The sequence below is a fragment of the Nocardia anaemiae NBRC 100462 genome (genome assembly GCF_001612725.1).
Taxonomy (GTDB): Bacteria; Actinomycetota; Actinomycetes; order Mycobacteriales; family Mycobacteriaceae; genus Nocardia; species Nocardia anaemiae.
The window spans coordinates 57,383-98,529 of sequence record NZ_BDAZ01000060.1 but is presented as its reverse complement, the minus strand read 5'-3'; the positions used below and the strand labels follow the sequence as shown (position 1 = coordinate 98,529).

36 protein-coding genes (1 of these 36 cut by a window edge) are annotated in these 41,147 nt (G+C 65.2%); 14 read left to right on the top strand and 22 right to left on the bottom strand.

Annotated features, from left to right (window positions below):
• On the bottom strand, positions 1 to 788 hold a 788-nt coding region (locus tag NA5_RS29660), incomplete at its 3' end, for a coiled-coil domain-containing protein (protein ID WP_503826380.1).
• Positions 789 to 1,050: 262 nt separating this feature from the next.
• Positions 1,051 to 1,626: an Rv1476 family membrane protein gene (locus NA5_RS29655; RefSeq protein WP_063813667.1), complete on the bottom strand. Its 576-nt coding sequence runs from the start codon at positions 1,624 to 1,626 to the stop codon at positions 1,051 to 1,053.
• 333 nt (positions 1,627 to 1,959) lie between these two features.
• On the opposite strand from NA5_RS29655, the gene NA5_RS29650 reads away from it, so the two are divergent.
• Positions 1,960 to 4,776: an aconitate hydratase gene (locus tag NA5_RS29650; RefSeq protein WP_062991923.1), complete on the top strand. Its 2,817-nt coding sequence runs from the start codon at positions 1,960 to 1,962 to the stop codon at positions 4,774 to 4,776.
• Between the two features lie 96 nt (positions 4,777 to 4,872).
• Complete coding sequence (locus NA5_RS29645; RefSeq protein ID WP_040691943.1) at positions 4,873 to 5,439, top strand: TetR/AcrR family transcriptional regulator; 567 nt, start codon at positions 4,873 to 4,875, stop codon at positions 5,437 to 5,439.
• Between the two features lie 87 nt (positions 5,440 to 5,526).
• Here NA5_RS29645 and NA5_RS29640 read toward each other — a convergent pair whose 3' ends face one another.
• The 5 genes from NA5_RS29640 to NA5_RS29620 are packed head-to-tail and all read right to left on the bottom strand — an operon-like array spanning position 5,527 to position 10,843.
• Positions 5,527 to 6,639 carry an ABC transporter ATP-binding protein gene (locus NA5_RS29640; protein WP_062991921.1) on the bottom strand — a complete coding sequence of 371 codons (1,113 nt, stop codon included), beginning with the start codon at positions 6,637 to 6,639 and terminating at the stop codon, positions 5,527 to 5,529.
• 10 nt (positions 6,640 to 6,649) lie between these two features.
• A complete protein-coding gene (locus NA5_RS29635; RefSeq protein WP_062991919.1) occupies positions 6,650 to 7,522 on the bottom strand; it encodes a carbohydrate ABC transporter permease in 873 nt (290 codons plus the stop codon).
• Positions 7,519 to 8,484: a carbohydrate ABC transporter permease gene (locus NA5_RS29630; protein WP_157110697.1), complete on the bottom strand. Its 966-nt coding sequence runs from the start codon at positions 8,482 to 8,484 to the stop codon at positions 7,519 to 7,521. Before NA5_RS29630 ends, NA5_RS29635 begins: the two co-directional genes overlap by 4 nt.
• Positions 8,485 to 8,486: 2 nt before the next feature.
• Positions 8,487 to 9,842: an ABC transporter substrate-binding protein gene (locus tag NA5_RS29625; RefSeq protein WP_062991917.1), complete on the bottom strand. Its 1,356-nt coding sequence runs from the start codon at positions 9,840 to 9,842 to the stop codon at positions 8,487 to 8,489.
• Positions 9,839 to 10,843, bottom strand: a complete 1,005-nt coding sequence (locus NA5_RS29620) for a sugar-binding transcriptional regulator (protein ID WP_062991915.1) — start codon at positions 10,841 to 10,843, stop codon at positions 9,839 to 9,841. Before NA5_RS29620 ends, NA5_RS29625 begins: the two co-directional genes overlap by 4 nt.
• 87 nt (positions 10,844 to 10,930) lie before the next feature.
• Between NA5_RS29620 and NA5_RS29615 the strand changes: the two genes are divergently transcribed.
• Entirely contained in the window at positions 10,931 to 12,439 is a 1,509-nt protein-coding gene (locus NA5_RS29615; protein ID WP_062991913.1) for a mannitol dehydrogenase family protein, read from the top strand.
• Positions 12,440 to 12,444: 5 nt separating this feature from the next.
• The gene (locus NA5_RS29610; RefSeq protein ID WP_062991911.1) at positions 12,445 to 13,452 is read left to right on the top strand and encodes an NAD(P)-dependent alcohol dehydrogenase; all 1,008 of its coding nucleotides are present in this window, start codon (positions 12,445 to 12,447) and stop codon (positions 13,450 to 13,452) included.
• Between the two features lie 181 nt (positions 13,453 to 13,633).
• Here the strand turns inward: NA5_RS29610 and NA5_RS29605 are convergent, their stop codons facing one another.
• Entirely contained in the window at positions 13,634 to 14,362 is a 729-nt protein-coding gene (locus NA5_RS29605; RefSeq protein ID WP_062991957.1) for an ABC transporter permease, read from the bottom strand.
• Between the two features lie 26 nt (positions 14,363 to 14,388).
• A complete protein-coding gene (locus NA5_RS29600; RefSeq protein ID WP_062991909.1) occupies positions 14,389 to 15,666 on the bottom strand; it encodes a glycosyltransferase in 1,278 nt (425 codons plus the stop codon).
• A gap of 92 nt (positions 15,667 to 15,758) precedes the next feature.
• Between NA5_RS29600 and NA5_RS29595 the strand changes: the two genes are divergently transcribed.
• Positions 15,759 to 18,323 (top strand): cytochrome P450, encoded by a 2,565-nt coding sequence (locus tag NA5_RS29595; protein ID WP_084484518.1) that lies wholly within the window; start codon positions 15,759 to 15,761, stop codon positions 18,321 to 18,323.
• A gap of 41 nt (positions 18,324 to 18,364) precedes the next feature.
• Positions 18,365 to 19,183, top strand: coding sequence for an SDR family oxidoreductase (locus NA5_RS29590; RefSeq protein WP_062991905.1), 819 nt, complete (start codon positions 18,365 to 18,367; stop codon positions 19,181 to 19,183).
• Between the two features lie 47 nt (positions 19,184 to 19,230).
• Here NA5_RS29590 and NA5_RS29585 read toward each other — a convergent pair whose 3' ends face one another.
• Positions 19,231 to 20,022, bottom strand: a complete 792-nt coding sequence (locus tag NA5_RS29585; RefSeq protein ID WP_062991903.1) for a hypothetical protein — start codon at positions 20,020 to 20,022, stop codon at positions 19,231 to 19,233.
• A 50-nt stretch (positions 20,023 to 20,072) separates the two neighbouring features.
• The gene (locus tag NA5_RS29580) at positions 20,073 to 20,558 is read right to left on the bottom strand and encodes a MarR family winged helix-turn-helix transcriptional regulator (RefSeq protein ID WP_062991901.1); all 486 of its coding nucleotides are present in this window, start codon (positions 20,556 to 20,558) and stop codon (positions 20,073 to 20,075) included.
• Between the two features lie 300 nt (positions 20,559 to 20,858).
• Here NA5_RS29580 and NA5_RS29575 point away from each other — a divergent pair, with 300 nt between their 5' ends.
• From NA5_RS29575 to NA5_RS29565, 3 genes are all read left to right on the top strand, one after another.
• The gene (locus NA5_RS29575) at positions 20,859 to 21,287 is read left to right on the top strand and encodes a cupin domain-containing protein (RefSeq protein WP_245672455.1); all 429 of its coding nucleotides are present in this window, start codon (positions 20,859 to 20,861) and stop codon (positions 21,285 to 21,287) included.
• A gap of 335 nt (positions 21,288 to 21,622) precedes the next feature.
• Complete coding sequence (locus NA5_RS29570; RefSeq protein WP_062991899.1) at positions 21,623 to 22,081, top strand: hypothetical protein; 459 nt, start codon at positions 21,623 to 21,625, stop codon at positions 22,079 to 22,081.
• A gap of 12 nt (positions 22,082 to 22,093) precedes the next feature.
• A complete protein-coding gene (locus NA5_RS29565) occupies positions 22,094 to 23,056 on the top strand; it encodes an MvdC/MvdD family ATP grasp protein (RefSeq protein ID WP_062991897.1) in 963 nt (320 codons plus the stop codon).
• 68 nt (positions 23,057 to 23,124) lie between these two features.
• Here the strand turns inward: NA5_RS29565 and NA5_RS29560 are convergent, their stop codons facing one another.
• The 3 genes from NA5_RS29560 to NA5_RS29550 all read right to left on the bottom strand — a co-directional run bounded on the left by NA5_RS29560 (position 23,125) and on the right by NA5_RS29550 (position 26,362).
• The gene (locus NA5_RS29560; protein WP_062991895.1) at positions 23,125 to 23,358 is read right to left on the bottom strand and encodes a helix-turn-helix domain-containing protein; all 234 of its coding nucleotides are present in this window, start codon (positions 23,356 to 23,358) and stop codon (positions 23,125 to 23,127) included.
• 152 nt (positions 23,359 to 23,510) lie between these two features.
• Complete coding sequence (locus tag NA5_RS29555; RefSeq protein WP_062991893.1) at positions 23,511 to 25,142, bottom strand: ABC-F family ATP-binding cassette domain-containing protein; 1,632 nt, start codon at positions 25,140 to 25,142, stop codon at positions 23,511 to 23,513.
• 149 nt (positions 25,143 to 25,291) lie between these two features.
• Positions 25,292 to 26,362, bottom strand: a complete 1,071-nt coding sequence (locus NA5_RS29550; protein ID WP_062991891.1) for a phage tail tip lysozyme — start codon at positions 26,360 to 26,362, stop codon at positions 25,292 to 25,294.
• Between the two features lie 163 nt (positions 26,363 to 26,525).
• Here NA5_RS29550 and NA5_RS29545 point away from each other — a divergent pair, with 163 nt between their 5' ends.
• A complete protein-coding gene (locus tag NA5_RS29545) occupies positions 26,526 to 27,290 on the top strand; it encodes an SDR family oxidoreductase (protein WP_062991889.1) in 765 nt (254 codons plus the stop codon).
• Between the two features lie 94 nt (positions 27,291 to 27,384).
• Here the strand turns inward: NA5_RS29545 and NA5_RS29540 are convergent, their stop codons facing one another.
• Genes NA5_RS29540 through NA5_RS29515 form a run of 6 tightly spaced genes read right to left on the bottom strand, consistent with a single transcriptional unit; the run spans position 27,385 to position 35,778 of the window.
• On the bottom strand, positions 27,385 to 29,622 hold the full coding sequence (locus NA5_RS29540; protein ID WP_245672451.1) for an MMPL family transporter: 2,238 nt from the start codon (positions 29,620 to 29,622) through the stop codon (positions 27,385 to 27,387).
• Between the two features lie 20 nt (positions 29,623 to 29,642).
• A complete protein-coding gene (locus NA5_RS29535; RefSeq protein ID WP_084484516.1) occupies positions 29,643 to 31,061 on the bottom strand; it encodes a cytochrome P450 in 1,419 nt (472 codons plus the stop codon).
• Positions 31,058 to 32,146 (bottom strand): NAD-dependent epimerase/dehydratase family protein, encoded by a 1,089-nt coding sequence (locus tag NA5_RS29530; protein ID WP_062991885.1) that lies wholly within the window; start codon positions 32,144 to 32,146, stop codon positions 31,058 to 31,060. The genes NA5_RS29535 and NA5_RS29530 overlap by 4 nt, the downstream gene beginning before the upstream one ends.
• Positions 32,143 to 33,834, bottom strand: coding sequence for a fatty acid CoA ligase family protein (locus NA5_RS29525; protein ID WP_062991883.1), 1,692 nt, complete (start codon positions 33,832 to 33,834; stop codon positions 32,143 to 32,145). The genes NA5_RS29530 and NA5_RS29525 overlap by 4 nt, the downstream gene beginning before the upstream one ends.
• Positions 33,831 to 34,739 carry a beta-ketoacyl-[acyl-carrier-protein] synthase family protein gene (locus NA5_RS29520; RefSeq protein ID WP_062991881.1) on the bottom strand — a complete coding sequence of 303 codons (909 nt, stop codon included), beginning with the start codon at positions 34,737 to 34,739 and terminating at the stop codon, positions 33,831 to 33,833. The genes NA5_RS29525 and NA5_RS29520 overlap by 4 nt, the downstream gene beginning before the upstream one ends.
• A 1-nt stretch (position 34,740) precedes the next feature.
• On the bottom strand, positions 34,741 to 35,778 hold the full coding sequence (locus NA5_RS29515; RefSeq protein ID WP_063813658.1) for a 3-oxoacyl-ACP synthase III family protein: 1,038 nt from the start codon (positions 35,776 to 35,778) through the stop codon (positions 34,741 to 34,743).
• A 458-nt stretch (positions 35,779 to 36,236) separates the two neighbouring features.
• Here NA5_RS29515 and NA5_RS29510 point away from each other — a divergent pair, with 458 nt between their 5' ends.
• Positions 36,237 to 37,340 (top strand): lycopene cyclase family protein, encoded by a 1,104-nt coding sequence (locus tag NA5_RS29510; RefSeq protein WP_062991877.1) that lies wholly within the window; start codon positions 36,237 to 36,239, stop codon positions 37,338 to 37,340.
• Positions 37,340 to 38,284, top strand: a complete 945-nt coding sequence (ku, locus tag NA5_RS29505; protein ID WP_062991875.1) for a non-homologous end joining protein Ku — start codon at positions 37,340 to 37,342, stop codon at positions 38,282 to 38,284. Before NA5_RS29510 ends, ku begins: the two co-directional genes overlap by 1 nt.
• A 116-nt stretch (positions 38,285 to 38,400) precedes the next feature.
• On the opposite strand, the gene NA5_RS29500 is transcribed toward ku, so the two are convergent.
• A complete protein-coding gene (locus NA5_RS29500) occupies positions 38,401 to 38,778 on the bottom strand; it encodes a nuclear transport factor 2 family protein (RefSeq protein ID WP_062991872.1) in 378 nt (125 codons plus the stop codon).
• Between the two features lie 87 nt (positions 38,779 to 38,865).
• Between NA5_RS29500 and NA5_RS29495 the strand changes: the two genes are divergently transcribed.
• Complete coding sequence (locus tag NA5_RS29495; protein ID WP_245672450.1) at positions 38,866 to 39,645, top strand: helix-turn-helix domain-containing protein; 780 nt, start codon at positions 38,866 to 38,868, stop codon at positions 39,643 to 39,645.
• Here NA5_RS29495 and NA5_RS29490 read toward each other — a convergent pair.
• Complete coding sequence (locus NA5_RS29490) at positions 39,631 to 40,263, bottom strand: hypothetical protein (RefSeq protein ID WP_062991868.1); 633 nt, start codon at positions 40,261 to 40,263, stop codon at positions 39,631 to 39,633. The two genes, NA5_RS29495 and NA5_RS29490, sit on opposite strands and share 15 nt — an antisense overlap.
• A 213-nt stretch (positions 40,264 to 40,476) precedes the next feature.
• Between NA5_RS29490 and NA5_RS29485 the strand changes: the two genes are divergently transcribed.
• On the top strand, positions 40,477 to 41,147 hold the 5' portion of the coding sequence (locus NA5_RS29485) for an isopenicillin N synthase family dioxygenase (protein ID WP_062991866.1). It continues 379 nt past the right edge of the window; only the first 671 of its 1,050 coding nucleotides appear in the window; its start codon is at positions 40,477 to 40,479; the stop codon falls past the right edge of the window.

Below are 41,147 nucleotides of genomic sequence, written 5' to 3'. Positions count from 1 at the left end.
AGATAGGCCTCGCGTTGTCCTTGCAGCCCGGCCACATTCGCGCGCGCCTGGTCGAGGCGGCCCTGCGCCACCGTGCGCTCGCGTAATAGTCCCTCCCGCTGCGCCGCCTGCTGATCCTGTTCGGCCTGCACTGCGGCGACGGCGTTCTCGGCGTCGATCCTCTTCTGTTCGGCCATCGCGGCGGCCGCGTCGGCGGCCGATTTCGCTTGGCGCGCACTGGCATTCTTATTGCCCTGGGCGATCTGGGCGCGTCGCAGCGAGTCCAGCACCGACTGCTGATTCTTCGATGCCAGCGTCAACACCTGGGCGCGGTCGAGGGCGACATTCGGTGTGGCCGAGGACAGATAGGCGACCATCGAGGTCGCGGCGGGCCGGGTGTACGCCTGCACGGCGAACTGGTCGAAGTTGCGCCTGGCCTGGTCGACCTGGGTTCCGGCCTCGCTGAGTTCGCGCTGAGTCTGCACCACCGCGGCCGCGGCGGCGTCGGCGGCGTCGCGGGCGTCCTGCAGATCGACGAGGGCCTTGTTGACCTCTTCCCGCTTCTGGGCCATCGCGGCGTCGAGTTCCTGCAGCTTCTGTTCCGTCGCCGCGACCTGATTGATGAGCGCGCCGACCTCGGTGACTCTGGCGTCGACCTGTGCTCCGGCGTCGGCGATCTGGCTGTCGCTCGGGTTGGGCGGGGCAGGCGGCACCGCGGCGACCGGTCCGGCCGTGACGAGCACGGCAGCAGTTACCAGCAACCCCAGAGCGACCCACAGCGGACGCCTGGCAACGCCGTTGTTGCGCATCGCACCTCCCAAGGACCCGACAGGCTGACCTCACGAGCCCCCTGCGAACCATCAAACTCAGTGGTGCACAGATAGCTCTCTGAACACTCTTTCCCCATCCGTAATCATTCGAACCGTACGTCACATCATTCACCAAGGAAACTCCGGCAACAGAACTACAGCGGCGTAATTTGCCCGTTGCCCGGAAATAGCCGTACGGGTGCAAGGATTCGGCCGGGCAAAACAAACCGACCGTTAGGAAAAGTAACTGAGCGGATACTCGCTACGAGGTGAGTTCGCGGTCGTCGGCGCGACCGGAAACCTCCACCGGCACGGCCCGCTCGACAGAACGGCGCGACTTGACCCAGTAGAGTCCGCCGACCAGCACCGCCGTGCCGACGAGCAACACACTCGTGATCGCGGTCCAGGAGAATGTCTCCGGCCGCTCCAACTGATCGACGAAAAGCTGCGCCGCCTGCGCCGAATGCCCCTGCGTGCTCTTGGAAAGATCCTCGGCCCGTTCCAGCTTCACCCGGCTGATCGAATCGCTGTAGGTGCCGACCCAGTCGTCGCTGAACACCACCACGGTTCCGTGTTCGGTCTTGCCGACCTCGGTGGCCAGGTCACGTAGATTGGAGTCGTGACCTGGATTACCGGGAATCACCACGATGCTGAGCTCGATGCCATGGGCTCGGGCATCGACGACGACCGCCTCGAGTGCGTCCTGATCCTTACCCTTCGGCGTGGCCACGTGATTGTCGACCACATCCTCCTTGATCTGGGTCAACGTCTTGTCGTCGATACCAGGGGGGAGTTCGGCGCGCATGGGCGCGAACACCGAGGTGTGCGAGACGGTCATCTTCCATCCGGTCTGTCGAGCCGCATCGGTACGCGAGGCGACGGGCATCCAACACTGCAGAGTGATCCGGTGCGGGCCCACCGGTCACCCCGAACAACTCGAAAGCACAGTACGCGACGGAGTGTCGGATCACCTTCGGACGGCGCGTTCAACGGCACCCGCGCGTTTCACAGGACAAGCGTACTGTTAGGCTCGAAGCCGCGAGGAGCCAGTACGTTCCAGCACTGGAACCCTCCGAACACGTAACCGTAGCGACCGCTTGCAGGTCGTTCGAAAAACCAGCCGCGGGCACAGCCCCGCCCGCGGCAACCCTCACAGACGAGTGGAGCTGACGTGACGACAAGTATCGATACTTTCGGCGCCAAGGGCACCCTCGAGGTCGGAAGCAACTCCTACGAGATCTTCCGTCTCTCGGCCGTGCCGGGCACCGAAAAACTCCCCTACGCACTGAAGGTCCTCGCGGAGAATCTGCTCCGCACCGAGGACGGCGCCAACATCACCTCCGATCACATCCGCGCCATCGCGAGCTGGGATCCGTCGGCTCAGCCGAACACCGAGATCCAGTTCACCCCGGCGCGGGTGATCATGCAGGACTTCACCGGCGTGCCCTGCATCGTCGACCTGGCCACCATGCGTGAGGCCGTCGCCACCCTCGGCGGCGACCCGAACAAGGTCAACCCGCTCGCCCCCGCCGAGATGGTCATCGACCACTCCGTCATCATCGACGTATTCGGCCGTGAGGACGCCTTCGAGCGCAACGTCGACATCGAATACCAGCGCAACGGTGAGCGCTACCAGTTCCTGCGTTGGGGTCAAACGGCTTTCGACGATTTCAAGGTCGTGCCGCCGAGCACCGGCATCGTGCACCAGGTCAATATCGAGCACCTGGCGCGCGTCGTGATGGTTCGCAACGGCCAGGCCTACCCGGACACCTGCGTCGGCACCGACTCGCACACCACCATGGTCAACGGTCTGGGCGTATTGGGTTGGGGCGTCGGCGGTATCGAGGCCGAGGCGGCCATGCTGGGCCAGCCGGTCTCCATGCTCATCCCGCGCGTCGTCGGCTTCAAGCTGACCGGCGAGATCAACCCGGGCGTGACCGCCACCGACGTGGTGCTCACCGTCACCGATATGCTGCGCAAGCACGGTGTGGTCGGCAAGTTCGTCGAGTTCTACGGCAAGGGCGTCTCCGAGGTGCCGCTGGCCAACCGCGCCACCCTGGGCAATATGAGCCCCGAATTCGGTTCCACCGCAGCGATCTTCCCGATCGACGAGGTGACCATCGACTACCTGAAGCTGACCGGCCGCTCCGATGAGCAGGTCGCGCTGGTCGAGGCCTACGCCAAAGAGCAGGGCCTCTGGCACGACGCCGACAAGGAGCCCGCCTACTCGGAGTACCTCGAGCTGGACCTGAGCACCGTGGTGCCGTCCATCGCGGGTCCGAAGCGTCCGCAGGACCGAATCCTGTTGTCGGAGAGCAAGACCGCGTTCCGCAAGGACATCCACAACTACACCAGCGACGCAGAGACCGGTCCGGCCGCCACCACGCCGCACACCCACCTGGACGAGGCCATCGAGGAGTCCTTTCCGGCCAGCGATCCCGCGGTGCTGTCCTTCGCCGACGACGACGCCGTACTGCCGTCCGCCGCTAACGGTGCGGTCGGCCGCCCGTCCAAGCCGGTCAAGGTCTCCACCGAGGAGTACGGCGACTTCGTGCTCGACCACGGCGCGGTCGTGGTCGCCTCGATCACCTCCTGCACCAACACCTCCAACCCGTCGGTCATGCTCGGCGCGGCCCTGCTTGCCCGCAACGCGGTGGACAAGGGTCTGACCCGCAAGCCGTGGGTCAAGACCTCGATGGCCCCGGGTTCGCAGGTTGTCAACGGCTACTACGAGAAGGCCGGTCTGTGGCCGTACCTGGACAAGCTGGGCTTCAACCTGGTCGCGTTCGGCTGTGCCACCTGCATCGGCAACACCGGCCCGCTGCCGGAGGAGATCTCCAAGGCGGTCAACGACAACGACCTGACCGTCACCGCGGTGCTTTCTGGTAACCGCAACTTCGAGGGCCGCATCTCCCCCGACGTGAAGATGAACTACCTGGCCTCGCCGCCGCTGGTCATCGCCTACGCGCTCGCGGGCACCATGGACTTCGACTTCGAGAACGACGCGCTCGGCAAGGACACCGACGGCAACGACGTGTTCCTGAAGGACATCTGGCCCTCGCCGCAGGAAATCCAGGACACCATCGACCGGGTCATCTCCCGCGATATGTTCCTCGAGGACTACAAGGACGTCTTCAAGGGTGACGAGCGCTGGCGTTCGCTGCCGACCCCGGAGGGCAAGACCTTCGAGTGGGCCGAGGAGTCGACCTACGTCCGCAAGCCTCCGTACTTCGATGGCATGCCTCAGACGCCGGAGCCGGTCACCGACATCAAGGGTGCGCGGGTGCTCGCACTGCTGGGCGATTCGGTCACCACCGACCACATCTCCCCCGCGGGCAACATCAAGCCGGGCACCCCGGCCGCGCAGTACCTGGAGGCCAACGGCGTCGAGCGCAAGGATTACAACTCCTACGGCTCACGTCGCGGCAACCACGAGGTGATGATCCGCGGCACCTTCGCCAACATCCGGCTGCGCAATCAACTGCTCGACGATGTCTCCGGCGGTTATACCCGCGACTTCACCCAGGACGGTGGCCCGCAGGCGTTCATCTACGACGCCTCGCAGAACTACCAGGCCGCGGGCATCCCGCTGGTCGTGCTGGGTGGTAAGGAGTACGGTTCGGGCTCCTCGCGCGACTGGGCCGCCAAGGGCACCTCGCTGCTGGGTGTGAAGGCCGTCATCACCGAGTCCTTCGAGCGCATCCACCGCTCGAACCTCATTGGTATGGGCGTCATTCCGCTGCAGTTCCCGGCCGGTGAGTCGGCCGCGTCGCTGAAGCTGGACGGCACCGAGACCTTCGATATCGAGGGCATCACCAAGCTGAACGAGGGTGTGACTCCGAAGACCCTGAAGGTCACCGCCACCAAGGAGAACGGCGATGTGGTCACCTTCGACGCGGTGGTCCGGATCGACACCCCCGGTGAGGCCGACTACTACCGCAACGGTGGCATCCTGCAGTACGTGCTGCGCAACATGATTCGCGGCTGAACGACTGTGCTGTAGTAGGTCCGCGCACCGCGTCACCCGCGGTGCGCGGACCTCTTCACATCGCATTGCCCGCTTCGCTCGGAGGAGCCCGCCGAAATGCCCAAAGTCAGTGACGATCACCTCGCCGCCCGGCGTAGTCAGATTCTGGACGGGGCGCGGGCCTGTTTCGCCGAATACGGGTACGACGGGGCGACCGTGCGCCGCTTGGAAGAGGCCATCGGACTGTCACGTGGCGCGATCTTCCACCACTTCCGGGACAAGGACGCCCTGTTCCTGGCGCTGGCCCAAGAAGACGCCGACCGCATGGCCGATGTCGCGGCCAATCAGGGCCTGGTGCAGGTCATGCGCGATATGCTCGCCCACCCGGAACAATTCAATTGGCTCGGAACGCGTTTGGAGATCGCGCGCCGCCTGCGCACCGATCCGGAATTCCGCGCGAGCTGGACCCAGCGCTCCGCCGAACTGACCGCCGCCACCCTGGCCCGCCTGGAACGCCGCAAGGCCGCAGGCGCCCTCCGCGACGACGTCCCCACCGACGTCCTCCTCGGATATCTGGATCTGGTGCTGGACGGCCTCATCGCCCGCATCGCCTCCGGGCACACCAACGAAAACCTTTCCGCGGTCCTGGATCTGGTCGAGGCCTCGGTCCGCCGCAAAGAGTGAACCAGCCGCAGCATCGAGTGCGGTTCGTCCCTGCTGGTCCGCGCGATCGATGACACCGTGCTGGCCACCGGCTCAGCGGCATTGTGGCTAGTCCGAGAGACGTGTTCCGTTCACCGGATGGAACAGATGGACCGAGGCTGGGTCGCTGACCTGTAGCGTGACCGATTCGGCGAGGGCGGCCGGGGCACGGGTCGCCGAGCGGGCGACGAAGGTGAACGGCTCGCCGTCGAGGCCGGTGATGGGCGCACCCGGTAGGCGTGCGTACACATACGATTCGCTGCCGAGTTCCTCGACGAGTTCCACGGTGGCCGTGAAACCTATTCCGTCGCGCCGCAGTTCGACGTGTTCGGGGCGGATGCCGATGGTCACCGTGTCCAGGCCCGCCTCGGCGAGGCGAGTCATCTGCTCGCGCGGCAGTTCCATTGTGGTGCCAGCGATGTCGACGCCACCAGAGGTGAGGGGCGCCCGGAAAAGGTTCATCGACGGCGATCCGATGAATCCGGCAACGAACGCGTTCGTGGGCCGGTCGTACAGCTCGGCGGGGGTGCTGAACTGCTGCAACCGGCCGTCGCGCAGTACCGCCACCCGGTCACCCATGGTCATGGCCTCCACCTGATCGTGGGTGACGTAGACGGTGGTGGTGCCCAGCCGCCGCTGCAGCGCAGCGATCTGGGTGCGGGTCTGCACACGCAACTTGGCGTCGAGGTTGCTCAGCGGCTCGTCCATGCAGAACACCCTCGGCTCGCGCACGATCGCACGCCCCATCGCCACCCGTTGCCGCTGTCCGCCCGACAGTTTCGCCGGTTTGCGATCCAGATAGGGGGTGAGACCGAGCAGTTCGGCGGCCTCGGCGACGCGGCGTTTGCGTTCGGCCACCGGTACTTTCATCATCTTCAGCGCGAAACCCATATTCTCCCCGACGGTTTTGTTCGGGTACAGCGCGTAATTCTGGAACACCATAGCGATATCGCGGTCCTTGGACGGCACACCGACCATGTCCTGACCGTCGATGCGGATCGAGCCGCCGTCGATCTCCTCCAGGCCGGCGAGCATACGCAACGCAGTGGATTTACCCGAGCCCGACGGCCCGACGAGGACGATGAACTCCCCGTCGGCGATATCGAGGTCGAGCGAGTCGACCGCGAGCGTCTCGGCGCCCGGATAGACGCACGATGCGGAGTCGTAATGGATTGTGGCCATGAGTTTTTCCTTACTTGATGGCGCCGAAGGACAGGCCGCGCACCAGCTTGTTCTGCGCGAACCAGCCCGCGAGGACGACGGGCAGGGCACTGAGCACTGCGGCTGCCGACAGCCGCGCCCAGTACAGGCCCTCGCCGGTGATGAAGCCGACCAGGAACACCGGAATCGTCTGTGCCTGTACGGCGGTCAGGTTCACCGCGAAGAAGAATTCGTTCCAGGAGAAGATGACGCAGATCAATGCGGTAGCGGCGATGCCGGGCGAGACCAGCGGCAGGATCACCTCGCGCACCGCGGTCCACAGGCTCGCACCGTCCATGCTCGCGGCCTCGAGCAGCTCGCTGGGCACCTCGAGGAAGAACGAGCGCATCATCCACACCGCGATCGGCAGGTTCATCGCGGTATAGAGGATGACCAGAGCCCAAATGTTGTCCAGCAGCCCGATATTGCCGACGATCACATACAGCGGCACGATCGCCGCCACGATCGGCAGCATCTTGGTGCCGATGAAGAACATCAGGGCGTCGCGGGTATTGCGCACCGGGCGCAGCGACAGCGCGAATGCGGCCGGAATACCCAGGGCCAGAACGAGAATCGTCGACATCCCGGTGGCGAAGGTGGAATTCAGCAGCGTGGTGCCGATACCGCTGTCGAGGACCGCGGAGAACTGGTCAAGGGTCGGCGTGAAGAACAGCTTCGGCGGATCAGTGTAGGCGTCGCCCTCTTGTTTGAACGCCGTGAGCACCATCCACAGCACGGGGAAGAACATTCCGATGCCGATCACCCAGGCAAGCGCACCCCACAGCAGACCCGCCCGGCTGCGCCGACGACGTATCCGAACCTGCTGTGCCGTACTGGCTTTGTCGGCAAGCGCAGGCGCGTTCATGCGGCTTCCTCTTTTCCGGTGAAGGACTTGAACAGCAGTCGCAGCGCGAGCGTCGCGACGATGGTGGTGGCGATGACAGTGATGACCCCCATGGCCGCGGCCTGACCGATATCGAAACCGAGGAAGGCGCGCTGATAGATATAGAAGGGCAGATTGGAGCTGGCGATGCCCGGCCCGCCCGAGGTCATCATGTACACCGCGTCGAAGGTGTTGACCAGGTAGATCGCCCCCAGCACGGCCCCCAATTCGATGAACCGGCGCAGGTGCGGCAGGGTAAGTTCACCGAAAACCTGCAGTGAGTTCGCGCCATCGACGCGGGCGGCCTCGACGATGTCGCGTGGCATTGATTGCAGCCCGGCCAGGATCAGCAGCATCATGAACGGCGTCCACTGCCATACCAGATCTGCCATGACCGCTGGCAGGGGATACTTGCTCACCCAGTCGATCTGGCCAACGCCGAACGGTTTCAGTACGAAATTCACCAGCCCGAACACCGGATCCAGCATGGTGGTCTTCCAGATGAGCGCCGCCGCGACAGGAGTCACCAGAAACGGCGTGATCAGCATGGTGCGGACGATGCCGCGACCGAAGAACGCGCGATCGAGCAGCAGTGCCAGCAGTAGTCCGAGGACCACCGAGATGATGACGGTCCCGGCGATCATGATGACGGTATTGAGCGCCACCTGCCGGAATTGGCTGTCCCGGAAGACATCCGCGTAGTTCTGCAACCCGATGAAATGGCGCGAGCCGGGGCGGACCAGGTTCCACGATTGCGTCGAGTAGTACAGCGTGAAAACGAACGGCACCTGGGTGACCACGACCATGAAGATCAGGGCGGGCAGCAGCGGACCGCGCCGACGCCAGCCTTGGGACCGTGTGAGCCGATCGCGCCGCGCGAGGATCGGCGGTGGTGTTTGCGTGGTCGACTCGTAAGCCGCTGGCGCTGTGGTGGTTTCAGACATGGCTACTGGTTCTCTCGGTACGACCTGCCGACCGCGTCGGCATATTGCTGGGCTTGGTCGAGTGCCTCATGGACGCTGATCCGACCCGCGACGGCGGCGCTGATCTGCTGGCTCACTCTGGTTCCGAGGTCCTGGAACTCCGGGATGGCGAGGAACTGAATTCCGGTGTAGGGCACCGGCGCCGCGGTGGGATGTTCCGGATCGACCCCCTGCATCGATGAGAGCGTCAAGGGTCCGTATGCCTTCGATGCCGCGGCGTATTCGGGAATCTGATAGGTCGACATCCGGCTGCCCGGTGGCACATGTGACCAGCCGAGCTTCTCGCCGACCATTCTGATATAGGGTTTACCGGTCATCCATGAGATGAATTTCCAGGCCGCATCCGGTTTTTCACTGGACTTGGGAATGCCGAGCGACCAGGTATACAGCCAGCCCGAGTTCGGCTTCTGCATGACCGGTGCGGGCGCGTATCCGATCTTGCCGACTACCTTGCTGGACGCGGGATCTTCCAGCACCGACACCGCCGAGGTCGCGTCGTACCACATGGCGGTGTTGCCCTGGGACAGCTGCGTGGCGCATTCGCTGAATCCGCTGGCGGCCGCGCCGGGTTCACCATGTTCGCGTACCAGGTCGATGTAGAACTCGACGGCACGAACCACCTCGGGACTATTGAGCTGGGCGTGCCAGTTCTCGTCGAACCAACGTCCGCCGAAGGTGTTGATCACGGTATTCAACGGTGCGAGCGATTCACCCCAGCCCGGCTTACCGCGCAGGCAGATCCCGGAGCGACCGTCGGCGGGGTCGTCGAGTTTCGCGGCTGCCTGAGCGATTTGATCCCAGGTTGGTTCGGCGGGCATGGTCAGCCCCGCTTTTTCGAAGAGATCCTTGCGGTACATCAGGAACGAGGATTCGCCGTAGAACGGCACCGAGTACATATCGCCCTGGTAGGAAAGAGATTTCTGGAGGGACGGGATGAAATCCTGGGTGTCGTAGCCGGGCGTCTCGCGCGCGTAATTCGACAGGTCGATGAGCCAGCCGTTCTTGGCCCACTGCGGGGTCTCATAGTTGCTGATCATCACCACATCGAATTCACCGCCGTGAGTGGCGACCGAGGCGGTGATCTTGGCTCGCGCCTGATTCTCCGACAGCGAGACGAATTTGAGTTCGATACCGGGATTTTCGCGTTCGAACTCACCGGACAGCGCGATGGCATCCTGCATCTGCGAGTTCGAAACCATCGCGATGGTGACGGTGTCGCCGCTGGTGGTGGTGAACGATCCGGCGCCCGCGCAGCCGCCCAACCCCATTACAGCCGCGACAGCCAGTGTCGCAGCGGCTTTCGCATGGTGTATGTTCATCGGCCAGAACTCTCCTTCTTTTCCAGCAGCCACCGCGCGCACTCGATATCGGTGACGAGAATGGTGGCCAGTCCGCCCCGCAGCGCCCCGAGGACGGCTTCATGCTTGGACTCTCCACCGGAAATCAGTAGCGAGGTCGGACAGGCTCGGATGGCGTCGAGTCCGACCGAAACCGTCCGTGCGGCAAGCGATCCCGCGACATCACTGCCGTCGGCACGGAAGAATCGGCCGCCGATTTCGCCGACCGCGCCCAATTCGCGCAGTTCGTCGAGGATCGTGGTGTCGAGATAGCTGCCCTCGAACAGTGTGGTGGCCGTGGAGACCGGTCCGACGCCGAACATCATGACGTCGGCACCGCGCCCCAACGACATGGCGCGGCCCAGCAGTGAATCGTGTTCCAGCGCGGTCACGGTCGCCGGATCCGCGTAGAGCGGTGCGTGCAATCGAACGGGGTTGGCCTGCAGCTGACTGGCGCAGCGGCCGAGGGTGTAGTCCACGCCGGTTTGGTAGTCACCCGAGGTCATCGAACCGTCCAACTGGACAACGGTCGCGCATCGAGCCGACTTGGTCCATAGCTCATGCGCGACCGCGATAGTGTCCGGACCCCAGGTGAATCCGAGGGTGTCCGTCGGCCGCAGCCTACGGTTCAGGACACCGACAGCGGCGCGCCCGAACGGCAGCAGGCTCGCCTGGGATCGGTCGGGCACCTCGCCCAGCACCACCGCCTCGGTGAGCCCGAACCTCGCCTCCAACTCGCTCTCGACATCGGCGTGCACGGCCGAGCGCAACTCGTCCGGGACATTGATCTCGATGCGCACCAGCCCCTGCGCCCGGGCACGAGCGATGAGCCGCCCCGCGGTCGGGCGGGAAACACCCAGCTTGGCAGCTATTTCCGCCTGGGTGGCGCCTTCGAGGTGATAGAGCTGCGCAGCCCGCAATGCCAACCGGACATCGTCCGGACTGCCTGGCCGGGACGCTTCGGTAGCCACTGCGCTCCTCATCGATGCCTGAACATCTGCTCACTAGCTGATCTATTGCTCAAGAGGCTACCATCGCGGTGTGACATACACAACAGTCGAGGGGTCGTTATGAACGGGGCCACAACCACGGCGCTACGCGCCGACACGATCGCTGAGCTCGCCCCGGAAATTTCGGTGCCGACCTACGACCGCACCCGGATCCGCACCGGGATAGTCCACTTCGGAGTCGGCGGGTTCCATCGCGCCCATCAGGCGATGTACATCGATCGGCTACTGGAAAACGGCGGTGCTACCGACTGGGGTATCTGCGGAGTCGGCCTGCTGCCCGCCGATCGGCGCATGCGCGATGTACTGGCGGCACAGGACGGCCTGTACACCCTGTCGGTCACCGAGCCGGACGGCGCCTGGCGGACCCGCGTGATCGGCTCGATCATCGAATACCTTTACGCGCCCGACGATCCGGAAGCGGTGATCGAGAAGCTGGCCGATCCGGCAATCCGAATCGTCTCACTCACCATCACCGAGGGCGGATACAACTTCTCCGCGACCACCGGCGAATTCGACGCTGCTGATCCGGCGATTCGGGCCGATCTCGCGCCGGACACTTTGCCGCGCACGGTATTCGGGGTCGTGACCGAAGCGCTGGTGCGCCGCCGTGCGCGGGGCATCGCGCCGTTCACCGTCATGTCGTGCGACAACATCGAGGGCAACGGGCATATCGCGCGGGCCACCTTCGGGGCGTTCGCGCGGCTGCGTGATCGCGAGCTCGGCGACTGGGTCGAGCACGCAGTGCGGTTCCCCAACTCGATGGTCGACCGCATCACGCCCGTGACACCGGCCGACGCGTCCGCCGAGCTTTCGCGCCGCTATCGCCTGGAGGATCGGTGGCCGGTGCTGACCGAGCCGTACACCCAATGGGTGCTGGAGGATTCGTTCACACTCGGCCGCCCCGACTTCGATGCCGCCGGGGTGCAGCTCGTCGCGGACGTCGCACCGTACGAGCTGATGAAACTGCGGTTGCTCAACGCTGGCCACCAGGCACTCGCCTACCTGGGATATCTGAGCGGCTACCGCCTGGTACACGAAGCGGCCCAGGATCCGAACTTTCGCCGATTCCTGTTGCGCTACATGGACCGTGAGGCAACACCCACTCTGCGCCCGGTGCCCGGAGTCGACCTGGACCGCTACAAACACACTCTCATCGAGCGGTTCGCCAACCCCGCGATCGGCGACACCATCGCCAGATTGTGCGCCGAATCGTCGGACCGCATCCCGAAATGGCTGCTGCCGGTCATCCGCCAGCAGCTCGACGCTCGCGACGGATCCGGCGAGATCGATTGTGCCGCAGCAATTGTCGCTGGTTGGGCGCGCTATGCCGAAGGCGTAGACGAGCACGGCGAGCCGATCGAGGTCATCGACCGGCTCCGCGACCAGCTGACTCCGCTGGCCCGCCGCCAGCGCGACGATCCGACCGTATTTCTCAGCGACAGAACAGTATTCGGCGATCTGATCGACCAACCCCGATTCGTCGACGCCTATGTCAGGGCGTTGCGTTCATTGCATGTTCGTGGTGCCAAGACGACGGTGGCCGAGTTGGCACGCAAGGAAAGGCAGTGACACCTATGCGCTCAGCGGTCCTGGAAGCGGTCGGGAAGATCGCGATCGTCGAACGTGCCGTCCCCGAACCCGGTCCGGCCGAGGTTCTCATCAAGGTCAGCGCGGTCGGTGTCTGCGGCTCCGACGTGCACTACTTCGAGCACGGCCGGATCGGCGACCACATCGTCGAGCAACCGTTGGTGCTCGGCCACGAAGCCTCCGGCATAGTGGTCGGATTCGGCACCGGCGCGCGACACCATCATCTCGGGCAACGAGTCTCGCTCGAGCCGGGAGTACCGGACTTAACCTGCCCCCAATGCCGGGCGGGCCGCTACAACCTGTGCCCGGATATCCGATTCTTCGGCACACCACCGATCAATGGCGCATTCTGCGAATACGTGGTGCTGCACCAGGAATTCGCGCATCCGGTACCGGATTCGCTGACCGACGAGGCGGCCGCCCTGCTGGAACCGTTATCGGTCGGCGTGTGGGCCTGCCGCAAGGGACGGGTTGGTGCGGGCGACCGCGTGCTGGTCAACGGCGCGGGCCCGGTCGGGCTCGTCACCGCGCAGACCGCACTGGCTTTCGGTGCGTCCGAGGTCGTGATCACCGATGTGAACCCGCAGCGGCTGGCACTGGCCATCGAACTGGGCTGCACACACGCGGTGGACGTCCGCGGAACCGCACTGCGCGACATCGGATTCGAACCGAATGTCCTACTGGAATGCTCCGGACTTCCCCCGGGCGATGCGGTGCGGACGGTTGCCAGGGCTGGGCGGGTGGTGCTCGTCGGCATGGGCGGCGACGACATTCCGCTCCCGCTGCCCTACCTCCAGGAACACGAACTGGAGCTGACCGGAACATTCCGTTATGCGAACACCTGGCCGACCGCGATCGACCTAGCTGCCACCGGACGAGTCGATCTCGACCGCCTCGTCACCGGACACTTCGCTCTCGACCAAGTGTCCACGGCACTGACCACCGGCCGCCACGACCCCGGCTCGATCAAACCGATCGTGCTGCCCAACACTTGACCCACCCGAATCGACGTGCCCTCAGAACATCGAGTCGAGGTACTAGCTCCTCCGTTGCCGCGCCAGCAGCGGCTGGTGCTGCAACGTTCCAGTCGAGACGCCGCCGATTCGGTTACCTGCGGGGAGTATGGGAATCACCGCTGGGACGAGCCGTCAAGGCGACTCGGTGGTCGTGCGGCGGTCAGTGGTGCGACAAGCGGCTGAATACGACGCTGGCGCTGGTGAATCCGAGGACGGCGAGAATCGCGCACCAGAGGAGGGCGAGGGGGGTGTTGTGGCCGGTGTCCAAGGAGTTCAGGAGTCCGCGCACGGTTTCGATGATGGGGGTGGCGGGTTGGTAGTCGGCGAAGCCGCGGAGCCAATGCGGCATCGTGCTGGTTTGGACGAAGGCGCTGCTGATGTAGGGGATGAACATGATGGCGTAGGTGAGGCCCCCTGCAGCTTCCGGGTTCTTGGCGACCAGGCCGAGGGCTACGGCGATCCATGAAATGGCGGCGACGAAAAGGGTGATGACCGCGAGGGCGGCCAGCCAGCCGAGCGGACCGGCCTGGGGGCGGTAGCCGAGTGCGAGCGCCACCGTGACCGCGATCGCGATGGCCGCGAGATTACGCACAACGCCCTCGGCGACGTGCCCGGCGAGTACGGCCTGACGGAACATCGGCAGGGTGCGGAAGCGGTCGATACTCCCCCGTGTCATATCGGTGGAGACCGCGGTGGCGGTGATGGATGAACCGAAACCCGTGCACAGCAACATGATTCCGGGCACCACATAGTCGAGATATGGCCCGCCGACATCGATGGCGCCGCCGAAGACATAGGTGAACAGCAGCATCACCAGAATCGGCATGAGCAGCGAAATGATCAGCGTGTCGCGGCTGCGCATGGTGTGCCGGACGCAGCGGCGGAACATGACGAAGGTGTCGGCGAAGACGTCGGTCACCGGGCCGCGGCCTCGATGATGTCGGCGGTGCGGGCTGCGGCATCCTCAGTGCTCAGTGTCTTCGCGAATTCCGCTGCGCGGGAGCGGCGTTCGGGCGTCAGCAGCGACGCGACGCCGTGTTCCAATCGGGCTTCGGTCAGTCGCGTGAACGGCAGATGCGCACCGACACCGAGTCGCTCGACCTGCCCGCCCCACATCGGCTGTTCGAACGACACCGAGCACACCAGCGTCGGCAATCCGGCGCGCAGACTCTCGAACAGCGTCCCGATACCGCCGTGATGCACCGCCGCGGCGCAATACGGAAAAACCAGATCGTGCGCGAACGGACCGACAACCTTCACATTCGGCCCCGCCTGCGCATCGGCAATATCGAGATCACTCCACCCAGCGCTGACCAACGCACGCACACCCAGTCGAGCAGACACTTCGGTAACCATCGCCAGCACCGCGGCGGTATCCCTGATGGGCATACTGCCGAATCCGAAGAACACCGGCGGCTCCCCCACATCGATCCAGGAAAGAATTCCCGCGTGATCGCCCGCCAGATCACCGACGGCCTCGCGAGCGGCGTGATCGAGCGTCAGAAATCCGGTGAACGGCCTGCGCTCATCCCATTGTTCGGGCAGTCCGGGAACTAATGCCGGATCGTAGATCTGCACTTCGGGAACATGCGCCCGCGCCAATACCGCTGCGGTACTCGCCCGCGATTTCGCCAGTCCGAGCGTCGCGCGTAGCTCATTGAGATAGCGCATGAACACCACGCGGCGCAGATTCTCCGCGACCGCCCACGTCGCCCGATTGACGACGGCGGGCGGATTCCACCGCGGCGGCAGCGCACCCGGAAACGGATATGCGCTATTACTCCGACACGGGAAATAGTGCAGGCTCACGAGGGGAACCCCCATTGCCTCCGCAACCGAACTCGCCCGATCCTCGGTGACGGTGCTCGCCACGATCAGATCCGCGCCCGTACAAACGTCGATGACCTCCCGATTCATCTGCTGGGCATAATCGGCCATCTGCCGGGCGACCAATTGCATGAGCCGCAGGGTGTTGCCCGCGGCGAGCGCCCGCTGTCCGGCGTCCGAACTGTAGAGCCGCTGCACATCCGGTCCGCAGGCGACGGCGGCAAGCCCGGTCGCCGTGGCGAATTCGACCAGATTCGGCGGCGCACCGAGCAGCACATCATGGCCGCGACGGCGCAGCTCGAGCCCTAAAGCCACGACGGGTTGGACATCACCGCGGGTTCCGGTGAGCGGAATCGCTATTTTCACGGCACTCTTTCGTATCTGGGCCCTGACGCCGACCGGATAATCCACAGAATTAAGGGCTCCGCACGGCGGCGATGTGTCAGTACAGTGCCATTGTGCACATAGCGATGTTCATGGACTACCACCCGGCCACCCTCGGTGGAGTCCAGACCGCGGTGGCTTCGCTGTGCCGTGGACTCGAACGCGCAGGTCACCGCGTCACCCTGTTCGTCGCGCCGCAGCCGGGCGCCGACGAGCTCGCGAATGTGATGCCGCTGCGCGCCGCGGGTGGTCTCGCGGTGAACGGATTCCCGGTCGTGCTGCCGACCAAGCACAATGCCGAACTCATCGACGCCGCCTTCGCCGCGCGCGGACCGATCGATCTCGTACACACCCACACCACCTACGGTGTCGCCATCGCGGGCATGAAAGCCGCACGGCGACACCGGATTCCGCTCATCCACACCGCTCAGAGTCGCGATGACGCGTTCATCGAGAACACCTCGCCCGCACCGTATCCGGCGGCGCTGGCCCTGCGTGCCCTGCACGGCCGATTCGTACCGCACGATCAGCATATGCCGCACCGCTCCGAAAGCCGTGCCGCGCGCCATGCGTGGTGGACGATCGTCGGTCAGGCCCAGGCCGCGGATCGGGTCATCGCACCGACCCAGCACTTCGCCGATCAATTGCTCGCACACGGGCTGACCCGGCCGCTTCGGGTGGTGTCCAACGGCGTCGACGACGAGCTCATCGAAAACCACACCGGCACACCGGTTGTCGAACGCGCGGTCGACACACCACTGCGGCTGATCTGGTGCGGGCGACTGTCGGCGGAGAAGCGGCTGCTCGCCGCAATCGAGGCCGTACGGTATCTCGACGAATGCACGCTCGATATCCACGGTGACGGCGACCTGCGGGCCGAGGCGGCCGCCGCCATCACCGAATATCGACTCGCCGACCGAATCCGCTTGCACGGCAGGGCCACACAAGCCGAATGCCTGGCGGCAATGTCCGATGGCGACGCACTGCTGTTCCCCTCCAATGGTTTCGACACACAGGGTATGGTTCTGCTGGAGGCGGTGGCGGTCGGACTGCCGATCATCTACTGCGATCCCGATCTCGATGAATCGGTACCACCCGGCGGCGGCATTCGCACCGCCGATCCATCGCCCGTCGCGATCGCCGACACCGTCGCCAAGCTCGACGCCGATCGCAGCGCGCTCACCGAAATGCGTCAGATCCTTGGCAAATACCGCGATTCGGTGCGCCAGTCGCAGCACATCGGGACCGTTCTCGAAATCTATCGACAGGCCAGGGCCGATTCCGCACGCAGCCCGGAACTGGTCATGCCGCAATCGCTTTCCGGAGTACCGACCGCGCCGGGGCGACTCCCGCTGGTCGGCCACAGCCTGCGTGCCCTACGCGACGCTCCGGGCTTCGTCACCTCGCTGGCCGATCTCGGCCCGATCGTGCGCCTGCGGTTCGGCCAGAAGACCGGATATCTGCTCACCACACCGGATCTCGTCCGCGAGGTCGGGCTCGGCGATGCCGAACTCAATCGGGATGATCTGCGCGAGGCCATCGAGGATGTCGCGGGCGGATCGGTCAATGTCCTGCGCGGCGAGGAACACAAGTTGCGGCGGCGGATGATCTCGCCCGCGCTGCGGCAGAGCCGCCTTGCCGAGTACACGCGGGCGGCGGCCGATATCGCCGAAACCTGGTCGGCGGGACTGCCTTCGGGCGGTCAGGTCAATCTGATGGACGAGGCACACGGCCTGATCCTCGACACGGTCTCCTCGACGCTGTTCACCGCCGATTTCAGCGATGACGCCCGCCGCGAGATCCGGGACAGCGTGCCATGGTTGCTCAGTCAGGTCATTCTGCGCACCGCGCTGCCCCCGCAGGTGCGCCGACTTCGGCTCGTTTCGAACTGGCGCTGGCGCACCAAGGCCCGGCACCTGCGTACCGCCATCGGCGCCGTTATCGCCGAATACCGCCGCCGCGACGAGGATTTCAACGATGTGGTCTCGGCGCTCATCCGGCACACCGACAGTGAGACCGGTGCGACCCTGTCCGACGAGCACATCATCGATGAGGCGATCCTCATGCTGGCCGGTGGCGTCGGCTCGATGGCGTCACTGACCGGCTGGCTCTGGCACGAGGTCATGCGCCGCCCCGGGATCGCCGAGCGGTTGTACGCCGAACTCGATTCCGTCGTCGGAGCGGGCCCGGTCCGAGCCGATCATCTCGGCGCACTCCCCTACCTGAAACAGGTTGTGGCGGAGACACTTCGGTTCTGGGGCCCATGGATCAGCGCGGGCACCGCCGACGGCGATATCACCATCGGCGGACTCACCGTTCCGGACGGCACGGCGATCATGTTCTCTCCCTACCTGGTTCAGCACAACAAGCGCTACTACGCGGATCCGGAATCCTTCGATCCGGACCGCTGGTCACCCGAGCGCGCAGCCGATATCGACAAGAAGGCCAATCTCTCGTTCGGCGTCGGCCGCCGCCGCTGCCTCGGCGACCATTTCGCCATGATCGAAATCGGCCTCGCCGCCGCCGCGCTGCTGGCCCGCTGGCGCCCGACACCCGACCCGAACTACACGGTGCGCGCCTCCAACCGAGACTTCGTGCTGTCTCCCTCGGCGCTGCCGGTTACGCTGCACCCGCGTTGAACACTTGCTTGGAGTGCACTCCAGGTCATTAGCGTGGTCGCATGAGCAAAGTTTGGTTCATCACCGGAGTCTCACGAGGATTCGGCCGTGAATGGGCACTCGCCGCGCTGGAACGCGGCGATCAAGTGGCCGGAACGGCGCGCGATACCAGCACACTCGACGATCTGGTCGCCAAATATCCGGACACCTTCCTGCCGCTGCGCCTGGACGTGACCGACCGGGACGGCGATTTCGCCGCGGTACAGCAGGCGGCCGAGCGATTCGGACGACTCGATATCGTGATCAACAATGCCGGTTACGGCCAGTTCGGCATGATCGAGGAACTCAGCGAGGACGAGTTCCGCGCGCAATTGGAAACCAATGTCTTCGGCGCCCTGTGGGTCACCCAGGCGGCGCTGCCGATCCTGCGGGCCCAGGGCAGCGGCCACATCATCCAGGTATCGAGTATCGGCGGCATCTCCGCCTTCCAGAACCTCGGCGCATACCACGCGTCGAAATGGGCGCTGGAGGGTTTCTCCCAGGCGCTCGCACAGGAGGTCGCGGCCTTCGGCATCCACGTCACCCTGATCGAACCGGGCGGATTCGGCACCGACTGGGCGGGCCCCTCGTCGCGGCATGCCAGCCCGCTCCCGGCCTACGACGAGGCCAGGGCCGCCCGAGCCGCGCAACGTTCGGCGGTGCGCCAGGGTGATCCGGCCGCCACTCGCGCGGCCATCCTCGCGGTGGTCGATGCGCCCGAGCCGCCGCTGCGCATTTTCCTCGGCGAGCTCCCGCTGACCATCGCCACCGCGGATTACGAATCCCGCCTGGCGCTCTGGCGTGAGTGGCAGCCCATCTCCGCTGCGGCACAGGGGGATTGAGCCATACAGCTCGGGTGCGACGCCGCAGGTACGAAACCGCGTCGGGGTCAGTAGTTGGCGTTCAGGTAGTCGGCGGCATGGGTGGTCCACAGGACGTTCGTACCGGGCATATTGTGTCCGGAGTAGAGCACGTGCTGACCATCCGGCCACGGCGTCAGATAGCCGATGACACCGTTGACCGCGGTCGCATAGCGATCGAGATTGCCGATCGGATCGTTCATCAGGAAACGCAGCAACTCGGCGAAGATCAGCGGGCCCACATTGCCGATACGCGCTCCCTCCACGAACGAAAAGGGCGAAATGCCGATATCGATGACACGCAGCGGCGAGTCGCCCGGTGACGCGGTGATGATATCGCCCGGATTCGCGTACTCCTGGACATCAACGGCGGGCCAGGGGCCATGCTCACCGTGCAGGCCGTAAGTCGTTGCGGGACAAAGATTCCCGACCGACTGACCGCGTTTGCGCAGCGGGTTGGCGATATTGACAGCGAAGGCGATTTCCAGGGGCGAGCCGTCGGTGTTCTTGTACTTGCCCGACCGCACCCCCTCCAGGATCTTGCTCGCGCAGATACTTCCGAGCGAATAGCTCAGAAGTCCACAGACGTTCGGCGAGTCCTGAATCGCCTTGACGCCCGCCGCGACACCGAGGCGGATCGAGGTGTCCAGCGAAGGGCCCCACAGCTCCGGGCTCGGCCCCACCGATGCGGGCCAATCCGGCTCGAAGGCGGTGAAACGCTCGGGATCGAGCAGTTTCGTGACATCGCGCAGCATGCCCGCGGGCGTCCCATTGGTGTTCCGCGGTTCACCCGTGCCGCGGAGGGTGATGATGTCGATCATCACTCCATGGTGAACCGATGACCGGCCGAGCACCCGAGTAGCGAACTACCTCATTTCGCCGTGCCCTCGAGGCTGGCGAGCAGTACCCGGGCGATGCGGTCGAGGTCGCGCCGATCCTTCGCCGAGAGCACCGACAGCATCCTCGTTTCGTTCTCGGCATGCGCGGTGACGACTTTGTCGATCAGCGCGCGGCCCGCGTCGGTAAGGGCGACCCGGATGGCGCGGCGATCCTCCGCGTCCGCGATGCGCCGGACCAGCCCCGCCGACTCCAGGCGGTCGAGCCGTCCGGTCATTCCGGCGCGGGACATCATCAATGTGTCGGCGAGCACCGACGGGTTCAATTCGAACGGCCACCCCGAACGACGCAGTGCGGCAAGCACATCGAACTCGCCACGCTGCAGCCCGTGCGCGATGAATACCGCCTCGATATCCCGCTGCGCGACCACAAGCAGCCGCCCAAGCCGTCCGATCACCCCCATCGCCTCCAACTCGAGGTCCGGCCGCTCCCGGCGCCACTGCTCGACGATCGCATCCACCGGATCCTGTCCCGCCTCCCCGGGCCTTTTGCCGGTCGTACCTGCCGCGACAGTGTCGTTGCGGGCCGACGGTTGAGTGCCTGGCGGGGTTCTGGGCGTACCCGGCGAGTTACCCATGTGCCTGCGAAATCAGTTGTCGCGTGTCAGCCATGGACAACATTCTATTCGCTGGGATATAGTTCGCTAGCGAATTATATTTCAGCGAATCACTTGGAGACCGTCATGAACGCCACCACCGACCGCACCTTCGCCATCCGCCAGCCGCAGGATGCCGAGACCCTGGTGACCCCCTCGGTCACCATGCGCCTGCTCATCGATTCGAACGAGGCGGGCGGCGCGGTCAGCCACCTGGAGGTCACCATGGATAAGGGCGCGGACGGCGCGGCACCGCATTACCACACCAAGTCGGACGAGCTGTTCTACGTCGCGGACGGCGAGCTGCAGGTACTGGCCGGGGACGAGATCGTCACCGTGGGTGCGGGCGGGTCGATCGTCGTACCCAAGCTCATGCCGCACGCCTTCGGTGCGGCACCGGACAGCTCCGCGCGAATCCTGATCGCCCTCATGCCCGCGGTGGAACGCTTCGGCTACTTCCGCCTGCTCGACCGGCTGGTCAAGGGCGAGGCTACCTTCGAGGACCTGGCGGCATCGCAGGAGGAATACGACAACTGGTTTGTCGAGGCCCCCGAATGGTGGGCCGAGCGCAACGCGAACCGGCGCGAGTCGTGAAGCGACGCAGATCTTTCGAATCCGCCGGGAGATCGGCGACTTCGACGGTAGGGTCGCAGCGGAGGCCGAGCGACACATCCGCGCCGACGGATGCACGGCCGCCAATCCCGGGCAATGCCGCCCGAGCATAACCGTTCGAAAGTAGCTCAACGATTGCCGAGGCGCGTTGTAGCTAATATCGAAAATCTTTCGGCGCTAGTGCATCCCGAGCTTCAATTCGGTTTGCCAGCGGCGGGGAAATCCCGCGATCCGAACCGTGCGAGACCCCTTGCGCGATATGATCCAGTTCCCGCTCGGGGGTCCTGGCTAATCGCGAGCAGATCGGAGAGCTCACTATGACCGACGCAATCCACCTCCCCGGTACCGGGCCGGCGGGTGACCGCGTCCCCGCGTTGCAGGGACTGCTGGTGGCCGAGTCGGAACAAGATTTCACGGTCAGAGTGACCGAAGGAACCTGGACCTTCCGCCGCGACGATGTGCTGCGGGTTCTCGACTGGACCGACGGCGCGGCCGCCGAGCGTGACGGCCGCCCGGTGCTGATGGATATCCGCCCCGGCGCGACCGCCGATTTCACCCGCCGCCTGCGCATCGACCTGGTCGACCGGCCGATGACGCTGGCCGAGGAACCCTCCGCCGCACTGGGAGATGAAGCGCTGCAAGAACTCACCGCATCTTGGGCCGACAGTCTGCAGCTCGCGGAATGCCCTGGCACCAGCGGAGCGACCTTCACCTACTGCCAAACCAAATCGCTCGCGACAAGCGACGACGGCATCAACTGCGACAGTCTCGACTGAACGGGACTGCGCATGGCGGCGCGCCGGACAGGTTCGGTCCTCATCGTCTCCGAATCCGATGATCTGCACGGCACCGCGATGGCGGCGACGTTGCGAGAACACCACGGGCTCAGCCCGATTCAGCTCGATCTGCGCGACTTTCCGCGCGAATCCGGAAGTTTCCGGCTCGATCGGCACGGCACCACGCGTTCGCTGTCGCATGTGATCGGACTCGACGATGTCCGCTCGGTCTGGTGGCGCAGACCGCATCCCGCGCAGGTTCCGGCCGGTGTGCGCGCCTCCGATGACGCCTACCGCCAAGCCGAATGCGATGGCTTCATCCAGGGCCTGCTGTGGTCGATCCCCGCGTACTGGGTCAACGATCCCGGCGCCGATCGCACCGCGAGCCGCAAGATCGTGCAGTTGGAGACCGCGCGCCGAGCCGGTTTCGTGATCCCGGAAACCCTGATCACCAACGATCCGGACGAGGCGCGCAGCTTCATCGAATCACGTTCGGGCTCGGTGGTTTACAAGCGAACCGGCACCGGACGCGCCGAATTCGCCGAGACCCGGCTGATCACCAAGGCCGACTTCGGCCGCCTCGCTGGCATCCGCTCCGCGCCGACCACCTTCCAGGACTACGTCGAGGCGCAGTGCGATCTGCGGGTGGTGTGGATGGACGGCGTCGAATGGGCGGTGCGCATCGACTCGCAGTCCGGGGTCGGCCGGGTCGATTCCCGACTCGACACCACCGTCGACTTCGCACCGGAGCATCTGCCCGCCTCGGTCAGCAAGTCACTGGCCACACTCATGGGCGCACTCGGCCTGAGCTTCGGCGTGCTGGATCTACGCCTCGGCCTCGACGGCGAGTACTACTTCCTCGAGGTCAACCCACAGGGCCAGTTCGCGTATCTGGAGATCAAGACGGGCCTGCCGATGTTCCGCAGCCTCGCCAACCTGCTGGTCAACGGCGACGGCACGGTGCCGGGCTATTAGCGCGCGCTCGATCTCGCTCGGTGTCGGCGAAATCCATTCGCCTACACCGGGATCAGGATCCGCGAACGCTACTGACCTTTGCGGCGGTTCGCACCGCCGCGGCTGCGGAGCTGCACGTGCGACTCCACCAGCACGTTGTGGATGAAGCCGTAGGAGCGGCCGGTCGACCGTGCCAGCGATCGAATGCTGGCACCCGCCTCGTACTGCTTCTTCAGCTGGGTTTGCAAACGGTCTCGTGATTTCCCCGTGACGCGTGTGCCCTTACCCAGTGTGGCCTTGACTTGTGTGGGCCTGTCGCTCATGGCTTCCTCCGAGTCGCCGAGCCGCGTCTTTCCAGGCTAGACACTCGAGAAGCTGTGATCAACGGGTCTTTGTGATGAATATCACCGAAGACCCCATCCCGGGACGCGAAAATCCACCGCCCGCAACAAAACTCCGGCCGGATGGCCCCGGATCAGGCCAACTGAATCAGTTCCAAATACTCCGCCGACCAGTGGTCTTCCTGACCGTCCGGCAGCAGGATCACCCGTTCCGGGGACAGCGCCTCGGCCGCACCCGGGTCGTGGGTGACCAGGACGACCGCGCCGGCATAGGTGCGCAGCGCGTCGAGGACCTGTTCGCGCGAGATCGGGTCCAGGTTGTTGGTCGGCTCGTCGAGCAGCAGCACATTGGCCGCCGAGGACACCAGCCCGGCCAGCGCCAAACGGGTCTTCTCACCGCCGGAGAGGGTGCCTGCGGGCTGTTCCAGCTGCGGTCCGGAGAACATGAACGCACCGAGCAGGCCGCGCAGCTCCTGCTCCCCCGCATCCGGTGCGGCGTGGCGGATGTTCTCCCAGACCGTGGCTTGATCGTCGAGGGTGTCGTGCTCCTGAGCGAAATAGCCGATCTTGAGCCCGTGACCGGGCACGAGACCGCCCGCCGTCGGCGTCTCCACCCCGGCGAGCAGGCGCAGCAGGGTGGTCTTACCCGCGCCGTTGAGGCCGAGTACGACGACGCGACTGCCGCGGTCGATGGCCAGGTCGACGCCGGTGAAGATCTCCAGCGAGCCGTAGACCTTGGTCAGGTTCTCGGCCATCAGCGGCGTCTTACCGCAGGCGGCGGGTTCGGGGAATTTGATTCGCGCGACCTTGTCGGCCACCCGCACCTCGTCGAGTTCGGCCATCAAGCGGTCCGCGCGCTTGGCCATGTTCTGTGCCGCAGTGGCTTTCGTGGCCTTGGCACCGAGTTTGGCGGCTTGGGCGCGCAGGGCACTGGCCTTCTTCTCGGCATTGGCGCGTTCGCGACGACGACGCTGTTCATCGGTGGCACGCGCGTCCAGGTATTTCTGCCAGCCCATGTTGTAGACGTCGGCCTCACCGCGCACCGCGTCCAGGAACCAGACCTTGTTCACCACATCGCCGAGCAGTTCGACGTCGTGGCTGATCACGATCAACCCGCCGTCGTGGTTCTGCAGGAAGCCGCGCAGCCAGGTGATGGAATCGGCGTCGAGATGGTTGGTCGGCTCGTCGAGCAGCAGGATGGTGTCCGAGCGGCCGCCGCTACCGTCGGAGGCGGCGAACAGGATGCGCGCCAACTCGATTCGACGGCGCTGACCACCGGAGAGCGTGCGAAGAGCTTGGCCGAGCACTCGATCGGGCAGGCCGAGGCTATTGCAGATGCGCGCGGCTTCGCTCTCGGCCACATAGCCGCCGAGCGCCGAGAAGCGCTCCTCCAGCCGACCGTATTTGCGCACCGCCTTTTCGCGTTCGGCATCATCGACCACCTCGGCCATCAGCGCCTGCTGCTTCTCCATATCGCGCAGCAGGGTGTCCAGGCCGCGAGCCGAGAGCACGCGATCGCGAGCGAGCACATCCAGATTGCCCTCCCGTGGATCCTGCGGGAGATAGCCGATATCGCTCGAGCGCAAAATCTTTCCGGCATAGGGCTCACCCTCGCCCGCCAGAATGCGCAGCGTGGTGGTCTTGCCCGCGCCATTGCGTCCGACCAGTCCGATCCGGTCGCCCGCCTGCACCCGCAGCGCAGGTCCGGGGGCCGACAGCAGGGTGCGGACTCCGGCCCGGACCTCCAGGTCCGTCGCGGTGATCACAGGCTTCTCCTACGGGTACGTGGTGCTGGTCGGTTGCTGCTCGATTGTGCGACGAGAAGGCACACAAGAACCACCGATTTTACCCGGCTCCGGAGGTGCTTCTTACACCCGCGATCCAGGGTGTGACCGCGCTAACTCCGCGATCGACGCTAGACCGCCACACTGGCCATGTTCGACGCGATGCTGTTGGCATTCGCGACGCGCTGGCCGCGCGCCTCACCGGAGCTTCGTTCGTAGTACTGGTCGAAGGCCGCCGCCGCGGCACCTGCCGAGTTCGCCGACTTGATCTGTCCGTACGCACCCGATTCGGTGCCCTGCAGTTCGTGCATCATGAAATCGACCTGGACGTGCCAGTCGGTGACCGACTTGCCCTGAGCGGCGGCGAACGCCTCCAGATTCGTCCGGCGCCCGCCTTCCCATTGGCAGAGGCCGATGGCCCCCTCGGCCGGGTTGTAGGCACCGGTATCGAAACCTGATTCGACCTGCATATTGCCCAAGATGCCCGCCGCTTGCGCCGGTGTGAAGCCCTTGCTGAGGAGATATTTATAGATCTCGCTGGCCGTCACTCGCTGACCCCCGCTGATGGGTTGGGCACTCGCGCTGCGGCCGAGACCCGCGGGTCCGGTGGAGTTGCGGCGGTTTCCGCCATTCCCGGTATAGGCGGGGAACTGGTTGCCGCTTCCGATCGAATTCGGGGCACTTCCGCTGTGGTCCGACTCCGGGTCGGTGATCTTTCCGGCATGATCGTCGAGTGCGTCGTACGCTTCCGAGACGGCCTTCGCCGCTTTATCGACCTTCTCATCGATCTTGTCGATGGCGGCCATCTGCAACTCGATGCTGCGCGGCAGCGGAACATCGGTCAGATTCGGCACACCGCCGATAATCTCCTTGACGTCGCGCACCAGTTTCTCGACTTCGGTGGTCACGGTGTTGGACACATCGGCCGATTTCGCCGCGATCTGGGCGATATTGCTGTCCAGTGAGTTCAGATCCTCTTTATATTTCGTGTCTTCGCTCTGTTTGGCATGGTATTTCGCGACGAGATCGCCGTCCTTCAGCTGCGACTCTCCCAGGCCCTTCAGCCCATCGACCGTAATCGACTTCGCCGAACCGTCGCCGACCGCCTTCACCAACTTCGTCAGCACCCCCTCGAAATGGCCGATGAAGGCGTTGAGGATAGGTGCATCCGGGCGGGGCGGCAGCGATGTGTCGACAGCCATGTCTCACCTTCCCGTCGATACCTCTCCGGCAGCTTAATCGCAGCTAGGCGCCACGCTCTGAGCGTCGGGTCCCCGCCGGTGGGAACAGTCGCTCGGGGGCGAAATCGCCCAAACCCGACCGGGGTCAGCTGGGCGGATTTCAACAGCGGTAGCGTGCCATCACATGACGACCGATCTGTTGGGCAAGAGCGCACTCGTTTCCGGAGCCAGCCGGGGCATCGGCAAGGCCGTCGCGGCGGAGCTGCTGCGGCGCGGTGCCAATGTGCTGATCACCGCCCGCAAGCCGGAACCGCTCGAGCAGGCGGCCGCCGAACTGCGGGCGCTCGGTCATAGGGGTGAGGTCAGCGCGCTGGCGGGCAATTCCGGTGATCCGGACAGCCGGGCCGCCGCGGTGGGTCGGGTGGTCTCCGAATTCGGCTCGCTGGACATCCTGATCAACAACACCGGCATCAACCCCGTCTACGGCTCGCTCATGGATGCCGATCTGGAGGCGGTGCGCAAGATCTTCGACGTCAATGTGGTCGCCGCGCTCGGTTACGTGCAGGAGGCGTACAAGGCGTGGATGCGCGAGCACGGCGGGGCGGTGGTGAATGTGGCCAGTGTCGCCGGGCTCCGCTCGACCGGAGTGATCGCGGCGTACGGCGCGTCCAAGGCCGCGCTGATCCGGCTCACCGACGAACTGGCCTGGCAACTGGGCCCGAATATCCGGGTGAACGCGGTGGCGCCCGGCGTGATCAAGACCAAGTTCGCCGACGCGCTGTACTCGGCGGATGAGGAGCGGGCCGCGAGCGTGTACCCGATGAAGCGACTCGGCGCGCCGGAGGATGTGGCACAGCTGATCGGATTCCTGGTTTCGGATGAGGCCGAGTGGATCACCGGTGAGACGATCCGCGTCGACGGTGGGTTGTTGTCGACCGGCGGAATCTGAACCGTCCCAGGGCAATCCGCAGATCAGCTGCGTAACCCCATCTGTCCCAAGACCATCGATGGCCGTGCGGTGATTCGCACGGCCATCGAACTTTCTAGACCCGCGCGGGCTGGCGCACATCGCCCGGATCGGGCAGCGATGGCGCGGACGGTCCTTCGTCGAATCCGAAACGCTCGTGCAACTTTTCCAGCGGGCCGGGTGCCCACCAGTTCCAGTCACCGAGCACCTTCATCACCGCGGGCAGCAGGAACCCGCGCACCAGGGTCGCATCGACCAGCACCGCAAGCGGCAGACCAATGCCGAAGGACTTCATGAAGGTGATATCCGAGGCCAGGAATCCCAAGAACACCAAGGAGATCAGCACCGCCGCGGCGGTGACGATCCGGCCGATCTTCTCCAGGCCATGGGCAACGGCGGATTCATTCTTGCCGGTGCGCTCGTACTCTTCGAGGATCCGCGACAGCAGGAATACCTGATAGTCCATGGCCAGACCGAAGGCCACCCCGAAGAGCATGACCGGCACGGTCGGCGGCAGATCACCGGTCACCGTGAAATCGAGCAGGCCGGACAGATGTCCGTCCTGGAAGATCCAGACCAGCGCGCCGAAGGTGGCGGTGAGGCTGAGGGCGCTGAGCACGATCGCGACCAGCGGTAGCACCACGCTGCCGGTCAGCAGGAACAGCACAACCAGCATGAGGATCACGACGTAGACCAGTGCCACGGGAAGCGCCGATGTCACCGCATCGAGGGAATCCGCGCTCGCGGCCGCGATACCGCCGACCAACCGCTGCGAGGGTGCGGGCACCGCGCGCAACTCTTCGGCCACCCGGTCCAGCAGCGCCGGATCGCTGGTATCCGGTGTCACCGAAAGGTATGCGGCATCCTTGGTTTCGAAGCGCGCGTGCTGTGCCATGGGCGGGGCGAGTTGCCCGCCGTGGGCGTAGCTGCCCGTGGCGGTGTCGACGCGACGGACATTGTCGACTTCGGAGAGCTTCCTTGCGTAGCCGTCCAGATCGGACTTGCCGTCGGGCAGTACGACGAAGAGTCCGTTGGTGTCGGTGGCGGCGAAGTCGCGCTGGATGGTCTCGGTGATCTGCCGATTGTTCATCGACTCGGGCAATGCCCGCTCGTCCGGGAAGCCGAGTTTCACACCGAGGAACGGCGTCCCGAGGAGCAGCAGGAAGGCCGCGACCGCCAGACCGATGGGGACCGGCTTTCGCATCACGAATACCGCGAGCCGATGCCAGAAACCCTCACCGGGGGCGGGACGCTGCGGACGGAAGAACCAGCCGAGCTGGCCACGATCGATGCGGCTGCCGAGCACCAGCAGAATCGCGGGCAGCACCGTCAGCGATACCGTCGCCGCGATCGCCGCGACCGCCAGACCGGCATACCCCATGGAACGCACCGCGAGCAGCGGGAAGAAAAGCAGGCCCGACAGCGCGACCGCGACGGTGACCGCCGAGAAAGCCACGGTGCGACCGGCCGAACGCATGGTCGCCGCGACGGCTGGACCGGTCGCGGCGCCCACGGCCAATTCGTCGCGGTAGCGGCTGATGATCAGCAGGCTGTAGTCGATCGCGAGACCGAGGCCGAGCAGCGTTGCCACATTGGTCGCGGTGGCGGCGAGATCGGTGCACAGGGTGATCAGCCACAGCGCGCCCATGGTGATCATCACCGTCACCGCGGCGACGACCAGCGGCAAGCTGGCCGCCACCAGACCGCCGAATACGAACAGCAGCGCGATCAGGGTGACCGGGAAGGCGATGGATTCACCGAGTACGGCGTCCTTCTCGCTCTGCTGCACCGTCTCGTGCAACAACATCGCGTAACCGCCGACGCGCACCTGCACCGGGCCGTGCGTGCCGCCATAGCGATCCGCCAGACCGCCGACCTTCTGGTCGACCGCACCCTCCTCGCCGAGAATGCTCGCGACGATCAACCCGGACCTGCCGTCGGCGCTGCGCAGCGCGGGCGACTTGTCCACCCAGTACGACATGACACCAGCGACACCCGGCTCATCCTTCAGCTTCAGTGCCAATTTCACTGCGGCCGTCGCCGATTCGGGATCGTCGACCGAGGTGTCGCTGTGCACGAGCAGCACGAAGTTCGGCGGCGCCTGACCGAAGCTATCCCGCAGAATCTCGGTGGCCCGGCTGGATTCGCCGCCGGGATCGCTGTAGCCACCGCCCTGCACCTTGTCGAACAGCGGCGAGCTGAGCATGCCCATAACCAGCGCGAGCCCGGCGAAGATGCCGAGGATCCATTTGCTGCGCCGCGTAGCGACTGCTTGCAGGTCGCTCGAAATGGTCAGCTTGGTCAGTCCGAACACCGCCACACCCTCATCACTCGTTAAGCCGCGCCGCGCTCGCTCCCTGACGAATCCGCGCCGTGCCCGGCTTGCACCTGCCTGGCCACCACCCGCATCGGCAGATACTTCGGATGTACCAGGGCGCCGATCACCGTCTCTTGCACCGCGATACCGGGCATCGGGCGCAGGCGCCAGCGCCCGCCGATCGTAGCAACCTGCAGGGCAACCTCGGTGAGCGAGAACACATTTCCCGGACACTGCCGGGTGCCCATACCGAACGGCAGGTACGCGCCCTTGGGCCGGGACTCCATTGCCGCAGGCAGCCACCGGTCCGGGTCGAACCTATCGGGGTTCGGGAAGATCGCCGGGTCCCGGTGCACCGCAACGGGACACACCAGCAACATGGCCCCCTTCGGCAACGCCTTGCCGCCGAGTTCATAGTTCGCGGGCACATCGCGGACGGTCAGCCACGGCGAGTACATGCGCAGGGTTTCGGTGACGATCCGCTTGGTCAGATCGAGCCGACCGAGATCGGCGAATTCGGCCGGACGACCGCCGAGCACAGCATCGATCTCGGCGTGGAAAGCGGCCTCCAGCTCGGGATTTCGGCCCAGCTCATGGAATACCCAGGACAGCGTCATGCCGGTGGCCTCGGTGCCGCCGACCAGGAAGTTGATCAGTTCGTCGTGCACCTGGGCATCGGTGAGCGCGACACCGTCCTCGTCGCGCGCCTTGATCAGGGTGTCGAGCAGGTCGCCGTGATCCAGGTTCGGGTCGGCGGCCAGATCCGCGCGGTAGGCGGCGATGATCTTGCTGGTCGCCGACTTCATACCGGCCACAAGGCCGTCGAAGCGGCGGTTGCCGGGCAGTGGCAGCTTGTCGATCCAGGCCGGACGTGTGACACGGCGGGCGAGCAGCGTCATGACCGGTGTCAGCATTTCGTGGATTTCCGCGCCGGTCTCCGCGCCGAGGTCGCCGCTGAACAGCGCCCCCGCGACCGTGCGCAGCGCGAGATCGTGCATCTCGGTATTCACGACCACCATTTGACCGTCGCGCCAGGCGTCGGCCTGTTCGGCGCCGAGACGCGTCATCACGGTGGCGTACTGCGCGATGCGGCCGCGGGCGAAGGCCGGGGCGATCATTCGGCGTTCCCGCTTGTGCTGCGGACCCGACAGCACGGTGACGCCAGCCCCGAGCAGTGCCTCAGCACGATCGATCATCGAACCCTGATCGGCCAGGCCGACGAAGGCCTCGCGGATCAGGTCCGGGTCGGTGACGACATAGGTGTCGTAGCCCGGAATCTTCACCCGCACCACGGGTCCGAGCTCCGACAGTGTTTGCAGGAAGCGGTGCGGCCTGCGGGCGAGGCGGTGTGAATGTCCGATGAGAGGTAGCGCGCCCGGTGCGGTCGGCACCGCGGTCGTGCCGGTGGGACGGTCGGCGAGCCGGGTGGTCATCATTCGAATCTCCTGGGCGTGCAGCGACTTTCGTTCGAATGCGTGGCGTCGGCCATCGGTCGTCCGCGATCGATGACGGCGTCGACGCCGCCGATCTGTCCGACCCAGTCGACGTAGGCGGCCAGTCCGTCGGCCAGTGATACCGTCGGCGAGTAGCCGAAATCCCGGGCGGCGGCGCTGATGTCGTAGGTGCTGGAGACGGTCAGTGCCGCGGTCGTCCAGCTGGACAGCGGCGGCGCGTAGCGCTCCTTGATCGCGGGCACCCGCCAGATGGTGTCGAAAACCGCGATGGCAGCGTCGAATACCGGTTTGGGAATGGTGCGGGTGGGTGGCGTCAAGTCCAGCGCGACGGCGAGGTCCTCGACGAACTTCCACAGGTCGACATCCTCGGGATCGGCGAGGAAGTAGGCATTGCCCGCGACCCGATCCGAGCGCGCCGCCTGCAGGCAGGCCTGCGCGGCGTGCTCGCAGTAGGTGATCGACACCATGACCTTCTTGCCGCCGGAGAGGTCGGGCAGCTTGCCGGACCTCAACTTCCGCAGCAACAGCGTCATCCAGCCCGAGGAACGCGGTCCCCAGATCATCCGCGGTCGCAGCGCGCAGGTCACGAAATCCGCGGTATTGCTGGCCAGGACGAGCTGTTCGGCGGCGGCCTTGGTTTCCACGTACAGACTCTTCGGGGCGGTGACATACGGCTCGGATTCGTCGATGCCGAAGCGATCGGTGTCATAGGAGGTCGCCACCGACGGACTGCTGACGAAGACGAACCGACCTACACCGGCCTCCCGCGCCGCCTGCATCAGCCGCCGAGTGCCCTCGACATTGGCATCCCAGAACTGCGCCCGGCTGCCGACCTCGGCGACCAGCCCGGCGCTGTGATAGACCACATCGATGCCCTTGCACGCGGTGACCAACGATTCGTAGTCACCGAGATCGCCTGCCACCGTTTCGAGTTCGGGCACCGTCGACAGGTAGCCGAGCTCGCTCGACGGCCGGACGATCGCACGCACCTCATCACCCACCGCCACCGCGGCGTCGACGATATGGCTGCCGAGGAATCCGGTTGCCCCGGTGACCAGTGCCTTCATGGCGTCATACCCTTTCCGGCCCAAACGGCCAATTCCTCGCGCCCGATCTTAGCGTTGTGCCGGATGTCGACCGGAAAGCCCGGATGGACGCGGAATACCTTGATCGGCCTGGTGAATTCGCGTTCGCGCGCAATGGACCACAGCTCCCGCTGCACCCGGGGGATCTCGGATTTCGCCACCCCGGACCGCAATTCGAAGCACAGCACCGGGATCTGCACCCCCGGTTCGCCGACTCCGACGAGCGCGGTGCGGTGCACATCAGGGTGGGTGTTGAAGATCTGTTCGCACTGCACGGTGAACAGATCACCGGCCGCGGTGCGAACCCGCTGTGCCGAGCGGCCGCAGAACCACAGCCGACCGGACTCGTCCTGCCAGGCCAGATCGCCGACGCGATGCCAGCGTCGCACGGTGCCGTCCGTGCAGGTCTCGTCGATCTTGTTGCGAGCATCGGCGACCGGATTGCGGTGATAGGCGGTGCTGACTTGGGCACCAGCGGCGACGATTTCGCCGATCTGCCCCGGGGGCAGCACGAGATCGTCCCGCCAGGTATGGATTTCGTCATCGGAGATGGCGATGATCCGCACCCTGGTATCACTCTCGGATTCCGCGATCGGGCGCCCGACGCAGGTGCCCGCACCCTCGGCGGTCTGCTTGCGGGTCTCGTCGAGTTCCGACCATTCGAGCGTGGTCAGCGGCAATGCCTCGGTGGCGCCGTAGGTGGTGAAGACCCGCGCGGACGCACCGAGCGCGGCCCGAACACCCGCCAGCGCATCCAGATTCGCGGGAGCGCCCATCGAGATGACCCGAGCCATACTCGGCAGCGTGGTATCGGTGCGCGTCAGATATTCGCCGAGCGGACCGAGCAGTGCGGGCGATGCGGTGATATCGGTGGCCTGGAAACTCTCGACGACATCGGTGAGCAATGCCGGATCGGCCTTGGCGACCCGCACCGGGTCGACCGGACCGAGCACCACGTGCGCACCCTGGAGCAGATCGAAGATGCCGAATAGCGGCACCGAGGTCAGCGAGACGAAACCGGTTGGTCGACTGTGCAATTGCTCGATCACCCGCAAGGAGGCGGCGAATCCGGACCTGGTGAACTCCACGCCCTTGGCCGGTCCGGTGCTGCCGGTGGTGAAGGCGATCATCAGCAGATCGTCGGGCGCATTGGTGATTTCGGGTGCGACCGCGCCGGGTGCCTGTCGCATGGCGAGCAAGGTATGTCCACCCCAGAACGAGCGTCCGGCCGTCACATGCACCCGCACCGAACCGAAGGTGCGCCGCGCCGCCAGCCGCACCAGATGCGCCAGGGGTATACCGATGAACGCCTCCGCACCGACACTGCGGAAGCAATGCAGCATGCGCCGCATGCCCATGCCAGGATCCACTACCACCGGCACCGCACCGACCCGGAACAGCGCGAAGATCACCGCGAACAGATCGGGATCGGGTTTGACCATGACAATGGTCTTGACGCCCTTGGTGATTCCGATCCGTTGGAATGCCGCCGCATAGGCCTCGACTCGCGCGCCGAGCTCGGCGAAGGTCAGCACCGCGAAGTCGAGATCCGTTGCACGCCGGGCGCGTTCTGGATGCGCCACCGTCGGATAGCTGATGGCGGGCAGCTCCGCACGCCGCCGGATCTGGTGCTCCAGGAGCGCGCTCAGATCTGCGGGCTCCTGGCTCACCCCGCACCGCCCGCTGGCACGGTGTAGCTCACACAGCCCGCGATCGGACCGGACCCGGCGGCGACCAGGAGCAATTCGTCACCGGTCGACAGCTCACCGGACTCGAGCAGCTGGTGGTAGCCGATGATCAAACCGGAGCTGCCCGCGTCCAGATCGCCGGTCGCGGCCTGATGCGTTCGGGCGAAACCGAATTCGTTCGCCAGGGTGGCCGCGAAGTCGGGCACCGGGTTGTTGGTGACCAGCACGCGCTGGGCGTCGGGTCGTTCGGCGAGGTATGAGCGAACCGCGGCAAACGCTGCGCCGCTGACCAATTCGGCGTAGTCGTCGGCGACATCGACGGTGATCGAAAGTTGGCCGTCGTTACCCATCGCCTTCAGATCGAGGTACCCGGCGACACCGGGATGAGCGCCGACCGCGCGCGGCAGCGGCGCCGGGATGTGCACGCGATCGAAGCCGGTGCCCGCATCGATCCCCTTGGTCACCAACAATGCGGCGCCGACCGCGGCGTAGCGGAAGTCGGCCGGTGCGTGTCCGATGCCGCCCGGGTGGGCGTCGCTGCCGACGATCAGTACCCGCTCGACCGTGCCGTTCTCGAGCAGCGCGCCCGCTGCCTGCAGTGCGTTGAGCACGCCACACGCCCCGTTGCGCAGATCGAGCGAGAAACCCGCCCGCGAGGAGCCGACCTGGTAGTCCAGGTGCATCCCCAATTCCTTCTGGATCAGGGCGGCATTGGACGGCTCGACGATATTGCTGTCGCGGTAGACGCCGACATTGATCAGCACATCGATATCGTTCGGCTCGACGCCCGCCTCCGAGAGGCACTCCCCGGCCGCCCGCACGGCGTGGTCGATGGAACCCAGGGTGGGGTCGGCGCTGACGGCGGACCGCCGAATAATGAATGTCATTTCATCCCACCAATGCGCTGATAGTTGCCGAAAGGACACCGAAGACCATTCCGGAGGCGGTCGGCACGAAGCAGATCTTGGCGCCCTTCGGGATCTCGCCTCGGGAAATATAGTCGTGCAGTACCAGGAAATGCGTACTCGCCCCGGTGTTGCCATACTTTTCTACGGTTGCCAGTCGCTGCGGCATCGCGGTGCCGTGAATCTTGCTGCCGGATTCGGCGAGCTTCTCGGTGAATCCGACACCGAGCTGATGGAAGACGATGAAGTCGAACTTCTCGTCCGCGAATGTGGTGCCGCGCTTTGCGAGGATATCGCTGTGGAATTTCGCCCATGTTTCCCGGCGCGGTGCGGCCTGCATGGTGAGATTGTCGGTCAACATGATCATGTTTTCGCTGGCATCGCTGGGTTTGGCGATACACAATGGCGAGTACTCGGCGCAGGTCGTCAGATCGACGTAATGCACTACATCCTGCTCGTCCACCGCGGGGTCAAGAATGACCGCGACCGCGGCATCCGCGAGCGTGAGTGCGGCGAACTGTGGATCGCGCGCATCGATGGCCTCGGCGAGTGCGCCCTCGGTTACCGGCGAGATCACTTCGGGCGTGACGACCATGCCATTGCGCACCACACCCGCGCGAATCAGATTGTCCAGCAGATAGATTCCGGTCATGGTGCCGCCACAGGCATTCGCCACGTCATAGCCGGAGGCATTGACAGCGCCGATGCGCCGGCCGATCTCCTGGGATGCCGACGGTTCGAAGACCATATGGAATCCATCGTGCACCGTGGTGCCGCCGCAAATGATGATGTCCAGTTCGGCGGCATCCAAACCGGACTTCGCCAGCGCATCCCGTGCGGCCCGCGCACCGAGCGTGAGGGTGTCCTCGTTCGTGCGGTCGACCATATGGCGATGACCGATGCCGGTAATTCGCTCGACGTCGAACTCGCCGCCGCTCGTCATCCGACTCAACACTTCCGAAGTGGTGTATTCGCCGACCGGAAGGGCGGCTCCAAGGGCGCGTAATCGGGAAGAATTCACCGTAGCGGTCCTTTCGACAGAGACGGGCAGCACGAACTCCCGGCTGGCACGACAATGGCCGCGGGCAGACGAGGTGGGAATTCCGTTCCACAGGATCAAGGGAACAGAAAGTGCCGAAATCAACATTGATTTCGGCAACCGGATCCGGATTCCCCGACCCTGGGCAATCCGTCCGACAACGCCGAGCATACGGCGCCCCGAACATTGTGACCAGCCGGATGACCACAGGGTGCTACTCGCGAGTCACATCGTTGCTGGAAAATCGAGATACGACATGATCGTATTATGAAGAATGTCACCGTCGATATCGGTGAACTATCACAGCGCAACGGTGACCCGACCACTCGACAGTAAGCTCCGCACGACCGACGAACCGCGCCGACGACGAAGGGATCCGCCCTGCACACCGCCGAACTCGCTGTGCCACACCGACATCCGTGTTCCGCCTCGGGTATGCGATGACCGCGGACCTCATCGTCTGCGGACTCGGACCCGCCGGTCGCGCACTGGCGCATCGCTGCCTCGCGCGCGGAATGTCGGTCACCGCAATCGATCCCGCGCCGGATCGACGCTGGTCGGCGACGTATGCGGGATGGTACGACGAGCTGCCGGAATGGCTGGATCCGTCGGTCATCGCCAGCACCGTGGCGCATCCGATGGCCTGGGGTACGAGGCCGCACCGACTCGACCGAACCTATGTCGTCTTCGACTCCACACGGTTGCGGGATTCACTGAATCTCGACGGCGCACAAATAGTTGCCGATCGCGTTGTCGAAATACGCCACAACACAGTGACTTTGGCTTCGGAAACAAAATTCAGCGCTGAACGTATTATCGACGCACGAGGAATTCACCGCTCCCGCACACTCGCCGAGCAAACCGCGTACGGCGTAATCGTGCGACGCGACGCCGACATCGCACCCCTGTTCATGGACTGGCGCGCTGACAACGGCGCGGAACCCGGTGCGCCACGGTCGTTTCTGTACGCGGTGCCGCTCGGCGCGGAGACGATGCTGCTGGAGGAGACCTGCCTCGCCGGTCGTCCCGCCCTCGACACCGCGGTGCTGCGCGACCGGCTGCGGCACCGGTTGCGTTCGCGCGGAATCCGACTCACCGGCACCGAACCGGTCGAACGGGTGCGGTTCCCGGTCCAGGGCGGTCGCCCCGGACGGGGCCGGTTCGGCGCGGCGGGCGCATTCACCCACCCCGCAACGGGTTACAGCGTCACCGCATCGCTGGCCGCCGCCGACACTGTCGCCCTCGATACCTCGGCATGGCCCGCACAGGCGCGAGCGGTACACGCGTTTCGGTCGGCAGGCCTGCGCGCACTGCTCGCTCTGCCACCCGACGACGTTCCCGTCTTCTTCGATGCCTTCTTCACCCTGCCGCCGCAACTGCAACGGGCCTATCTATCGGGCCGTACCGATCTCGGCGGCACCGTCGCCGCCATGCGCACTCTCTTCGCCACCCTGCCCGCACCACTGCGTCGGCGCGTCGCGACCGCGACACTCGGGATTCCGATTCGCTCGCCTATTCGAATGGGTTCGTCCATGATGGAGTAATGGCACGAGCTATCTGGAAGGGCTCGATTGCGTTCGGGCTGGTAAACGTCCCTGTCAAGGTGTACACGGCCACCGAGGACCACGACATTCGGTTCCACCAGGTGCATGCCAAGGACGGTGGCCGAATCAAATACGACCGCGTCTGCACGGTCTGCGGCAAGTCCGTGCAGTACGCCGATATCGATAAGGCCTATGAATCCCCCGAGGGGGAGAAGGTCATCCTGACCGACGAAGACTTCTCCAAGCTGCCCGCCGCCGAGAAGCATGAGATTCCGGTGCTGCAGTTCGTACCCAACGACCAGATCGACCCGATCCTGTTCGAGAAGAGCTACTATCTCGAACCCGACTCGAATACCCCAAAGGCCTACGTACTGCTGGCGACCACGCTGGAACGCATCGATCGAACCGCGCTCGTCCATTTCACGCTCCGGCAGAAGACCCGGCTGTCTGCGCTGCGGGTACGCGACGGCGTACTGGTGCTTCAGACGCTGCTGTGGCCCGATGAGGTCCGTTCCGTCGATTTCGAATCCCTGGACGGTGTCGCCGAGCCGAAGGCGCAGGAGATCAAGATGGCCGAGACACTGGTCGAGACCATGTCCGACGATTTCGATCCCGAGCAATACACCGACGAGTACCAGATCGAGCTGCAGAAGGTGCTCGACGAGGCCATCGCCAGCGGCACCGGGAAGGTGGTCAGTCAGCCAGAGGAAGCGCCCGCCGCGATGGACGCCGAGGTGGTCGACCTGGTGGCCGCACTGCAACGCAGTCTGGAGGCCAGTGGTCGGCGGACCGCGGAGAGCTCCGGCAAGGCAGCCGCCGAGCCCAAGGCAAAGGCGGCACCGGCGAAGAAGGCCACCAAGGCCGCCAAAACCGCGGCCAAGAAGACCGCCGCCAAGCCCGCCAAGAAGACCGCGAAGAAAGCAGCCGCCCGCAAGGGGGCATAACCGACGGACACTCACGGATCCCACCGACGACGCCCTGCCCACCGTGCCGCTCGGCACCGAGCGGGCGCTGATCCGCCGCGGCCGACTGGCCGGTGCGGGGCGCCCGCTGGTTCGGATCAGAACATGCCGTGTGGGAGCTGGTCGGCGTCGGGCACCGGTTGTACGACATCCCAGTGCTCGGTGATCACGCCGTCGACCAGCCGCCAGATATCCACCACCGCCACGCCGCGGGCATCGTCGGGCGCGATCATGTGGTAGTGCACGACCGCGTATTCGTCATCGGCGACGACCCGTTTGATGTCGAGTCGGGCGGAGGCGACCGGCGCGTTCGCGGTGAACTCGATGAAGGCGTCGCGGCCGGACGGATTGCCCGGACTGTGCTCGATGAAGTTCTCGTGCAACAGTTTTCGGAGTACTTCGATATTGCCCCTACTGAACTCGGCGAGGCCGTGCAGTACCAGATCCTTATTGCGGGTTGCCAGGTTGTTCGTCATGTCGGTAACCGTCGCAAGCGCGCGGTAAGCCTGTCGATTACCAGGCATGTAATGGCGGCCCGCGCGCGGTGTGGTGATACTGGCCGGGTGGATAGCGAACGTCCCGTCGGCGCGCTGCTGCGCGAGTGGCGGCTGCGACGCGGACTCAGTCAGCTCGACTTGTCCGTGCAGTCGGGCATTTCGACGCGGCATGTGAGTTTCGTGGAGACCGGACGCACCGTGCCGAGCCCGGCGATGGTCGAGCGGTTCGCCCGACATCTGGACATTCCCCTGCGCGAGCGTAACCGGTTGCTGGTCGCGGCCGGGTATGCGCCGACCTACCGGCATCGCGCACTCGACGACCCGGATCTTGCCCAGGCGCGTGCCGCGGTCCGGCGGGTACTCGATGCCCATGAACCGTTTCCGGCGTTGGCCATCGATCGACACTGGAATCTGTTGTTCGCCAATGCCGCGGCGGAGGTTTTCTTCGAGGGTGTGGCTGCGGAGCTGTTGGAGCCGCCGATCAATATGATGCGAATCGGTCTGCATCCCAAGGGCTTCGCGTCGCGCGTGCGGAATATCGAACAGGTGCGCGGTTTCATGCTGCCACGGCTCGCGCGGCAGGCCGAGCTGTCCGGCGATCCCGAATTGGCAGCGCTGCATGCTGAACTGAGTACGTTCGGGTCGGATGACGTTGTCCTGCAGATCGATCCGTCTGAGGTCGCACTGCCGATCCAGTTCGAGCATCGCGGCACGCAGCTGTCACTGTTCAATGCGATCATGCGGTTCGGCGCGGCCTTCGATGTGACCCTCGATGAGATCGCCATCGAGTCCTACTTTCCCGCCGATCAAACCACCAGCGCATACCTGCACTCACTCGCCGGGTAGGGACTCGGCGGCCCGCGCTTTGCCCTCTTCGAAGAAGTCGAGGAGTGCGGCGGCGTTGTTCACCTCCTCGCGCGAGCGCAGCGCGCCGAACGGGGCATTCCAGAATTCGCCGCTGCGCGCCGTCCATGGGCCGACATAGGCGTACGGTCCCGGATGCGCCGAATCTCCCGGTGACACACCGTAATTGACCTCGTTGACCGTGCTCGACAGATCGAAATGCTCCGGCCACAGTACCGGGATGACATCGGGCGCCGTGCAGCGCAGCGTCGAATCCCCGAGTGCGAACCAGTCCGCGATGATGCCCGCGGCCTCCGGATCGACCGCGAGTCGGTCGTCGGGGTCGACTCCGGTGGTGTCGGCGTAGACATTGACCGGTGCCTCGGGTTGGAAGCCAGCGGCGGCGGCGACCTTGTCGAAGGTGCCCGCGAGCGCGACCCGGCCCTCCGGCCACACCAGATCGGTGCCGACCACCGACACCGGCCACTGCGCACCGCCGAAACCACCGTGCACTGCGCGTAGTCGGATGGTGCCGAACCGCCGATATTGTGGGCCCGCGATCAACAACTCCCCCACCGCGTGCAGCGCGAGCCGGGTGTCCCGATACGTGATGTCGTCCACCCGGAAATCATCGCCGCTGCGGCCCGGCCGCGCTGGCGAATCGCCCAGCGGAATCCGGAGGGATACGCCACGACCAGCAATACCTCGGCTGGCTCGTCATGGACCAGACGCCAGCGGTCGGCATGGTCGCCGGGACGGGCCCGCCTGGCCTGACCAGCAGATTCTGATTGCTGTCGCCTATTATTACTATGTTGTCGAGGGAAGGACACCGCCGTGGAATTCCAAGTACCAGTCATCGATATCTCCTGCTATGTCGCCGGTGGTTCCGCGGAGGAACGCCGGGCTGTCGCCCGCGAAATCGACACCGCCGCGAGCACGGTCGGCTTCATGCAGATCACCGGCCACGCCATCCCGCAGCCGGTGGTCGACGACTTCGCGGCCGCGCTCGACAGCTTCTTCGACCTCGATCCCGCGACAAAACAGGGCTATCGCACCCCGCCCGAAATCAATCGCGGCTACTCACCACCCAAGAGCGAGAGCCTCAGTCTGAGCCTCGGCGTCACATCCGCCAGTCGCATGAACGATTACTTCGAGGCATTCAATGTGGGCATCCCGGCGGCCGCCTATCCGGAGGTCGAGTTGTCCACCAGTGACTACGCCGAAAACCTCTGGCCGACAGAGGTTCCCGGCTTCCGCACACCCGTGCAGACCTACTTCGCGCACGCCGCCCGCATCGCGCGAACCCTCACCACCATCTTCGCCGACGCCCTCGAACTGCCACCGGGCTATTTCACCCCGTTCACCGACCACTCCCTCGACGTCCTGCGGATGAACAACTACGCGCTGCCACCCGGCGCCGTGGATCTCGACGGCGAACTCACCGGTATGGGTGAACACACCGACTATGGCATCGTCACCGTGTTGTGGGCCGACCAGGTCCCAGG

Bases quoted from the DNA above. Each gene is read 5' to 3' on its own strand.
- NA5_RS29610 (WP_062991911.1), top strand. From the start codon at position 12,445: ATGCGCTCAGCGGTCCTGGAAGCGGTCGGGAAGATCGCGATCGTCGAA.
- NA5_RS29560 (WP_062991895.1), bottom strand. From the start codon at position 23,358: ATGAGCGACAGGCCCACACAAGTCAAGGCCACACTGGGTAAGGGCACA.
- NA5_RS29625 (WP_062991917.1), bottom strand. From the start codon at position 9,842: ATGAACATACACCATGCGAAAGCCGCTGCGACACTGGCTGTCGCGGCT.
- NA5_RS29510 (WP_062991877.1), top strand. From the start codon at position 36,237: ATGACCGCGGACCTCATCGTCTGCGGACTCGGACCCGCCGGTCGCGCA.
- NA5_RS29645 (WP_040691943.1), top strand. From the start codon at position 4,873: ATGCCCAAAGTCAGTGACGATCACCTCGCCGCCCGGCGTAGTCAGATT.
- NA5_RS29570 (WP_062991899.1), top strand. From the start codon at position 21,623: ATGACCGACGCAATCCACCTCCCCGGTACCGGGCCGGCGGGTGACCGC.
- ku (WP_062991875.1), top strand. From the start codon at position 37,340: ATGGCACGAGCTATCTGGAAGGGCTCGATTGCGTTCGGGCTGGTAAAC.
- NA5_RS29500 (WP_062991872.1), bottom strand. From the start codon at position 38,778: ATGACGAACAACCTGGCAACCCGCAATAAGGATCTGGTACTGCACGGC.
- NA5_RS29640 (WP_062991921.1), bottom strand. From the start codon at position 6,639: ATGGCCACAATCCATTACGACTCCGCATCGTGCGTCTATCCGGGCGCC.
- NA5_RS29535 (WP_084484516.1), bottom strand. From the start codon at position 31,061: ATGATGACCACCCGGCTCGCCGACCGTCCCACCGGCACGACCGCGGTG.
- NA5_RS29575 (WP_245672455.1), top strand. From the start codon at position 20,859: ATGCGCCTGCTCATCGATTCGAACGAGGCGGGCGGCGCGGTCAGCCAC.
- NA5_RS29620 (WP_062991915.1), bottom strand. From the start codon at position 10,843: ATGAGGAGCGCAGTGGCTACCGAAGCGTCCCGGCCAGGCAGTCCGGAC.
- NA5_RS29590 (WP_062991905.1), top strand. From the start codon at position 18,365: ATGAGCAAAGTTTGGTTCATCACCGGAGTCTCACGAGGATTCGGCCGT.
- NA5_RS29630 (WP_157110697.1), bottom strand. From the start codon at position 8,484: ATGTCTGAAACCACCACAGCGCCAGCGGCTTACGAGTCGACCACGCAA.
- NA5_RS29605 (WP_062991957.1), bottom strand. From the start codon at position 14,362: ATGTTCCGCCGCTGCGTCCGGCACACCATGCGCAGCCGCGACACGCTG.
- NA5_RS29550 (WP_062991891.1), bottom strand. From the start codon at position 26,362: ATGGCTGTCGACACATCGCTGCCGCCCCGCCCGGATGCACCTATCCTC.
- NA5_RS29520 (WP_062991881.1), bottom strand. From the start codon at position 34,739: ATGACATTCATTATTCGGCGGTCCGCCGTCAGCGCCGACCCCACCCTG.
- NA5_RS29635 (WP_062991919.1), bottom strand. From the start codon at position 7,522: ATGAACGCGCCTGCGCTTGCCGACAAAGCCAGTACGGCACAGCAGGTT.
- NA5_RS29655 (WP_063813667.1), bottom strand. From the start codon at position 1,626: ATGACCGTCTCGCACACCTCGGTGTTCGCGCCCATGCGCGCCGAACTC.
- NA5_RS29545 (WP_062991889.1), top strand. From the start codon at position 26,526: ATGACGACCGATCTGTTGGGCAAGAGCGCACTCGTTTCCGGAGCCAGC.
- NA5_RS29565 (WP_062991897.1), top strand. From the start codon at position 22,094: ATGGCGGCGCGCCGGACAGGTTCGGTCCTCATCGTCTCCGAATCCGAT.
- NA5_RS29615 (WP_062991913.1), top strand. From the start codon at position 10,931: ATGAACGGGGCCACAACCACGGCGCTACGCGCCGACACGATCGCTGAG.
- NA5_RS29530 (WP_062991885.1), bottom strand. From the start codon at position 32,146: ATGAAGGCACTGGTCACCGGGGCAACCGGATTCCTCGGCAGCCATATC.
- NA5_RS29585 (WP_062991903.1), bottom strand. From the start codon at position 20,022: ATGATCGACATCATCACCCTCCGCGGCACGGGTGAACCGCGGAACACC.